Origin of the sequence: Paraburkholderia phytofirmans OLGA172 (assembly GCF_001634365.1) — a bacterium.
Classification (GTDB): domain Bacteria; phylum Pseudomonadota; class Gammaproteobacteria; order Burkholderiales; family Burkholderiaceae; genus Paraburkholderia.
This window is the reverse complement of record NZ_CP014579.1, coordinates 2,812,027-2,868,870: the sequence shown is the minus strand read 5'-3', so window position 1 is coordinate 2,868,870 and position 56,844 is coordinate 2,812,027. Positions and strand designations below refer to the sequence as shown.

52 protein-coding genes, 4 pseudogenes and 1 riboswitch (2 of these 57 cut by a window edge) are annotated in these 56,844 nt (G+C 60.4%); of the genes and pseudogenes, 21 read left to right on the top strand and 35 right to left on the bottom strand.

What is annotated here, in order from left to right; translation table 11 throughout:
• Both AYM40_RS32765 and AYM40_RS32760 read left to right on the top strand, forming a co-directional pair.
• Positions 1 to 1,796 carry the 3' portion of an alkaline phosphatase family protein gene (locus AYM40_RS32765; protein ID WP_082855430.1) on the top strand. The gene continues 169 nt to the left of window position 1, outside the view, so the window shows 1,796 of its 1,965 coding nt (coding positions 170–1,965); its start codon lies off the left edge, out of view; its stop codon occupies positions 1,794 to 1,796.
• A 536-nt stretch (positions 1,797 to 2,332) separates the two neighbouring features.
• Positions 2,333 to 3,487, top strand: a complete 1,155-nt coding sequence (locus AYM40_RS32760) for an epoxide hydrolase family protein (RefSeq protein WP_063500124.1) — start codon at positions 2,333 to 2,335, stop codon at positions 3,485 to 3,487.
• Positions 3,488 to 3,638: 151 nt separating this feature from the next.
• On the opposite strand, the gene AYM40_RS32755 is transcribed toward AYM40_RS32760, so the two are convergent.
• Positions 3,639 to 4,058, bottom strand: a complete 420-nt coding sequence (locus AYM40_RS32755; protein WP_063500123.1) for a response regulator — start codon at positions 4,056 to 4,058, stop codon at positions 3,639 to 3,641.
• A gap of 131 nt (positions 4,059 to 4,189) precedes the next feature.
• On the opposite strand from AYM40_RS32755, the gene AYM40_RS32750 reads away from it, so the two are divergent.
• The 3 genes from AYM40_RS32750 (at position 4,190) to AYM40_RS32740 (ending at position 7,027) form a co-directional block, all read left to right on the top strand.
• Positions 4,190 to 5,311 carry a sensor histidine kinase gene (locus tag AYM40_RS32750; RefSeq protein WP_063500122.1) on the top strand — a complete coding sequence of 374 codons (1,122 nt, stop codon included), beginning with the start codon at positions 4,190 to 4,192 and terminating at the stop codon, positions 5,309 to 5,311.
• 417 nt (positions 5,312 to 5,728) lie between these two features.
• Complete coding sequence (locus AYM40_RS32745) at positions 5,729 to 6,601, top strand: manganese catalase family protein (protein ID WP_063500121.1); 873 nt, start codon at positions 5,729 to 5,731, stop codon at positions 6,599 to 6,601.
• A gap of 240 nt (positions 6,602 to 6,841) precedes the next feature.
• Complete coding sequence (locus tag AYM40_RS32740; protein ID WP_148662375.1) at positions 6,842 to 7,027, top strand: hypothetical protein; 186 nt, start codon at positions 6,842 to 6,844, stop codon at positions 7,025 to 7,027.
• Between the two features lie 126 nt (positions 7,028 to 7,153).
• Here the strand turns inward: AYM40_RS32740 and AYM40_RS32735 are convergent, their stop codons facing one another.
• The 14 genes from AYM40_RS32735 to AYM40_RS32675 form a co-directional block, all read right to left on the bottom strand.
• A complete protein-coding gene (locus AYM40_RS32735) occupies positions 7,154 to 7,594 on the bottom strand; it encodes a hypothetical protein (RefSeq protein ID WP_063500119.1) in 441 nt (146 codons plus the stop codon).
• A gap of 676 nt (positions 7,595 to 8,270) precedes the next feature.
• Positions 8,271 to 8,654, bottom strand: coding sequence for a VOC family protein (locus AYM40_RS32730; protein WP_063500118.1), 384 nt, complete (start codon positions 8,652 to 8,654; stop codon positions 8,271 to 8,273).
• Positions 8,655 to 8,766: 112 nt separating this feature from the next.
• A complete protein-coding gene (locus tag AYM40_RS32725) occupies positions 8,767 to 9,231 on the bottom strand; it encodes a hypothetical protein (protein ID WP_063500859.1) in 465 nt (154 codons plus the stop codon).
• 415 nt (positions 9,232 to 9,646) lie between these two features.
• Positions 9,647 to 10,600, bottom strand: coding sequence for a carbon-nitrogen hydrolase family protein (locus AYM40_RS32720; RefSeq protein WP_063500117.1), 954 nt, complete (start codon positions 10,598 to 10,600; stop codon positions 9,647 to 9,649).
• A 736-nt stretch (positions 10,601 to 11,336) separates the two neighbouring features.
• Positions 11,337 to 11,597, bottom strand: a complete 261-nt coding sequence (locus tag AYM40_RS39445) for a hypothetical protein (RefSeq protein ID WP_082855429.1) — start codon at positions 11,595 to 11,597, stop codon at positions 11,337 to 11,339.
• Positions 11,598 to 11,815: 218 nt separating this feature from the next.
• The gene (locus tag AYM40_RS32715; RefSeq protein WP_063500116.1) at positions 11,816 to 12,832 is read right to left on the bottom strand and encodes a hydroxymethylglutaryl-CoA lyase; all 1,017 of its coding nucleotides are present in this window, start codon (positions 12,830 to 12,832) and stop codon (positions 11,816 to 11,818) included.
• The gene (locus tag AYM40_RS32710; protein ID WP_420488494.1) at positions 12,829 to 14,049 is read right to left on the bottom strand and encodes a CaiB/BaiF CoA transferase family protein; all 1,221 of its coding nucleotides are present in this window, start codon (positions 14,047 to 14,049) and stop codon (positions 12,829 to 12,831) included. The genes AYM40_RS32715 and AYM40_RS32710 overlap by 4 nt, the downstream gene beginning before the upstream one ends.
• A gap of 44 nt (positions 14,050 to 14,093) precedes the next feature.
• A complete protein-coding gene (gene leuD, locus AYM40_RS32705; RefSeq protein WP_063500857.1) occupies positions 14,094 to 14,717 on the bottom strand; it encodes a 3-isopropylmalate dehydratase small subunit in 624 nt (207 codons plus the stop codon).
• Positions 14,718 to 14,986: 269 nt separating this feature from the next.
• Complete coding sequence (locus AYM40_RS32700) at positions 14,987 to 15,916, bottom strand: LysR substrate-binding domain-containing protein (RefSeq protein WP_063500115.1); 930 nt, start codon at positions 15,914 to 15,916, stop codon at positions 14,987 to 14,989.
• Positions 15,917 to 16,062: 146 nt separating this feature from the next.
• Entirely contained in the window at positions 16,063 to 16,197 is a 135-nt protein-coding gene (locus AYM40_RS32695; RefSeq protein ID WP_063500114.1) for an entericidin A/B family lipoprotein, read from the bottom strand.
• Positions 16,198 to 16,437: 240 nt separating this feature from the next.
• Positions 16,438 to 17,199: a DUF4239 domain-containing protein gene (locus AYM40_RS32690; RefSeq protein WP_063500113.1), complete on the bottom strand. Its 762-nt coding sequence runs from the start codon at positions 17,197 to 17,199 to the stop codon at positions 16,438 to 16,440.
• A 165-nt stretch (positions 17,200 to 17,364) separates the two neighbouring features.
• Positions 17,365 to 18,150 carry a hypothetical protein gene (locus AYM40_RS32685; RefSeq protein WP_063500856.1) on the bottom strand — a complete coding sequence of 262 codons (786 nt, stop codon included), beginning with the start codon at positions 18,148 to 18,150 and terminating at the stop codon, positions 17,365 to 17,367.
• Between the two features lie 11 nt (positions 18,151 to 18,161).
• Positions 18,162 to 19,028: a DUF2092 domain-containing protein gene (locus AYM40_RS32680; protein WP_063500112.1), complete on the bottom strand. Its 867-nt coding sequence runs from the start codon at positions 19,026 to 19,028 to the stop codon at positions 18,162 to 18,164.
• A gap of 45 nt (positions 19,029 to 19,073) precedes the next feature.
• On the bottom strand, positions 19,074 to 19,370 hold the full coding sequence (locus AYM40_RS32675; RefSeq protein WP_063500111.1) for a hypothetical protein: 297 nt from the start codon (positions 19,368 to 19,370) through the stop codon (positions 19,074 to 19,076).
• A 573-nt stretch (positions 19,371 to 19,943) separates the two neighbouring features.
• Between AYM40_RS32675 and AYM40_RS32670 the strand changes: the two genes are divergently transcribed.
• Positions 19,944 to 21,911 carry a hypothetical protein gene (locus AYM40_RS32670; RefSeq protein WP_063500110.1) on the top strand — a complete coding sequence of 656 codons (1,968 nt, stop codon included), beginning with the start codon at positions 19,944 to 19,946 and terminating at the stop codon, positions 21,909 to 21,911.
• Positions 21,912 to 22,024: 113 nt separating this feature from the next.
• Here AYM40_RS32670 and AYM40_RS32665 read toward each other — a convergent pair whose 3' ends face one another.
• From AYM40_RS32665 to AYM40_RS32655, 3 genes are all read right to left on the bottom strand, one after another.
• On the bottom strand, positions 22,025 to 23,209 hold the full coding sequence (locus AYM40_RS32665; RefSeq protein ID WP_236721017.1) for an SGNH/GDSL hydrolase family protein: 1,185 nt from the start codon (positions 23,207 to 23,209) through the stop codon (positions 22,025 to 22,027).
• 67 nt (positions 23,210 to 23,276) lie between these two features.
• Positions 23,277 to 24,407 carry a polyamine ABC transporter substrate-binding protein gene (locus AYM40_RS32660; RefSeq protein WP_063500108.1) on the bottom strand — a complete coding sequence of 377 codons (1,131 nt, stop codon included), beginning with the start codon at positions 24,405 to 24,407 and terminating at the stop codon, positions 23,277 to 23,279.
• 65 nt (positions 24,408 to 24,472) lie between these two features.
• Positions 24,473 to 25,777 (bottom strand): NAD(P)/FAD-dependent oxidoreductase, encoded by a 1,305-nt coding sequence (locus tag AYM40_RS32655; protein WP_063500107.1) that lies wholly within the window; start codon positions 25,775 to 25,777, stop codon positions 24,473 to 24,475.
• A 154-nt stretch (positions 25,778 to 25,931) separates the two neighbouring features.
• On the opposite strand from AYM40_RS32655, the gene AYM40_RS32650 reads away from it, so the two are divergent.
• Complete coding sequence (locus AYM40_RS32650) at positions 25,932 to 26,825, top strand: LysR substrate-binding domain-containing protein (protein WP_063500106.1); 894 nt, start codon at positions 25,932 to 25,934, stop codon at positions 26,823 to 26,825.
• Between the two features lie 270 nt (positions 26,826 to 27,095).
• Here the strand turns inward: AYM40_RS32650 and AYM40_RS32645 are convergent.
• The 5 genes and pseudogenes from AYM40_RS32645 to AYM40_RS32625 all read right to left on the bottom strand — a co-directional run.
• Positions 27,096 to 28,019 (bottom strand): annotated as a pseudogene (locus AYM40_RS32645) (IS3 family transposase); the annotation flags it as partial.
• A 15-nt stretch (positions 28,020 to 28,034) separates the two neighbouring features.
• The gene (locus AYM40_RS32640) at positions 28,035 to 29,390 is read right to left on the bottom strand and encodes an IS110 family transposase (protein WP_063495238.1); all 1,356 of its coding nucleotides are present in this window, start codon (positions 29,388 to 29,390) and stop codon (positions 28,035 to 28,037) included.
• A 231-nt stretch (positions 29,391 to 29,621) separates the two neighbouring features.
• A pseudogene (locus AYM40_RS32635) lies at positions 29,622 to 29,882 on the bottom strand (transposase); the annotation flags it as partial.
• Between the two features lie 289 nt (positions 29,883 to 30,171).
• A complete protein-coding gene (locus AYM40_RS32630) occupies positions 30,172 to 30,543 on the bottom strand; it encodes a DUF6984 family protein (protein ID WP_063500105.1) in 372 nt (123 codons plus the stop codon).
• A gap of 1 nt (position 30,544) precedes the next feature.
• The gene (locus tag AYM40_RS32625) at positions 30,545 to 32,935 is read right to left on the bottom strand and encodes a DUF6531 domain-containing protein (protein ID WP_082855427.1); all 2,391 of its coding nucleotides are present in this window, start codon (positions 32,933 to 32,935) and stop codon (positions 30,545 to 30,547) included.
• 209 nt (positions 32,936 to 33,144) lie between these two features.
• Between AYM40_RS32625 and AYM40_RS42030 the strand changes: the two genes are divergently transcribed.
• Complete coding sequence (locus AYM40_RS42030; protein WP_181448445.1) at positions 33,145 to 33,303, top strand: hypothetical protein; 159 nt, start codon at positions 33,145 to 33,147, stop codon at positions 33,301 to 33,303.
• A 176-nt stretch (positions 33,304 to 33,479) separates the two neighbouring features.
• Here AYM40_RS42030 and AYM40_RS32620 read toward each other — a convergent pair whose 3' ends face one another.
• From AYM40_RS32620 to AYM40_RS32605, 4 genes are all read right to left on the bottom strand, one after another.
• On the bottom strand, positions 33,480 to 36,533 hold the full coding sequence (locus tag AYM40_RS32620) for an efflux RND transporter permease subunit (RefSeq protein ID WP_063500103.1): 3,054 nt from the start codon (positions 36,531 to 36,533) through the stop codon (positions 33,480 to 33,482).
• A 12-nt stretch (positions 36,534 to 36,545) separates the two neighbouring features.
• Positions 36,546 to 37,700: an efflux RND transporter periplasmic adaptor subunit gene (locus tag AYM40_RS32615; RefSeq protein WP_063500855.1), complete on the bottom strand. Its 1,155-nt coding sequence runs from the start codon at positions 37,698 to 37,700 to the stop codon at positions 36,546 to 36,548.
• Between the two features lie 107 nt (positions 37,701 to 37,807).
• Positions 37,808 to 39,313 carry an efflux transporter outer membrane subunit gene (locus AYM40_RS32610; protein WP_063500102.1) on the bottom strand — a complete coding sequence of 502 codons (1,506 nt, stop codon included), beginning with the start codon at positions 39,311 to 39,313 and terminating at the stop codon, positions 37,808 to 37,810.
• A gap of 213 nt (positions 39,314 to 39,526) precedes the next feature.
• A complete protein-coding gene (locus AYM40_RS32605; RefSeq protein ID WP_063500101.1) occupies positions 39,527 to 39,991 on the bottom strand; it encodes a cupin domain-containing protein in 465 nt (154 codons plus the stop codon).
• Positions 39,992 to 40,315: 324 nt separating this feature from the next.
• On the opposite strand from AYM40_RS32605, the gene AYM40_RS32600 reads away from it, so the two are divergent.
• From AYM40_RS32600 to AYM40_RS43325, 4 genes and pseudogenes are all read left to right on the top strand, one after another.
• Positions 40,316 to 40,591: a metal/formaldehyde-sensitive transcriptional repressor gene (locus tag AYM40_RS32600; RefSeq protein ID WP_063500100.1), complete on the top strand. Its 276-nt coding sequence runs from the start codon at positions 40,316 to 40,318 to the stop codon at positions 40,589 to 40,591.
• Positions 40,592 to 40,599: 8 nt separating this feature from the next.
• Positions 40,600 to 41,913 (top strand): CDF family Co(II)/Ni(II) efflux transporter DmeF, encoded by a 1,314-nt coding sequence (gene dmeF / locus AYM40_RS32595; RefSeq protein WP_063500099.1) that lies wholly within the window; start codon positions 40,600 to 40,602, stop codon positions 41,911 to 41,913.
• Positions 41,914 to 41,994: 81 nt separating this feature from the next.
• A riboswitch (yybP-ykoY riboswitch) is annotated at positions 41,995 to 42,184 on the top strand.
• A 6-nt stretch (positions 42,185 to 42,190) separates the two neighbouring features.
• Positions 42,191 to 42,781 carry a TMEM165/GDT1 family protein gene (locus AYM40_RS32590; RefSeq protein ID WP_063500098.1) on the top strand — a complete coding sequence of 197 codons (591 nt, stop codon included), beginning with the start codon at positions 42,191 to 42,193 and terminating at the stop codon, positions 42,779 to 42,781.
• Positions 42,782 to 42,870: 89 nt separating this feature from the next.
• Positions 42,871 to 43,803, top strand: a pseudogene (locus tag AYM40_RS43325) (EAL domain-containing protein); the annotation flags it as partial.
• A gap of 97 nt (positions 43,804 to 43,900) precedes the next feature.
• On the opposite strand, the gene AYM40_RS42145 reads toward AYM40_RS43325, so the two are convergent.
• The gene (locus AYM40_RS42145; protein ID WP_082855425.1) at positions 43,901 to 44,713 is read right to left on the bottom strand and encodes a hypothetical protein; all 813 of its coding nucleotides are present in this window, start codon (positions 44,711 to 44,713) and stop codon (positions 43,901 to 43,903) included.
• Positions 44,714 to 45,012: 299 nt separating this feature from the next.
• On the opposite strand from AYM40_RS42145, the gene AYM40_RS32570 reads away from it, so the two are divergent.
• The 3 genes from AYM40_RS32570 to AYM40_RS42970 are packed head-to-tail and all read left to right on the top strand — an operon-like array spanning position 45,013 to position 45,654.
• A complete protein-coding gene (locus AYM40_RS32570) occupies positions 45,013 to 45,258 on the top strand; it encodes a hypothetical protein (protein ID WP_063500095.1) in 246 nt (81 codons plus the stop codon).
• 46 nt (positions 45,259 to 45,304) lie between these two features.
• Entirely contained in the window at positions 45,305 to 45,442 is a 138-nt protein-coding gene (locus AYM40_RS32565) for a mercury transporter (protein WP_148662374.1), read from the top strand.
• On the top strand, positions 45,439 to 45,654 hold the full coding sequence (locus AYM40_RS42970; protein WP_082855424.1) for a GDCCVxC domain-containing (seleno)protein: 216 nt from the start codon (positions 45,439 to 45,441) through the stop codon (positions 45,652 to 45,654). Before AYM40_RS32565 ends, AYM40_RS42970 begins: the two co-directional genes overlap by 4 nt.
• Positions 45,655 to 45,796: 142 nt before the next feature.
• Here AYM40_RS42970 and AYM40_RS32560 read toward each other — a convergent pair whose 3' ends face one another.
• The 6 genes and pseudogenes from AYM40_RS32560 to AYM40_RS32535 form a co-directional block, all read right to left on the bottom strand.
• A complete protein-coding gene (locus AYM40_RS32560) occupies positions 45,797 to 46,240 on the bottom strand; it encodes a hypothetical protein (RefSeq protein ID WP_148662373.1) in 444 nt (147 codons plus the stop codon).
• A 386-nt stretch (positions 46,241 to 46,626) separates the two neighbouring features.
• The gene (locus AYM40_RS32555; RefSeq protein WP_335341224.1) at positions 46,627 to 47,184 is read right to left on the bottom strand and encodes a hypothetical protein; all 558 of its coding nucleotides are present in this window, start codon (positions 47,182 to 47,184) and stop codon (positions 46,627 to 46,629) included.
• 284 nt (positions 47,185 to 47,468) lie between these two features.
• Complete coding sequence (locus AYM40_RS32550) at positions 47,469 to 48,725, bottom strand: MFS transporter (RefSeq protein ID WP_063500853.1); 1,257 nt, start codon at positions 48,723 to 48,725, stop codon at positions 47,469 to 47,471.
• 106 nt (positions 48,726 to 48,831) lie between these two features.
• Positions 48,832 to 48,948 (bottom strand): annotated as a pseudogene (locus tag AYM40_RS43930) (chromate resistance protein ChrB domain-containing protein); the annotation flags it as partial.
• A 4-nt stretch (positions 48,949 to 48,952) separates the two neighbouring features.
• Positions 48,953 to 50,128, bottom strand: coding sequence for a hypothetical protein (locus AYM40_RS32540; RefSeq protein WP_236721016.1), 1,176 nt, complete (start codon positions 50,126 to 50,128; stop codon positions 48,953 to 48,955).
• 341 nt (positions 50,129 to 50,469) lie between these two features.
• Entirely contained in the window at positions 50,470 to 51,525 is a 1,056-nt protein-coding gene (locus AYM40_RS32535; RefSeq protein WP_082855422.1) for a threonine ammonia-lyase, read from the bottom strand.
• Between the two features lie 59 nt (positions 51,526 to 51,584).
• Here AYM40_RS32535 and AYM40_RS41635 point away from each other — a divergent pair, with 59 nt between their 5' ends.
• From AYM40_RS41635 to AYM40_RS32525, 3 genes are all read left to right on the top strand, one after another.
• The gene (locus AYM40_RS41635) at positions 51,585 to 51,722 is read left to right on the top strand and encodes a hypothetical protein (RefSeq protein WP_158515370.1); all 138 of its coding nucleotides are present in this window, start codon (positions 51,585 to 51,587) and stop codon (positions 51,720 to 51,722) included.
• 43 nt (positions 51,723 to 51,765) lie between these two features.
• On the top strand, positions 51,766 to 53,073 hold the full coding sequence (locus AYM40_RS32530; RefSeq protein ID WP_158515369.1) for an NAD(P)/FAD-dependent oxidoreductase: 1,308 nt from the start codon (positions 51,766 to 51,768) through the stop codon (positions 53,071 to 53,073).
• 71 nt (positions 53,074 to 53,144) lie between these two features.
• Positions 53,145 to 53,891 carry a glutathione S-transferase family protein gene (locus AYM40_RS32525; RefSeq protein WP_063500091.1) on the top strand — a complete coding sequence of 249 codons (747 nt, stop codon included), beginning with the start codon at positions 53,145 to 53,147 and terminating at the stop codon, positions 53,889 to 53,891.
• 42 nt (positions 53,892 to 53,933) lie between these two features.
• Here AYM40_RS32525 and AYM40_RS32520 read toward each other — a convergent pair whose 3' ends face one another.
• A complete protein-coding gene (locus AYM40_RS32520; protein WP_148662372.1) occupies positions 53,934 to 54,434 on the bottom strand; it encodes a class I SAM-dependent methyltransferase in 501 nt (166 codons plus the stop codon).
• 329 nt (positions 54,435 to 54,763) lie between these two features.
• Between AYM40_RS32520 and AYM40_RS32515 the strand changes: the two genes are divergently transcribed.
• The 3 genes in view from AYM40_RS32515 to AYM40_RS32505 are tightly spaced (at most 38 nt apart) and all read left to right on the top strand, a layout consistent with a single transcriptional unit that may run on beyond the window.
• Positions 54,764 to 55,231 (top strand): FecR family protein, encoded by a 468-nt coding sequence (locus AYM40_RS32515; protein ID WP_063500089.1) that lies wholly within the window; start codon positions 54,764 to 54,766, stop codon positions 55,229 to 55,231.
• Complete coding sequence (locus tag AYM40_RS32510) at positions 55,228 to 55,842, top strand: OmpA family protein (protein WP_236721015.1); 615 nt, start codon at positions 55,228 to 55,230, stop codon at positions 55,840 to 55,842. Before AYM40_RS32515 ends, AYM40_RS32510 begins: the two co-directional genes overlap by 4 nt.
• 38 nt (positions 55,843 to 55,880) lie before the next feature.
• On the top strand, positions 55,881 to 56,844 hold the 5' portion of the coding sequence (locus AYM40_RS32505; RefSeq protein ID WP_063500848.1) for a CHASE2 domain-containing protein. It continues 521 nt past the right edge of the window; 964 of the gene's 1,485 nt are visible here — the first part of the coding sequence; the start codon lies at positions 55,881 to 55,883; its stop codon lies off the right edge, out of view.

Genomic DNA, 56,844 nt, shown 5'->3' with positions numbered 1-56,844 from the left:
AGCATGTCATCGTGGTGGTCGGCGAGAACCGCACGTTCGATCACGTATTCGGCGCTTACACGCCGCGCCGGGGGCAGACGGTGGCGAACCTGCTGTCGAAGGGCATCATCACGGCCGACGGCCGCCCAGGACCTAACTTCGCGCTAGCCGCGCAATACACGGCCAGCGCCACGGACCCGAAGCGCTTCGATATGGCGCCAAGCGGCAAACAGCCCTATACGGTGCTCCCGGCGCCGAATACCGGCGGTACGGCGAGCACGCCTAGCGATACCAGTCCGCCGCCGTTCGCCACACTCACAGTGGCTCAGGCTGCCGAGGGCGCCATGATTGAGCCCTGGGACGTCGTGCACCTGACTACCGGGGCGAGCGGCGTGCCGCAGCATAGCGTCGATACGCGCTTCGGCTCGAACACGTATAACCTGCCGAACGGACCGTACCAGATCTCGCGCGTCGGTCCCGACTATGATCAGTACATCAACAGCCCAGTGCACCGCTTCTACCAGAATTGGCAACAGGCCGATTGCAGCCTCGATCACGCCACGCTCGATAATCCGAGCGGTTGCCAGATGGATCTGTTCGCATGGGTCGAGACCTCGATTGGCGCCGGTTCGAACGGCAAGCCGCAGCCCGCGAATTTCAACGACGAGACCACCGGCGAAGGCGCAACCGCGCTCGGCTATTACAACGTGAATACAGGCGACATGCCGTACTTCACGCATCTTGCGCGCCAATTCACGATTAGCGACAACTATCACCAGCCGGTGATGGGCGGCACGGGCGCGAACAGCATCATGATCGGCACGGCTGACGCGCTCTACTACACGGACGGCAACGGCAATGCCGCGAAACCGCCCGCCGATCAGATCGAGAATCCGCTGCCGCAACCGGGCACCAACAACTACTACACGCAGGACGGCTATTCGGGCGGCACGTATACCAACTGCTCGGACAGTCATCAGCCCGGCGCCGGCACGCTGCGCCACTATCTGGACCGCTTGCCGTACAAGCCGGACGCGAAGTGCGAGCCGAACACGTATTACCTGCTGAACAACTACAACCCCGGCTACAACGGGGACGGCACGGTGAATACAAATACGTTCACGATCCCGCCGTCGCCGGTGCGCACGATCGCCGATACGCTGATCGAGAAGAGCATCTCGTGGAAGTACTACGGCGAAGGCTGGAATACGTTTGTCAAGACGCCGGCCACGAGTGTCTACTGCAATATCTGCAACCCGTTCCTGTATGAAACCGCGATCATGACGAACCCCGCGCTAGTCAGTGCGCATCTGCAGGACACGACCGATCTGTACGCGGACATTGCGAATGGCACGCTGCCGGCGGTTTCGTTCGTGAAGCCGGGCGGCCTGCTCGACGGGCACCCGGAGTCGTCGAAGTTCGGGCTTTTTGAATCGTTCGTGCACAAGCTGATCGAGAAGGTACAGCGCGACCCGAGCCTGTGGGCTTCGACGGCGATCCTGGTCACGACCGACGAAGGCGGCGGCTACTACGACTCAGGCTACATCCAGCCGCTCGATTACTTCGGCGACGGCCCGCGCATTCCGATGATCGTCGTGTCGGCATACTCGCGCGGCGGCCGTGTCGTGCATCAGTACTCGGATCACGCGTCGATCCTGAAGTTCATCGAACGCAACTGGCATCTAAAGCCGATCACGCAGAGAAGCCGCGACAATCTGCCGAATCCGATCCAGCTGCAGACGCATCCGTATGTGCCGGTCAATTCGCCCGCAATCGGTGATCTGTTCGACGCGTTCGAGTTTCCGCGCACGCCGTAACGGCGTGGCATGGCGGGCAGGGCCGAACCGGCTCTGCCGATCTGGAGGGTTTCACCGCGCAGGGGACACATTGTGGTCGCGGTTCAAGCAGTAAGCTGGACGGAGTTGCAAGAAATCTGAAGACAAAGAACTTACAATCGGCCGCGCAATGTGCTCACTCACGGCACGGTGAGCCATATAGAATTTGTTTATGCCACCGATGGCAGGGATGAGACGGCAACAGGAAGTTGAACTGGCGACAGTGACACCCGCATCGGGGCGGCCACGATCATCTGGCTTCTCGTCAGCGGACAATTGCCGAAGACACGTCTGCGCCCTCAGTGAACGTCTGCAACTGCCAATAAGCGGCACGCGACCTGGCGTGGACGGATGGCCGTTAGACTTCGAGGAACGATGTTGCGATGGCAAAAGTCGGAACGGCGGTTCAGGGTCCGTCTACGGAACTTCGTCGTCGTACAAAGCCCAGCCAACCGTGGTCGTTCGGCACTGTCGGTTAGATCGTGGAGAATCGACTGCATCCTTCCAGAGGAGGTGCCATGCATATCGAGCCATTTCAAATTTGCGTGTCCGATGTTGAGATCGCCGACTTGCGCCGGCGTTTGCGCGACAGTCGGTGGGCATCCGCGACACCTTCCGGGCCGTGGCAACAGGGCACAGACACCACATGGCTGCGCGAATTGGTGAAGTACTGGGCCGACAGTTTTGATTGGAGGGCCGCGGAACGCGGTCTGAACCAGCAGCCTCAGTTTATGGCCAACGTGAACGGTCAGCGTGTGCACTTCGTTCATCAGCGTGGTGTTGGACCGCGGCCATACCCGGTGGTCGTCACGCATGGGTGGCCCGGATCGTTCTTCGAATTTCGTGAGCTGGCGGATCGTTTGCGCGACCCGGCTGCATTCGGTGCGGACCCGAACGATGCCTTCGACGTCGTTATTCCGTCACTGCCGGGCTTTGCATTTTCGCCGGCACCTGCCGCCGCTGGTACTTCGGCGTTTCAGGTAGCCGATCTGTGGGCGTCGCTGATGCGTGGTCTTGGCTACCAGCGATTTGGCGCTCAGGGTGGTGATCTGGGCGCGGGGGTGTCGGTCGTGCTTGCCTCGCGCCACTCCCAGGTAGTCGATGGAATTCATCTAAACTTTCTACCGACATCGTACGAACCAGCAATTGACGCCGCTGATTCGCCGCTTACCATCCCAGAACAAAACTACCTTCGAGAGAAAGGCGAGTGGGCTGCGCTCGAGGGCGGTTATGCGCATATGCACGCCACGAGGCCGCAAACTCTGGCCGCGTCGCTTAACGACTCGCCGGCCGGGCTGGCCGCGTGGATCGGCGAGAAGTTTCGCGCCTGGAGCGATTGCGACGGGGTTATCGAGGGGCGATTTTCGAAAGATGAGTTGCTTACCAACCTGTCGCTCTACTGGTACACCCAGAGCATTGGTACCGCAATTCAAATGTACTGGGAAAACCGGTTGCAACCCCTGCGTTTCACCCCAGGACAACGGGTATTGCCGCCGGTGAGCTTTGCACACTTTCCGAAAGAGATTAACCACCCCCCACGCGAATGGCTGGAACGAGTATTCAATATCGCGCAATGGACCGACATGCCGCGCGGTGGCCATTTCGCGGCAATGGAAGAACCTGAACTCCTCGCGGCCGACATTCGCAGCTTTTTCAGGCGCTTTCGGCACTGAGTTCGTTGAAGAATCGACCTTAAGCGGACGCGATCTGCGTTTCGCGATGGTCCGCTGGTCGAGACGATGAAGGTCGTTCGAGGTTGACCGCGGTTTGTCATCGGACCGCGGTCGGCCACAAGCGGTCAATCGACCTGCGTCGCGAAAGCGGTCAGTCACAACGGCTATGAACCAGGGCGATATTCGCGTCGCTGATGCGCGAGTGAGAGGCAACCATGGCAAGAATGACCGGCAGTTGGGCAGGTTTTGCAAAATGGTGGTCGAAACCCGACCGAAGGCTTAGCTCCCTTTCGACCTGCGATGACAAACCGGACACCGCGACAAGCAGTGGTGAGGGGTTGCAGCTACGGCGCCTGATCTCCCGAGCCACTTTCCGACCGTCGAGTCGAGGCATCTGAATGTCGAGGATAACGAATGCCGGAAGCCACCGACAGTACTCGGCCAGCGCATCGACTCCGTCTTGAGCGGCCCGAACCTCGTAGCCGTGAATCTCGAAATAGTGGACGTATGCGGCGAGCAAGCCAGGGTCATAATCTGCGACAAGTAAGTGGTGAGCTTGGCCTGGGAACATTGCGTTTCTCCCGACTGTGCCTGCCGGGACGCAATTGGCAGACCCGAGGCGGTCATTCGTAAGATTTCCGCGTAGTATGGGTCCGGTATAGACGTTCAATTCACGGCTCATTGCCACTATTCGAGGCGCGCATGCGACTGGCCGACTTCCTTTTGCGGAACATGGAAGCGATCCTCTCGCAATGGGAGGCATTCGCGTGCACGCTGTTGCCGGCTGCCGCAAATCTGAAATCGCCCGCTTTACGCGACCATGCGCAACAGATCCTGGAGGCGATCGCGAAGGATCTGTCCGCCGCCCAGACAAGAAACGCACAAGTCGAAAAATCACAAGGACGCGCGCCAGTAATAGTCGACGCTCCAGAAACCGCGGCACAAACACACGCGATCCTGCGGGCACGCAGCGGTTTCGACATCAAGCAATTGACAGCGGAATACCGAGCGCTCCGCGCCAGTGTCCTTCGGCTATGGATGGACCACTGCCCGAGCAACGAACTGGAATTGGACGATGTCATCCGGTTCAACGAAGCCATCGACCAGGCACTGGCTGAATCAGTCGGCCTTTTCAGCAAGCAAGTGGACCAGGCTCGCAACCTGTTTCTCGGAATGCTCGGGCACGATATGCGCAGCCCGCTCCAGACCATTCAGATGACCGCATCGTATCTCGTCGGGTTGAATGCCGGAGAGAGAGTGACGGGTGCTGCGAGTCGCCTGATCCGAAGCGGCGCCCGCATGCAGTCTCTTCTCGACGATCTCAGCGATTTCAACCGGACGAAGCTCGGTCTTGGCATCAATATAGTTCCGACCCATGTGGACCTGGCTGCCGTATTTCGCGACGAACTGGACCAGCTTCGCGCGATACATCCTGATCGCCAGCTGGATCTGACGATACAGGGGAAATGTGACGGTGTCTGGGACGGCCCACGTTTGCAGCAATTGCTCGGAAATCTCGTTCTGAATGCCGTCAAGTACGGGGCATCGACTACACCGGTGCGGGTCATTGTGACCGGTAAGGAGGCCGATATTCATATCGCTGTCTTGAATAGCGGCGCTACGATTGGGCCGGCAGCTATGGAGCAGCTTTTTGAGCCTTTGAGGCGCGGTGTGGATCAAAGTGAAGGATACAACGATGACAGTCACCTCGGCCTCGGACTGTACATCGTGCGCGAAATCGCGAAGGCTCACGGAGGCGAGATCGAAGTTCGCTCTGAAAATGACGAAACCGTGTTTGCCGTACGACTGCCACGCGGCGAATAGCGTCTCCTCCTGCCGCTACACAAGGGCAGAAGGTAGTCCACGTAAATAGCGGCTTTCCACCGACGCACGGATCGGTTAATCGAATTCACCTGGAGTTCAGCGCCACCCGCCAATTTTCCCGTGGAGCCATGGTGCAAGCCGGCATGGCAGGTCAGACGGCGGAATTTTCTCGATGGGCACGGTGCATGCTGCATCAGAATCGGCAACGCGTTGCCATGCGCGGCATTCTCGCAGCGCATCCGCCAGGGCGCTCGCTCTGAGACCCGGGCGCCCACTGTTGGGTGCGGACGACCATGTGGTTGGCCCGCTGTCCGGATTGATCGATGGTCATGTGCGACTCTGCACGGGTACAGGGACATTAATGGTCCCCGTCTGTGCCCGTGCGGGATTGCTGCGGCCAATCACCGGAGAAGTCTCATGTTCATTCACAACAAACGCCTTCAATACACCGTGCGCGTCGCGGCGCCGAACCCAGGTCTTGCGAATCTGCTGCTCGAGCAATTTGGTGGTCCCCAAGGAGAACTCGGCGCCGCCTGCAGATACTTTACCCAGGCCGTTGGCGAGGATGATCCTGGCCGCAAGGATCTGTTGTTCGATATCGCGACCGAAGAATTGAGTCATCTGGAAATTGTCGGCTCGATCGTCGCGATGCTGAACAAAAGCGCGAAGGGCCAGTTGGCCGAAGCCGTTGAAGCCGAGGCAGAGTTGTACCGTTCGATGACTGGTGGGGGAAACGACTCGCACACCACGGCTTTACTCTACGGAGGTGGCCCGGCCTTGACGAATTCGGCCGGTGTGCCGTGGTGCGCCGCGTATGTCGACACGATTGGCGATCCGACGGCCGATCTGCGTTCGAATATCGCCGCCGAGGCTCGCGCGAAGATTGTCTATGAACGGCTCATCAACGTCACAGATGACCCGGGTATCAAGGAAACGCTCGGGTTTCTGATGACGCGAGAAATCGCTCACCAGAAATCGTTCGAGAAAGCGTTACATTCGATTCAGCCAAACTTTCCGCAGGGCAAGCTTCCCGGCGTGCCGGAATACACCAGCGTGTACTACAAAATGTCGCAAGGTGATGATGTGACGCGCGGGCCATGGAACGAAGGTCCGGACTGGCAGTTCGTTGACTCTCCGGAGCCGGCGGTGGATGGCGGAGACGGGAGCGCCACGGTAAATGTATCGAAGGGGGATGTGAAGGTGCTTCAGGCAATGGCATCGAGAACGGCCTCGGATGCAAAGTCCGATCCGACGACAGGTGCTGACCTTGGCGCGGGGCAGGCCGCCTGACCCTGTTGGCAGATGCGCGGCTGTCAGAATGGCCGCGCATCGGGCGCGTAGCGGCCTGTCGTGAATGTCTCTTTCGAAACAGTCAAAGGGCTGCTTTGGGTCGACTCCTGTCTTAAGCTTCGCTCGCAAACGGCCATTCGTTGAGCGCGGGACTCGATGGGCTGCGGATGCAGCTGGTGCGCCGACGAGTTCGGTTGCTTCCTGGCCGGGCAAAAGACATGCGAGTTACCACCACTGCGCGTGATGGCGAATGTCCGCTTCGACACGACCTGTCTGGCAACCATCGCCAAGGGTGGTTCGATGCCAGGTTTTCGTCTATACGACTGTCTGTACGAAGTGGTGCGGGCGGGCGTCAGACAAGGCGCGATGGAGGGATTCGCGGAGTCCTTCGCTGCGGTCGGAGTCTGGCGCCGCTATGGCGATTGAAGAGGCTGGCGTGGCTCATCAAGCGCCGGTTCTGGCTCACATGAGAATCGCTCGTGCAGCGCTGCGAAAGGTATTCGGCGTTTCGGGCTTAACCTTTGATTGAACCACGCCGTTTTTGCTCAACGTTCAGTCATAGTGGCGATGTTTGTGATGGCGCTTGTCCGGTCGGTAGCCGCGGGCATAGTCGTCCGCGTACGAATTGGACCGCGACATGTTACCGCCAAGCGCTGAACCCGCGCCGCCACCCAGGGCCGCGCCGACGAGGCCGCCCGTGCGGCCGCCCATCGCATTGCCTGCCGCTGTACCGGCACCGCCCCCGAGCGCCCCACCGATGATGGCGCCCGTGCGTTCCCTGCGGTTTGACGTGACTGCACCGCCGGCGCCGCCGCCGACTGCACCGCCAATGACGGAACCCGTGCTGCCGCCTACTGCGCCACCCAAGGCAGCGCCGGCTACGCCGCCGAGCGCACCGCCAAGGGCATTGTTCATATCACCGGCCACCGCCGGTAACGACGCTGCTGTGCTGAGCGCTGCAATGGCAACAATCTGGAAGATTCTCTTCGACATAAAAGGTCTTTAGTTTTTGGGACGGCGCTGAGTATAACCGCCCTCCGAAAGGTTTTTGTAACTCGTCATTCGGACCTCGGTAAGAGGTGTAACAAAATGATCCGATAGTTTTTTAGTGAAACGCTTTCGGCACCATTGGTGTCAGGCTGCAGTCGGCCGATCGACATCGGTGCCTGGATCGCCGACAATCAGGCATCGTCAGATGCAATTTTGATCAAACTGAGAGGCGGCGATCTTGCGAATGGGAACCATATGTGACAAAGAAAGTTTCGAATACTCGCTGCGTAATTTCTTGCAGTAGCTCAATATCTTGACGATGGAACCGGTCATACCGACAAACCGCTTGGGCGCTACTGCAAGCGCTTGAGTCCGCCGCGGCTAGCAATCGGGCATATTTTTCTAGCCTATGAACCGAGCGTTGTAATCCTTCAGAACTGCTACGAGTGACGCTTAATGCCACTTCTAGCCACCGCAGAAATTTCGACATCGAATGGCCGCTGTCGGGCAGTGCATCTGTCCGTAACGGGGCGCGTGCTGACTGTCGCGAGAACACTAGGGCTCGATCAACGTGCGATCGGCGACCAGCGCGCGAATGCCGAGAAATCCTTCGGCTTCTCCGCAGGCCAATACTGCCAAACACGCTTTCCCGGTCCGGACCGGAAGCCGACTGGATTCCTTATGCGCCGCTGCCGTACGGCTGCGTGATGATCTCGAGATTGTGGCCGCTCGGATCTTCGAAATACGTGCCTCGACCGCCATCATTCGTATTGATCTCGCCCTGCCGGCGGTGAAAGGGATCCGCCCAGTAGGGCAATCCGCGGCTCTGTATTCGCGCAAGAATGCAATCGAACTCCGTCTCGCTCACCAGAAACGCATAGTGTTCCGGCCGCGTTTGATGATCATCACTGTAGAAGTCCAGCGTGACGCCGTTTTCCAGTTGCACGGCAAGGAACGGCCCGAATGGCTTCGGCTCGGGAAGTCCGAGTATTTCTGCGAGAAATCCCGCCGATGCATCCCTGTTCCGCGCGTACACGATAGTGTGATTAAGCGTGATGCTCATGTTCGCTACTCTCCTTTCGCCGCTTGCGTGACAGTGCCTGCTCACGGTGCCGGCCGGCATCATCGCCCAACCGGCACGCCCGCCCTCGCGCAACCGCTGAACATTGCGCCAATTAGTGCGGCTGACCGATGCATGCATCGGCAATGTCGACGATCGGCTCGCTATCGGCGTGGGCTTCGGGAAAGCGATCGACACATTTGATCTGTCGTAGCGTCCACCATGTGCCTGGCGGATCGTGGCCGAGCCACATCACCGTCGCGGCCGCTTTGGTTCGAAGCCTCCATCGCTGCCAGTCGGCGCCCGTTGGTGAAAAATGGCCCTGACTGTCGGTGTATTGGCCCGGGTCCAGATCGTAGCGTTTCAGGTAGGCCGGATTTAGGCGCTCATCGAGCGTAACCTGCCCACCATGGGCGATGCGCGCCCGTTCCCGTGTCTCGTCCTGGCTGAAATCGCTCACCGCGCGGCTGACGACCGACAACTCGAACAGCAGCGCTGCGCCAGTTGCCAGACATGTCGCGGCAATGCAGAGTACGAGCACCCAAAGAATCCGCCGTCCGACTGTCAGTGTGCGTGCCATCAAATCCCTTGGCCTCGCAATGTGATGAAAAGAAATCTTGCCGTTCCAGCGCGGAATTTCAGCAGACGTTTCCGCTCCCCTCTTCAAACGATACAACTTCACGTGCCGGTGGTCCAGACTGACCGCTGCGATGTTCCAGGGCCTCGACACGGCGGCAATATGAACTGAAGTGGCCTGCGTCAGGAAACCATGCAATGGTGAGCGCCAACGTGGAGTGGTGCCGCGGATATTGCATCGGAACATGCCGAAGCGACGGCGACCAGCGATTCGTCAGGCGAGCCAGCTTCATTTCGAACCGATGTGTGCGCGAGCTCAGACTTTGATGGCCGATTAGGCCGAGGGCTAAATTAGTTGCGCGGTTCCCGGCCGGCATTCTGTCGCATCACATTGCAAATGGCGGCTCCCGCGCTGACCTTCAGAAGCCGCTGCCGAATCCATTTGTCTCAAACACGACGGGAGGCGTCGCCGCTTCGTTGACATGCAAACGGAAGATGTCCGGACGCGAGTAGTGACCCGCGACGTCAAAGTCATATTTCGCCCGGGCAAGGTCGTTGAGGTCAAGATCGGCCACGAGCAATGCATCCTGCTCAAAGATTGGGCCGGCAATGAGCTCGCCAAGCGGGCTGACGATGCAGCTTCCACCGCTCATCAGCACAGTGGACGGATCGTTACCCTGGATTGCGGCATAGTCGGTTGGGCAATCCGATCGGCGCAGGTGCTGGCAGGCTGACAATACAAAGCAACGACCCTCCAAGGCAACATGCTGCATGGAGGAAGCCCATGTCGGCCGGCTGTCAGCGGTGGGGGCGCAGTAAATCTGAACACCCTTGGCGTACATCGCCATACGCAATAATGGCATGTAGTTTTCCCAGCAAATGACTGCGCCAAGCCTGCCGAACGGCGTGTCGAAAACCGGGAGGGTCGACCCATCGCCATAGCCCCAGATCAGCCTCTCGCCGGCGGTCGGCATCAGCTTGCGATGCTTGCCGAGCATCGTACCGTCCGGACCATAAAACAACGCAGTGCAATACAACGTGCCGTGGTCCCGCTCGATTACGCCGATCACGATGTATTGCTTGTGGTCGGCGGCAACCTCGCCCAACCGGCGGGTGCCGGGACTTGGCACTTCTACCGCGCTGTCATAGTAACGACGATAGTCCTCGCGTCCGGCAGCGGTCCTTCCACCAATTGTCGAGCCGAAATCGAGTCCCTTTGGATAAGCTGAGACGAATGCTTCGGGAAATACGATAAGTTGAGTTCCTTGTCGCGCGGCGTCTGCGGTGAACGTCGCGACTTTATCGATGGTTCTGTCCGCATCGAAGACGACGGATCCCGATTGCACAACCGCAGCACGTAATTTCTGTTGCATCAGAATTCTCCGCTAAATGTAAGGGCTTGCTATCGGGAACGCTCCGGCTTGCCCGCTCATTGCAAGCCCAGTCGCGTAACTCATGTGAGCCGGCGGAGTCCGTCAGTCGCAACTAATTTGAGGTGGAAAATTCGTTGATTGCGAGCACGGCCACGGTGGATTGCAAGCCGCTACCAGTATAGGCCTGCTAGCAGGCAAGCCTCCTGTCTGGATATAGGCGGCAACGGCAGCCCTCAAACGGCCGCGTCCGGGATGGCCAGACGGCCGTTTCGAGTCGGGTTACGCCGGTCCCATGAGACTCCACCCGTTAAGGGTTATTCGATGCCTGCCATCGGCCACAGGAATGTGACGGTGCCTCTGCGCGTGTTGGCAGGCATCGAACAACCCTTAACGCACCCGGTCCCGCGTATACCTCGATTCATTCGACGACCGCGTGTCGATGAAGCGTAAGTGGCACCGAAGAGGGTTCGTGATTGCGAACTTCCGCTTAGTGGCTGAGCTTCGTCGGACAATGCTTTGTGCGTCAGTGTATCGAGCCGGCAGGCAGCCTGACACAATCGCTGGTCTGTTGCTTCCTGAAGTTATGACTTACCGCCGAACCTGCTGAACACCGTTGCCTCATGCGTCGACCTTCCCGCTCACGACACTCGAATGCATCGTGCGACAGTCGGAAACCTTGCTGTCGTGATCCTCAAGTTCGATCAAGACAACGAGATCTCGATTACGATTGAAAGTATCAAAAAGACGGACGGACTACGGAAAGCGAATAACGCCCCATATTCACTTCAGCTATCTGGCGTGGTGGCACCCAGGTCCGCTTAACATCATTTATCGCAGCTTGCGTTTGATCAGCGGGATCCGTGTATCGATATGTCATCTGTTCTTGCGCTATTTGCGCCCTCACAGCGTCGTTCATTGACGGAGGCGTCGACTGTGCAAACGAGGACACAGCGGGAATTGCGATAGCGGCGGCGACGATAAATTGAGCAACTTTCATGGTTTTTTCTCCAGGAGGTGTCCCGCGTACAGTCTTGTACGTACCCGGTACGTGCAGTGTAGATCTGCACTCGCTCAGTAACGAGCGCAACCGGCAGAATTCACTGTTGCCAATTTCCGCACAAAGTTGCTCATCGAAAATAGTCTGCGACGACCACCGTCATTGGTTTCCCGAGTCTCACCACCACCCAGTCGTCGCGACAATCGAAAGCACCGTCGTTAGCAGCGTGCGGCGAAGCGCTTCGCGCTCGGTGAACAGTTGCTTGAGCGTAAAGGGGCGGGCTCGCGGATCGCGGCAAAGTCGGCCGGGAGCGGATGCAGGTCGAGCCGCCGCCCCGCCTTCACGATCTGGCTCGGCGTATCGTGGCCGATCAGCGCCGGCAAGCGTTTTGACGCGTCGATGAGCGCGCCCAGATCGACGCCTGTGTCGTAGCCCATCAGTTCGAGCGCATGCACGATCTCCTCGCTGCAGACGTTGCCGCTGGCGCCCGGCGCATAGGGACAACCACCGATACCGCCCAGCGACGCGTCAAAGCGGTCGGCGCCCGCATCGATCGCGGCGAGCACGTTGGCGAGACCCATGCCACGCGTATTGTGAAAGTGCAGCGTGAACTCGGTCTGCGGCCAGCGCTCGATGCATCGCGCCGTCAGCGCGGCGACCTGCTGCGGAAAGGCCATGCCGGTCGTGTCGCATAGCGTGACGCCGCGCGCGCCGATCTCTTCGACGAAGCGTTGCGTCCACTCGATCACGGTGTCTGTCGGCACATCGCCCTCCATCGGGCATCCGAATGCGCACGACAGCGAGATGTTGACCGGGAGTCCCACATCGCGCGCGCTGGCGGCAACCTGCCTCAGCCCATTGAACGATTGCTCGCGCGTCATCCGCAGATTGGACAGGTTGTGGCTCTCGGTCGCGGACATCACGAGATTCAACTCGTCCGCGCGCGCCTCGATTGCGCGTTCGGCGCCACGCATGTTCGGCACGAGTGCCGTATAGACGACGCCCGGCTTGCGCTCGATTTCACGCAGCACGATTTCGGCGTCGCGTAACGCGGGAATCGCTTGCGGCGACACGAAAGCCGTCACCTCGATTTTCGCCATGCCTGTTTCGGAAAGCGCGTCGATCAGCGCAATCTTGTCGCGCGTCTCGACGAACGTGCCTTCCGCCTGGAAGCCGTCGCGCGTGCCGACTTCCTGCATGTAAATGCGCCGGTGTTGTCCGTTCCAGATGTTCATGCGATTGCTCCTTTGTCACGCAACTCGGCAATCCGGCTTTCGGAGAGCCCGATCTCACGCAAGATGTCATGGGTGTCGTCACCAAGCTTCGGCGCCGACGAGCGCACGGAGCCCGGCGTGCCCATCAGTTTGGGCACAATGCCCGGCACGTCGACGTCATAGCCGTCGCGCGTGGTCTGCCGCAAGATCATGTCGCGTGCGCGGTAGTGCGGGTCCTCGGCGATATCGCGGGCCGTATAGATCTTGCCAACGGGCACGCGCGCCTCGGTCAGCGTGGCCAGCACGTCTTCGGTCGAACGTTGCGCGGTCCACGCTTCGATGGCCTGGTCCAGTTCGCCAACGCGCGCAACACGCCCGGCGTTGTTCGCGAGCGCAGGGGCGTCCGCCAGATCGCTGCGGCCGATCGCCGTCATCAGGCGCCTGAAGATGCTGTCGCCGTTGCCGGCGACAAGCACATAACCATCGGCACATCGATACGCATTGGATGGTGCGATGCCGGGCAGCGCGCTGCCGGCGGCTTCACGGACCGCGCCGAACACGCTGTACTCGGGAATCAGGCTCTCCATCACGTTGAAGACTGCTTCATGAAGCGCCACGTCGATGACCTGCCCTTTGCCGCCGTTCGCGTCGCGGTGATAGAGCGCGGTGAGCACGCCGATCACGCCGTGCAGCGCAGCGAGCGTATCGCCGATCGAGATGCCGCAGCGCACAGGTACGCAGCCGGGATCCCCGGTCAGATGACGCAAGCCGCCCATCGCCTCGCCGATCGAGCCGAATCCCGGCAAATCGCGGTAGGGTCCCGTCTGGCCGTACCCCGAGATACGCAGCATGATGAGCCGGGGGTTCAGCTCGGCCAGTTGCTCGTAGCCCATGCCCCAGCCTTCGAGTGTGCCTGGCCGGAAGTTTTCGATGAGGACGTCGGCCTCGGCGATCAGCTGGCGCGCGATGTTCTGGCCTTCGGCACTGCGCAGATCGAGCGCCAGCGAGCGCTTGTTGCGCGACTGCACCTGCCACCAGACGGACGTGCCGTCCTTCATCAGACGCCAGTTGCGCAGCGGATCGCCGGCGCCCGGCGGCTCGATCTTGATGACCTCGGCGCCGAATTCGCCGAGCGTCTTGCCGGCGAAAGGGCCGGCAATCAGTTGACCCATCTCGATCACGCGCACGCCTTTAAGCGCTGCGGGCGTACTCGGAAAAGAAGCGTGGCCGTTCATCATGAAAAACTCCTGAGCGTGCGGTCGGTGTCCAAAGGCGCGTTGACTTAGTTGAAGAGCCAAGGCTCCCGAGCGCGACGCACGCGCTCGTACTCGCGAATCAGGTCGGCCTGGCCGAGCGTCAGCGCGACGTCGTCCAACCCTTTGAGCAGGCGGCGCTTGCGTTCCGGTTCGATCCCGAACGGGAGCGCGTCGCCGCCTACGGGCCGGATGGTTTGCGCCTCCAGATCGATCTCGAGTCGCAAACCGGACGGGCGGGCGACGAGGTCGAACAGGTCCTGGACAACGCGCTCGTCGAGCCTGATCGGCAGCAGGCCATTCTTGAAGCAGTTGCCGTAGAAGATGTCGGCGAAGCTCGGTGCGATCAGCGCGCGAATGCCGAAGTCCGACAAAGCCCATGCCGCGTGTTCGCGGCTCGATCCGCAGCCGAAGTTGTCGCGCGTGAGCAGAATCCGGGCGCCCGCGAAGCGTGCCTGGTTGAGCGGGAAGTCCGGGTTGGGCTGGCGGCTCGATACGTCCTGCCCGGGCTCGCCGTGGTCCAGGTAGCGCCATTCATCGAACAGGTTGACGCCGAATCCGGTGCGCTTCACCGATTTCATGAACTGCTTGGGGATGATTGCATCGGTGTCGACGTTCGCGCGGTCGAGCGGCACCACGAGCAGGTCTTCAATGCGCGCGTTCGTGCACGAGCCGATGAAGACCTTGTCGAGCGAGCCACGACGTGGCTTTGCCACAGCTTGTCGAACAACGTACGGGGCGTACTCGCGGGCTGCATGAGGGGGTGTCTCCATCCATTCATATGAAAGAATGCTTGCCTGGCCGGCCAGTCACGGCCGGCAAGGCTGCTGTCTATGGAGAGTCATTTTCCGCGCGCGATCCCGTGGGCGGAATGCAACAGTGTGGAACCCAGCTTTCGCGGGACGCGAAAGCGCGCTTTGCGTCAGCGGGTCGTGGTCGGGGCCTGGGCCGTTTCCGGCGCCGCGCGGGTCAGATGGTCGACGAGCAGCCGCGCCGGTTTGCGCAGTGCTTTCAGATCGCGAGCGCAGATGAGCAGTTCGCGGTGGGCCCAGTCTTCCGACAGGCCGATCTTGTGCAAGCCCATCGACCTCAGGTGCGGACCTGCCGCCTCATCGGGCAGCACGGCGATGCCGAGTCCCGCGGCAACCATCAGGCACATCGCATCGAAGCTGCGGACCTGAATGCGCAGTTTCAGCTGTCCGCCCGAAAAGGCGGTGGCGGCCTGAAGGCGTTTGGCGAGCGAGGTATTGCGCGACAGGTTGACGAAGTCGAACTCCAGCGCGTCGATGAACGAGACCGACTCGCGCTGGGTCAGCGGATGGCCGCTGGGGACGACCAGGACCAGATGGTCGTGGCGATAGGGCATGGTCTGAAGGCCGAACGTCGGCATCTGGTCGGCCATGATGCCGAAATCTGCAACGCCGTCCACCACCGCCAGTGCGACCTGCTCGCTATCCTGCTCTTCCAGCTCGATGCGGATTTGCGGATTGCTGGAATTGAATTCCGCGATCCCTGACGGCAGGAACTGCGTCACCGCCGACGTGTTGGCCCACAGCCGAACGACGCCCACGACGCCGGCCGCATAGTCCGACATATCGGCCGTCATCAGGTCGACGTCGTTCAGAATACGCTGCGCGTGAAGCTTGAGCGCCTCGCCCGCCGCGGTGAGCGTAATGCCGCGGGAGTGGCGTTCGAATAGCTCGGCGCCGATTGTGGATTCGAGGTCCGCGATTCGCTTGCTTGCGGCGCCGATCGCGAGGTGGGCGAGTTCGGCGCCCTTGCTGATGCTGCCGCTTCGGACAATGAGTGCGAAAAGCGAAAGTGAGACGAGATCGAGACGATGAAGGTTCATGCTCGGATGTTCTGGCCGCTGTCAGCGCTCCATTATGGGGCACGGCCGTAATCACGGCGCCGCGAGTATTCGCCACTGCCGGACACATGTGCGCCCGGCAGTGTAGCGCGCAATATCGAACGGCTGGCCCGTCGCGCCAGCGGCGGCTATTTGGCTTGCTCAGCCGTGTTATGGATGGCCTGGCCGCCCTTCGAAATGTCTTCGCCCGCACCCGCGACGGTGTTGCAGCCCGCAAGGAGAGCGGTGCCGGCGATCAAAAACAGAGCGATGAGTCGTGTCATGTTGTTCCCCTTTCACGGATTTTTGGCGGCGGCAGGCGGGTGCTAGCCGGAACACGCGTGGGCGCCATGCACCTGTTCAAGCCGGCGCGGACCCTGCGTATGAGTGTCATTGTAGGCGAGACGTCAGCCAATAGCGGGGTCGAATCCATGCCCGCTTCGCAAGCCCGGCTGAACGGCGGGAGATGGAGGACGGCTGCGGTGCCCCATGTTTGCCGAAAGCCGCCGCCGGGTAGCGTTGGCCTATTGGCCGAGATGGGAGAGTGCTATCTGTGCCGGCGTGCGCGAGATCTGCATCAGCCCTTCGAGCGGGTGGGCGATGTCCTCAATCAGGAAAATAGCGCCGGCGACCGATAGTGCACAGACGAAAAGCGTCGCAAAGGCGGTCCGGTAGTTGATGCTGACCAGACCGAAGCCGGCAAAAAGGATACCGAGCCAAAGCACCAGCACCGCAAGGAATGGCGTTGGGATCGCGCCTTCCCCTGGTCGGAACAGTATCCAGCGCGCTTCCGCCAGGTCGTGGCTGCGAGCCAGGGCCTCCGATTGCAGCATGCGCTGCATGTCGTTTCGTGGAGCCAGTTCTCGAAGCTTTTGCTGAAATTGCACCATGTGCGCCAAGGTTTCAGGAGCGTCCACGTCGGCCTTTCCGGCGCCGCCTTCGGAATAGAACCGCTCCACAGCTGAGGCATAGGTGCTGCGCAGGAACTCGCGGGCTTCCTTTGCCTCCGGACCATAATCGGCCAAGGTGCGATCGATCACGAAGACCGTAGCCGCCGTCTGCGTGAACTCGTCGTTGAGTCGGTCGAAAGTAACCTTTGACGACGCGATGAGGAGACCAAGGACGAGAGCGGCGAGCGTCGCCATCAGGCCCGCCCCCAGCTTCACGATAGCTGTTGAATCCTCGCTCAGATGATGGTCGGGAAGAAAAGTGCGAAGAGCCAAACCGAGCATCCCGCTGCCGGAGACGCACACAAATACGATCGAGGCGACTACCAGTGAGTTCATGATTGCCCCCTGCGGTTTGACTCTGAGCCGCCCCGAATCAGGACGCGCGACACCGACCGGCTGCAACGACCGCCATACCGAGTATTGGTCAGCTTCGCCAGCTGGCTTCCAATTTGTCTCTGTGGGCCGAGTTACGCGAGCACGGTAAGCAACCCTTAACGTTCCTTAAGGCGCTGGCACCACGCGGTAGTAAACGCCGTTTGCGCCGTAGGCGGGCTGGAACCACGTATTACCGCACAGGTAGTATGTGCCGCCCTGAACCGAGGGCTTTATGCAGCCTGCCGGTAGTGCCGCATAGATCGCACCCATGGCGAATGTCGTACTGACAGGGGCGGGTGGCGGGGCTGCCGTTGCTCCAGCGACGTAGCCCGCATTGTAAGCATTCGATGCCGCTGCGTTCGTGTTGGCCGACGCTATGGCCGCGCCCGCCGCCACACCGACTGCGACGCCCGCTGCGGCTGCCCCCGCGGTGGACCAGCCGCCGCAGTTGTAGCAGCTGGATCCGTAATTGTTCACCGTGACCGGAGGATGGTAGGCGGGGTACCTGGCGCCGTAATAAGCGCTATGGTAAGCGGTCGCACCCGAGGCGCTCGTGTAGCTCGTATAACCCGAGCCTGCGGCGTGGTACGCCGAACCGCCATACGCGTTGGTGGCGCTGGTGCCCTGACCATAGGTGTGGGTCGCGCTGCCGCCATATTGGTTAGTGACGCTCGTCTGTCCCGATCCTTGCGCGTGCGTGGCGGTGTCGCCGTAGCGCCCGGTCGCGGTCGTGCCCTGGCCATAGGTGTGCGTTTCGCTGCCGCCCCATGCGTTGCTGCGGGTTGTCGACCCCGAGCCGGGCGCGTGCGACGTGCTGCCTCCGTAATAGTTGGCATGCGACCATGCGCCGGCTGAACTGGCTGCGAGCGACGACACAAGAAGACCCACCAGACGGATGACGACTTTCTTCACGATGCGTCTCCTCATTGCGTCCCGGTGTGTCTGGTCTTCGGCGGCGGCTTCATTCCCGGCGCATCGCTCGCGTCTGGACGCGCGAACGCAATGCGGGCCGCGCCGGCTGCGCTGGCCGGCGCAAACGCGTCTGCGGGCACAGCCGGATCGAGTTGCCAATCGGAGAGCACCAATACGTGGCGCAGACGGGCGGGGTCGTTGAGGTAGACGGCGTAAATGCGGCGCGGGAGCTTGTCCTGCGCGCCGATCCAGATTTGCACGAATACATCCCCGGTCACATACGCCACCATGTCCGTTGTGGTATCGCCGACGACGTTCGATTGACCGATATAGAAGGCGACTTTCAGTCCATCGGCGATGTCCTTGTAGGGGTCGGCGACGATTACGTCGGTAAAAGGGTAATAAATGGCGCCCTGGTTATAGGCTGCCTCTAGTGCGGCATCGATCGTCGGCGGAGCGTCAGCAATGGCGATCAGATTCTCGAGCGGGGCGAACGCTGTCATCGTCTTGCCGTCGTAGTAGAACTCCGAGGGAGGACCGTCACCGAGGGTGATCACTCTGAGCTTGTCGGGGCGCTGAAGCGTCACTTCCGACTTCGTCGAATAGACGAGAGGCGGACCGAGGCGGCTCGGACTCTCATAGGAGACGACGGCCGTAAAAGTCATCGTCTTCGCGGCCGCAAGGCGCGCGCTCGCCGCCTTGAGGATGTCGATCGCGCGTGGTTCGAGTCCGGGCATGAAGGCCGGCGCAGCAGCTTTCGCCGCCGGCCTGGCGGTTGCTTTCGGCGTGCGTAGCGTTTGCTGGGCGTGGCCGCCGGCGGCGAGGAACACACTTAGCATGACGAAGGTTATGCCAAACTTCAATTTCTCGCAGGTCATCGCGGCCTCGGTAAGTAAGCCGGTTTCACGGTGCGCCCGACGACTTCATGGAATCATGCCGCATTCAAACATCTTGTTGGCGATCGGCGCGGCCACTCTGGCGATGAACGCGGCGCGCATCTGCGGATCGTCGCGCAGCATCTGCATGGCCTCCTGCTCTCTCCCGGTCTTGGGTCGCCCCTGTTTCTGCGCTTTCTCTTGCCACAGTTGCTCGCAAGACGATTGCTGGTACTTTTGAACGAGTTTGTCGGCGACCATGTCCATCATCGGGTATTGAGCGGTGGCGGCATTCGCGAGCAGCAACGCGGGCACCATCGCAATCCACAGGAGACGCTTGATCATGAGCTTGCCCTCATTTCGTCAAAAAATGCGGCACTCGGGAAAGGTCCAGGATCAGCGCTTTCACAGGGATGATCTGGTTCTTGATTTTTTCGATCGTCTCGTGCGGGAATACACGATCAACCGCTTTCGCCTGTGAAATAGAGTATGGCACCAGCGGGGATGCCGATATTGGACCTTGGTCCAATATCGGCTCAATAAAATCGTCGCTTGTTACCTGGGCGTGATTGATTCGTCCCGTATTCAGGTGGACGACGACAAAATTGCCCGCGCTTTACAGTCGCGGGCTGCTTCAGGCTCCCTTGCGTACGCAAGGACGTAGTGACCGCTCACAGCCATGGCCACGTGCGATAGCGCACACACGCGCTTGAAATGCTCAGAAACTCGGCTGAAAAGTGCCTAAATTTCTGACTGGCACCGGTCCGCGCGATATTAGAACAATAAGAAATTTCAGTCGGCGCGGACCGTCTGTCGAACCTATCCTCACTGACTCCATTCAAGGGATTGGCCGATGGTTGAAACCTTCGGCATGCCCTTGGTGGCCATCCTGCGCCAAATGATTTTAGGGCATCACTCATGTTCACGAAACGAATCTTTGCCGCATTCCTTGCCGCAGTGCTGATCGCTGCGATTGCGCCAGAATGTCAGGCGCAGTACACGACTGACTGGATAGCGAATACGTTTGGGACTAACGCAACTCATGTAGGCAGCGCCGCCCGTTCCATGTGGATTGCGCCTGAAGGAGTCATCTACACATCGTCCCTGTGGGATGAAAACGAAGGTGGCGTTGCGATATACCAGAATGGGCAAAGCATCGGTTCGATCGGCGCTCATAGCGATTTTCAGGGCAGTGCGATCACAGGCAACTCGACTGATCTCTTCGTTGCGCTTCAGTTCAACGCAGCCTTCGGCAGCGGTAGTGTCGGGAGATATGATCGAACTACACATGCCCGTGACCTGCTCATCCCGGTCAGCGCGGATACCACCGAACGGCATGCCGATGTCGTTACGGGTCTGGCAACGGCGGGAACGCTCGTCTACGCCAGCGACTTTCCAGGTAATCGGGTCCGCGTCTTCACTACTGACGGGGTCTGGCAACGGGATATTGCAGTCCCAAGCCCCGGGGCGCTCGCCATCGACGGGGCAGGCAACATCTGGATTGCGGAGAAGCGCGCAAACAGGGTGCTTGGATTCCGTCCGAACGGAACGCCGCTGCCGAAGATTCAGATGCCAGTCGGCTCAAGACCGTCGGCCCTATACTTCGACCCAACTACCGCTAACATGATGGTGGGTGACGAAGGTCCTGACATGAACATCAAGGTCTATAGCCTGGTTGGTGTTCCGTCACTAGTCAGCACGTTCGGTATTCAGGGCGGCTATCTCGACACTACGACCGGGATCAAAGGTCAGGTCGGGGCCAAGCGTTTCACCGCCGTCACTGGCGTCGGCAAGGACTCCTTTGGCAATCTGTACGTGCTTAATAACCCGTGGGGCGGAACATGGGATCTTGGTCGCACTGGCGGCACGGACATTCACGCCTACGACAACTCCGGCAACCTGCAATGGAAGCTTCAGTCTCTCAACTTCGAGGGGATCGCCGCTCCGGATCCGGGTACTGACGGCGCCTACTTCTATGGGGGCGACAACGTCTACACTGGCTCCGCTGGAGGAACCTTCGTAGCGAACACCGTCGATCCAATCGACTACCCATCCGATCCACGAATGAACATCAACGACCCGGAACGCGGTGAGCAGTTCGGTCAAGTCGCCACCGTCGGCGCAAACCGGATCCTTGTGGCGGCCGGCCAGAATCCCGATACCTTTTACTTCTTCCACTTCAACGCCGCGAATGGCTACATTGCAATACCGGACGCCACGATTCCGGGTACGGCGTTTAATACGACAGCAAGGATCCGCGATGGATTCTGCCTTGACGGAAAAGGGGACGTCTGGGCCGGTTTGGACAAGACGAATGCCATTTGGCACTATCCGCTGACCGGGTTTGATGCCAACGGCAAGCCGACATGGGGAGTTGGAATTTCAACGCCCATTCCAGGCACTATTACGCCATTGACGCGAATCATTTACCTGCCTGATCGCGATACCATGATCCTGGCACAAGGAATTGTTGGGAGTACAGATTGGACGTCGATCGGAACGAGGGTCGAGGTGTATCACGGCTGGCTCGCAGGCAACACCACCGCTCCCAATCCAGTGATCAACATCACCAGCGCCAATCCCAAGTCGATCACGGCAGCAGGCAACTATCTCTTCGTTGGATACGTACACACCGTGCCCAACATCGACGCCTTCAATCTCACCACAGGCAGTCTGGACATCACGCTGACCAACAGCAGTCCCAATACCGTGTATGTCGGCAATGACGTAGATTCGATGTACGGCCTTAGATCGTACCTTCGTTCGACCGGGGAGTACGTGGTCACGAAAGACGACTACAACGGCTCCAGCATCGTTGTCTATCGTTGGACTCCCGGCGCAACCGCCGGGTCCGTCCAGACACTGCTGGTTTCGCCTTTCCACTAAATGGCCAAAATCCCTATCGGTAGCGGACGGTCACGCTTACTGAATTCGCCGAACACCATAGATTCATCTCAGACCGCCTGCAGTTCGGGGCAACGAAGCGCCAGGGCGATGCGCTATTCGTGCAACCACGTGTCGATCTGGACCACGACGTAGTCCGCTATGAGCTTTTGCAGGTGAGTGGTCGGATGATAAGCGTCGGCAAACATGTAGATATCGTCAGCATGAGGGGAGACATACGTCGAGCGCGAGCAGAAGAGCGCGCTGGTGTCATCGGCTTGAAATGCCGGGGGCAGGTTCGCCGGCGCGCATGCTACGTTGGTGCCGACGCTGCCGTCGAAGCGAAAACCAAGTTGGCGATAGTTCTCCGATACCTCGTCAATGAACGTGAACGCGTCGATCCGCAGCACGGCCGGCGATGCAGGGAGCGCGTCATCCAGCGCGGTGTTGAATACCTGCGCCAGACGCCGAAGCACTTTTGCGGAGCCTGGCAGTTGCTGCTCGAGAAGGTTCGCGATCGGCGCCTTGCTGATGTCCGGGACGTTTTGTACAACGATATGTGTGGCACCGTTCTGGTGCGCATTGTGCACCAAGCTCGCAAATTGTTGCGCTGCCTGTCTCAGCGAAGGGAGCACTGCCTGCAAAGAAGCGCCCGGATCGCCGCCGTTCGCAACCATTCCCGCCCATGCGGTATAGGCGTCCTGAACGTCATTGGCCCCGCCTTGCATCAGCACGAGTTGCTGGCCGGTGAAGCGTGTATGCGACTGAAGGTAGGCGGCCACCTGTGAGGTCAATGGAGTTTGCAACTCGCCGGTGTCGCCCGTTGCGTCGCCGGGGTTCGGCGGCCCGGCGACTCGGGCGCCCCCTTGAGCGTAGCCCAATCCTTCCGGATGAACGACGCTCGGTTGCCCGAAGCCGCCCGTCAACGCGGGCGTGAGGCCGGATCCATAATGTTCCGCGATAAGCTGTACGGAGATAGCGCCCGGATTAGTGGTGTAGGTGCCGCCGCCGAATTGTCGGGCGTACGCGTAGGTGCCAACGTCCGAAAGACTGTCCCCGAACGAGACGACCTGCATGAAGTTTCGCTGCGGATCGGCAGAGCCAGCCGATGCGTTCGATGAATGGGACAAACCAATGACACTGCATGTCAACGCAACGAACGCGAAACGACGGACTGTCTGCATGGGGCACTCCGGGGTAGTGTGGTGTATCGAAGAATAACCTTGTTGCGCGGTAAGCACTATTATTGTTCGCGATGTGGTGCCCAAGGTTCTCGCCAGTATGGTCTGCTCGGTGCGCAAATGCAAAGCGGACCCGCCGGTATCGGAGCAGGACTCGTGCAAATCCTGCTCCGTCGGTTTCACCGGATCAGTGAAGGGTTTTCAGTTGCGACCACAAGCGGTTTTCAAGGCGCACGATTTCAACCGACGTCGGCTTCATCAGCGTCATCTTCTTGAGTACGTCGTCCGGCGGGTACACCGTCGGGTCCTGTGCGACAGCAGGCGTAACGAACTGGCGGGCTGCGTGGTTCGCCGTCGGGTAGAAGACTTCATTGGTAATCGCCGCGTTAACCTTCGGGTCCTCGATGTAGTTGATCCACCTAAGCGCCGCTTCCGGGTGCGGCGCGTCTTTCGGGATCGCCATTACGTCGAACGCCAGCAGGCCGCCTTCCTTTGCGTTCGAGAACCTGATGTCGTACGCATGTTTGGCTTCGGCGCTGCGTCGGCGCGCTATGCCGACGTCGCCGGCAAAACCGATCGCCACGCAGATGTCCTTGTTCGCCAGGTCGTTGATGTAGCCGGACGAGTTGAACTCGGTGATGTACGGGCGCACCTTCTTCAGCAGTTCGAACGCGGCCTGGTAATCCGCCGGGTTGGTGCTGTTGGGATCCTTGTGCAGGTACTGCAGCGCCGCGGCAAACACGTCGACCGACTCATCGAGGAATGAAACGCCACAACCCTTGAGCCTGGAGAGGTTAGCCGGATCGAACACCAGCGCCCAGCTGTCGACCGGCGCGTTCGAACCGAGCGCCTTCTGCACTGCCTGCACGTTGTAACCGATGCCAGTGACAGCGAACGCCCAGGGCACACCGTACCGATTGCCGGGGTCGGCGCCTGCGACCATCTGCATCAGCACAGGGCTGAGATTCTTCAGGTTCGGCAGTTGCGACTTGTCGAGCTTCTGATACACGCCGGCCTGAATCTGCTTGGCCATGTAGTTCGACGTCGGCACCACGATATCGTAGCCAGAACTGCCCGCCAGCAGCTTGGCCTGCAGCGTGTCATTGCTGTCGTAGTTGTCGTAGCGCACGTGAATGCCGGTCTGTTTCTCGAAGGTCGGAATCGTATCCTTCGCGATGTAGTCCGACCAGTTGTACACGTTCAGTTCGGCGTCCGCGGCATGGGCGGCGGGCGCTGTCCATGCAGAGAGAGTCGCCGCGATACAGGCGCCGGCGATGGCCGCGCGGCGCAGACGAATGACAGGATGACAAGCACGCATGATATTTTCCTTGCGAGGTGACGTTGCGAAGATCTCGGTGATTTTGCGGATAAAGCATGTCGCTCTCAGGACTCGGTTCTTGCCTGAAGCGCTTCATATCGCAGTCGTATCGAGGCGCCGATGTCGAAGAATGGCCGAGGTGGAAGCCAGCCGGGTTTCGCGTTGTCGAGGACTGAAGTCAGCAGCGCTGACTGGCCTCCCGACGCCATTTCGGCCAGCAGTCGCCCCCACAGCGTGCCGCGCGCTACCCCGGAGCCGTTGCATCCGGCGGCGGAATAAACGCCTTCCGCCAGTTTTCCGAAGCGTGGCTCACCTGATCGCGTAGCGCTCAGGTGGCCAGTCCAGGTAAATTGCAGATGCGCGTCCGTGATCCAGGGGAATCGGCGTTGCAATCCGTGCACGTGTTTGGCCCGGCGTGCCACCAGGGAATGGCCGGTCAGGTCGCGCTGGCGATATTCCACGGTGTTGCGGATCAGTAGCCGCCTGTCCGGTGTCAGGCGTAACGTGGCGCCGGCAGGACGAGTCGAAAGTACGCCCCAGGGCGCCGCACGCCCCAGGCAGGCATACTCGTTGTCGCTCAACGGCCGGCTAAGCGACGCACTGAGCTCAAGGGGGAAGACCTTACTGTCCGCCAGCCCTATCCTGGGTAAGAATGCGCCGACACATGCAATCACCTGGCCCGCCTCGATGTGACCATTGGTGGACTGCGCGCGAATACCGCCGCGGCTCAAATGCTCGAGACCGGTAATGTCGGTATTTTCGTAGACCGAAACATTCGCGGGCAACGCGTCCAGCAGCCCCTTCGCATACTTGGCCGGCTGCAATAGCCCGTTCCCGCCCCGGCACCATATGCCCGCCCGGTAGAACGGTGAGCCCAGTCGTTGCGACAACGCCTCGCCTTCCAGCAGTTCGGCGGCCGCACCTGCTTCGCGCAGGGTTTGCACCTGACGGTCCGCCTCCGCAAGTTTGGCCGGGTCGTGGGCAGCGAAGAGATAACCGGCATCGCTCAGATCGCACTCGATGCCGAAGCTCGCCACACGCCGGCGAACCTCGTCGCTGGCGGCTTTGCCAATGGTGCTCGCGACGTGGTAATCGGCATTCCGTTGCCGCCCGATGAGCTCATCGGGCGACGGCCGCTCGTAGGCAACCACGAAACCCGAGTTTCGTGCCGAAGCGCCTTGTGCGGCGCGCTGCCGATCGACCACGATGATGCGCGACTGCGGATGCAGTTCGGCGAGCGTATGCGCTGCCGACAAGCCCGTGAAGCCTCCCCCGATCACCAGCCAATCCGCTTTCTGCGCGCCCTTCAGGGTCGCTGCGGGCGGTGAGACGCCGGCTTGAGCGATCCAGCCACAGATATTTTTGACCACAATCGTGTCCCCTCAGTATTACGGATAACCAAAGCGGTCCAAAGTATGAATAATTAGCATGCTAGACCGACACCGCCTTGGCTTAAGTGTCAATATATTGGGACCTGGATGCGTTATCCAGCGCTATAAATTCATTGGAGCATTCAGAAAACGCATGGATAAGCTCTATCGGCCACCGTCTGTCGGGGCCCTTCAGGCACTAGCGCTCGTTGCAGAGTCGGACAATTTCACCGAAGCGGCGGAAAAGTTGCATCTGACCCAGAGCGCGGTGAGCAGGAAGATTCAGCAACTGGAAAGTCACTACGGTGTGCCGCTGTTCGCTCGCAACAGCCGCAGCGTGCAACTGACCGAGCACGGCGAAGCGGTGCTGGAGGTGGCGCGAAAGATCCTCAAGGAACTTCAGATGCTCGATGAACGGATATCGCCACGGGACAGGCCGTTTCGCATCCGCATCTTCGTGTCTCTGGCGGTCCGTTGGCTATTGCCGCGGCTGACTGGGTTTTATGCCCAGCATCCCGATCTCTCGCTATCGATCGAGACCGTCGCGACGGAGCTGGTCGATCCCTCCGGTAACTGCGACGCCTATATCCTTTACCTACCCGAACCGCCGGATGACCCGGCCTTCATCACGCTGTTCGATGAGATCCTGGTGCCGGTGTGTGCGCCTGATGCTGTCAACGACAAGCCGCTGCCGACGTCTTTGGAAGAGTTGTCGCAGTACACCCTCATTCACGGTTCCACCGGCCAGCACGAGTGGGCCACGTGGTTGAAGGCCCACGGCGGATCGGCTGCCAGGCACTATAAGCACATTACGTTCAATCTGGATGAGCTGGCGATGAATGCCGCCGCTCGCGGGCTGGGCGTCGCGATGACGGACCTGACCCTGGCGCAGGAATCAATCAATCGCGGCGATCTGGTTATCCCTTTCGGCACGCCTTTGAAGACCAAGGGGGTCTATGTGCTTTGGCTGCAGACAGCGGGCGCCCTGCATCCGGCCAGGCAACGCATTTTGCAGTGGCTCGCTCAGCAGGAGCATGCCGAACGCTAGCGCGGGATTGAACATGCACTCGATGCAGCTTGGCACCAAGCCGGATTCCTGCAACGCGCTCAGCAGAGACCGAACCCATTCAGGCCGATTGCTGGTTGCCCCACGGGGTTCGCGCCACGACGAGTAAGCTGCAGCAATAGAAAAGGCGCGATTGCTCACGCCTTTTGTAGCTGTTAGTCACCGCTTGCTAGCGCTTCTGGGAGAAAGTCGCGAGCAGTTTCGAGTATGTGTGACCTTGCCCCCGTTCCGCGAATCCCATAACCGAGGGAATTATGCGGCTCGTCCCTGCTGAGCCGCGAACCAGTTTTTCTCGAATGTCATGGGACTGACGTAGTCGAGTGTCGAGTGCAACCGGCGTGCATTGTAAAAGCTCAGCCAGTCAATCACCTCATCCATTGCAGCACGCCGCGTGGTGAAGTGTCGTCCATGCATACGAGCTACCTTCAGCGAACCCCACAGGCTTTCCGTCGGCGCGTTGTCCCAGCAATCGCCGCGTCGGCTCATCGACGAGCGCATGCCGTAGGCCTTCAGCGTGTCCTGGAACAGGCCGCCGCAATACTGGCTGCCCCGGTCGCTATGCACGATTACACCAGCCTCGGGGCGACGCCGGAACCACGCCATGCGTAGCGCGTCTGTGACCAACTCCGCTTTCATGTGCGGCTGCATCGACCAGCCCACCACCTGCCGGCTGAACATGTCGATGATGACCGCGAGGTACACCCAGCCTTCGGCTGTCGCCAGATAGGTAATATCGCTCGTCCAGACCTGATTCGGCGCCGACGCCGTGAAGTCGCGCCCCAGTAGATTCGGTGCAACCGGCAGGTTGTGATTCGAGTTCGTCGTCGCGATGTACTTGCGCTTGTGCCGTGCACGAATGCCATGCTGCGCCATCAGCTTGCGAACCCGCTCCTTGCCCACGCGCACGCCGCGCGCGAGCAGTTCCTTCCACATGCGCGGCCAGCCGTATTCGCCCTTGACCTGCGCGTGAATCGCCTTGATGTGCGCGAGCAGGGCATCGTTGCTCATGTAGCCTCTTTGCGGCTTGTCCTTGGCGCTGCGTTGCTGGCGCTGATGATATCCGCTGGGGCTGACTTCGAGCGCTTCACACAGTACTGAAACTGGCCAGTGGTGTCGATTCCGGTCAATGAACGCGCACTTCACATCGACTCCTTCGCGAAGTACGCTGCGGCTTTCCTAAGAAACACACCTTCACGCTGGCGAGTCCTGAGGTTGCAGTGAATACCCAAATTGCGCCGCGCGGCGATGAAGCTGTTTGATGACGCGGTCCCTGTACTGCTGCTCGTAATGATCCGCACCCGGGTCGCGATAGTCCATGCCATAGCGCATCGCGTTATAAAACAGGACAGCGATCTTGCGCGCCGTCGCGGTCACGGCCTTGGCGTTGCCGATGCGCCCGGCGAGGCGCCGGTAGAATGCACCAAGCGCGGTATTGCTTCTTCCAACGGTCACCGCCGCAAGCCTCAGGGCGACTGTGATGCGACTGCTTGTTTTGCGCGTGTGCGATGACAGCACCTTGCCACCGCTGATCTTGCAGCCGGGCGAAAGCGTGAGCCATGAAGTGAAATGTTTGGCGGTTGGCCATCGGCTCAAGTCCGTTCCACATTCGCCAATCAGGCGCAGTGCAAGGAATGGGCCGATGCCGTGAATTTGCGTCAGGTCGGTCCCCGCCAGTTGGTACATGGCCGTGCGCACATCAAAGTTGGGATCGCTGGGCAGCTTGCTGCGATGCTTCGCCTTCGGCAACGGCGCATCCGGAATCGGGTGAGCGATATTGAGAATCGCGACAGCGCGTTCGATCTCAACATCGCACTCGTCGATACACCGCTGGTAAAAGTCATACAGCGCAAGCGCCTGCTTCAAGGCGAATACGTGCTCGGGCTGGTAGTTGCCCACCAGTGCACTACGAATGGTCTCAAGGCTTTCCTTGCAGCGGACGTCGCGCATCGCCGCCAGCCGGTCTGGATCGCGTTCGCCGGCGACGATCGCGCGGACGATCCGCATTCCAGTGACGCCCGTGATATCCGTGATCACGTGGTGCAACTGGATATTCATGAAGGTCAGCGCTTTCTGCATGTGCTGGATATGCGCGGCGGCATAGTCAGTATGCCTTTCGCGGCAACGCAGGTATGCGCGTAATTCCGCGATGTCGCGCCCAGGCCGGAAACTTGCCCGTAGTAGCCCACACGCGTGCAGTCGCTGCAGCCATTGTGCGTCGTTGACATCACTCTTTCTTCCAGGGACTGCGCGCGCCTCGCGTGCATTGGCAAGAACGACTTCAAGGCCCCGGGACTCCAGCACCTCGTAGGCGGCGACCCAGTACACGCCGGTCGATTCCATCACAACCGTCTTTGTGCCGGTCGCGACGAGCCAGTCCGCCATGCGTTGCAAATCGCTCGTAAATGCCTGGAATGTCTGCACCGGCTCGTCGCACAGATCTGGACTCACGGCGACAACATGGAACCGTGAACCGATATCAATACCGGCTGCAAACGGATGAATGATCGGCAACCCTGAGGGCTTGGATCGTGTTCGGTCTTTTGGCATCACCCACCTCCTGGATAATCAGGCGCAGGACGGGGACTCGGAATAGATCAATTTCCTAAACGGGGTCGCCCGAAGACGCCGCCACAGATGAGTCCGCAGCTTCCCCTGGGCCAGGTTTTTTGACGGGGTTCATACCTCCAAGAAGCTTACGGCCACTGTCTCTGCGTGCATCGAGTGTACTCCCCGGGAGTTTCTACTCATGAGGGGCGCGCGCAAGCGCGTAGGGCGGTTTTTTAAAATATCCCGCTCCATCTTCAGGCGAGCCACTTCCGCACGCAGCCGCGCCAGTTCCATCTGTTCTGGGCTCACAGGCTTCGTGCCAGCGCCCGCCAGCCTGCCTTCCCGCTCAGCCTTTATCCAGTTGTACAGCGTCTGTTCAACAACACCCAGTGTCGCCGCCACGGCCGCCATGCTTTGTCCGGCCTTGACCAGTCGCACGGCTTCCAGCTTGAATTCGAGCGTGTACTGTGCCCGCTTTGCCTTGCCTGTCATCGTTCTTCTCCTTGCTTGAGTTTACCTGCTCAGCAAGGGATTCGTTTTTCGGGGGCAAGCTCACATTTTCGGTAATCACTATCCGCATGAATGGAGAGAACTGGCCAACCCAATATGTCTCGTCATCCTCCAGCAAAAAAACAAAAAAGTACGGGCGACGAACGCGAGCGTCATCGATGTCTTCAAGGGCCAACTTGGCCGTCACTTTTTTCCTCTAAAGCCGATCCATTCACCGCTTCTGGTTTAACTCGCGCCCGTGCCGTCCGGGGGCAACGATTCTGGCAACCGGTCAGAATTTGCCCCTGTCGCTGATATGCACAATCTTTAGCGTCGTCCAGTCCGGCTTTTTCAACGGGCCATCGCCCCAACGCAAGAACTCCAGCTGAAACAGACGATCAGCCGGGTCAGCAAGGAGGAGGACATCGACTACCGCACCGTCCGCGTCTTTCAGTGTCCCTTCATACGGGTACGTATGTTGTCCCCGCTCTTGGGGGCGCTGGTAGCCGTCAATATGGAAGAGAATTAGCGAACCGTCATCCAGCATTGGCTCGGCGTGAGCGTTTGCCAAGTCGTGCGTGAGCCTCGCTCCGTCCTCGGGATCGAGTCGTGCTGCGACCTCACGAATAAACGACTTCTCACAATCGGTTAGTTCACGGTCCATGTCACTTGATCACAAAAATTGTTCCAACGTTAATATCGCCGTTCGGCAACATATACGCTCTCCATTGGACAGGTTGCCCGTCAACTTCGGTGCGTCCGATTTGATGCTGCCCGGGGACCATGTCAGAGCGAATCCGGCGTAACTCATCAGCGATGATGCCTTCGGCCTTGTCCAAGTCTAAATTATCGGCCTTCGCGCGATTGATGTAATGATCTCTCTTGAAAGCAATACCTTCTAAGCTGTTAGCACCGGTCGGCTTGCAGAGATTGGCGATTCCATTGACCGCGCCGCGAAGTGTGCCAGCGATACCGATAATACCGAACGGGTCGTCATTGTCTGACGACATCTGCCAACCCCAACTGAGCGCGGGATTGAACATGCACTCGATGCAGATCGGTATGAGCCCTGGCTCGGACGATGCCCGAAGCAGTGCGCGAGCCCATCCAAGCGTACCCGGAGGTGGCCCAACCGGATCGATACCGGCCTCGTAGTTATCGAGCCACTGGTCAATCTCATCGCTGCCGATCGAAACGGGCGCGCCGCCGTTTGTTGCCACCGTGCCGCTGCGTGAGGCCAGTTGACCGTCCGACGCATACCCATAGTCCACGGCAAGAACGCGTGCCACGCGGCCGTTTGTCGGCGCGGCTGTTTCGTCGTATCTGAATCGCGCTATCCTGCCGCGCTGGTCATAAGTAATTCCAGCGGTAAAACCGTTGCTGGACTGCCTCGTCACGCGATGCGCCGCGTCCCGTCCGACGTTACCGCGAAGCCACGGCGACCTGAGGTTCTGTGCAGTCTCCAGATTGCCGGTGGTGTCGTAGAAATAGACCCAGTCCTCGGTAAGCTGGTTGTTGACGTAGACGCGCGCGCCGGTCACGCGATTCAGTGCGTCGTAGCGGACGCCGGTGGTGCGCTGCTGCTCGCCATCCCACGCCGCGTCGAAGGCGCTCGCGCCGGTCGGGTCGCTGGTCTTGCGTTCGCTGTAGCCGGTAATGTTGCCGCGATCGTCGTAGACGAACGTGCGCAGCTTGCCGGGCGACGCGATCATGTAAGGCCGCATACCTGTCGCGTCGGCATAGCGTGTCGACACGATCCGCGTGCCGGTGGCCGGGTTCTGCGTGGTCCAGCGGACAGGCCGGCCTGCATCGTCGTAGCTGTAGTCGGCAGTACCGCCGCTCGCTGTCGTCTCCCTGAGCACGTTGCCCGAGGTGGTCCACGTCGTGGAAGTTGTCGCCGATGCTGAGCTGCTTGCGGTAGGCCGGAGCATGCCGCCTATCGACGAGAAGCCCAGCGTCGTTGTGCCCCGGCTGTCGGTAACAGCAGTCGAGCCACTGCTATAGGCGAACTGCACGTTGCGCGTCGTGTCCGGGTGACTGACCGCAGTGGCCTTGCCATCCGCGTTATAGGTCCACGTAGCGATGCGCGTGCCGGTTTCGTCAATCTCACCTGTGAGCGCATTGGCGAACCGGTTGTCGTCGTACACGTAGCGGCGGACGTTGCCATCGGGCCAGTTAACGGAGACGAGGTTATTGTTCGCGTCGTACGCATACTGGGTGATGCCACCTGTCGGATCGGTCAGCCTGTAGATGCGGCCCTTGCTGTCGTAATCGAGGCGGAGCGTCAGATCGAACTTCACCAGCGCATCGTCACCGTGCTGCGCAATCGTGTTGAGGCGTCCCGAACCGTCATAGTTCAGGGTTCGCGTGAAGCCATTTTTTGTGCGCTCCGAAAGCAGAACGCCTTTGGAGGAGTACGTTTCGGCAGTGCCGGCAAGCTGGTCGGTCAGAAGCCAGTCCGGGCCGTTCTGTGCCAACGTGAAGCCGGTGAATGCCCCCGTGCGCCAGTAGCCGCCCGACCAGTTGAAGGTGACCGGTTCACCGTTTTCGCGGAAGGCGACCACCTTGGATGAGCCGCCGTTGTTTGCGCTCGCGAGGTTCAGTTGACGCTGCCAGTTGTGGAACCAGACGGGGCCCATCGCATTGCCGGCAGCGCCGAGCGAAGCTGAGCGGTAGGTGCGGGAGAACACCATCGGCATGTCGTCGCCGCTGACGAAATCCGTGCTGCCGAGCGTGACGGCACCGCTGCCCGGATAAACAGGATCGGCAACCGGACAGGACTTTTCAGGCTGCGGATCGGTTTCGCCTGCGCACCACTTCTTGATGAGATCGATGTCGTTCAGGCATGCATAGCCACCCGGCCCACCTGGAGAATTGCTCGCCGCGTCGAGGGCACACCATTTCGTGCCTCGTATTGCGCCGGATTGTGCGTAGCGGCTGGTGCAGTCGGACGTGTAGTCAGCTCGCGCGCCGAACGCCGACAGTAGCAGCATGAATGCGGCCAGTACACGGGCCAGGTTGCCTGCTGGCCCGCAAGACGGTTTGTTTATTCTCATATATCTCCCGTTTGTAACGTGTCGTTAGAAATGCGTAATAAACGACACTGCATCGGGGAGTTGGGCGTCAAAATGGGACACTTCTGAAAAGCGCCGTCGCGCGACACATCTTTACAGACCGGCTGAAACTGGCAGCGTTAAAGCAGGACCGGCGCTAATCTGTGCGTCAACAACGCCCGCCGTGCGGGCATCCAGAGGAGGCGCAAACCATGAAAGGTACGATCTACAACGAAGGGGAACATCCGGTACGCGCCATCGTTGACCGCGACACCATCAACGATTTGCAGATTGAAGCGGGCGCAACGGAAGAACTCGACGCACTGGCCGGCATCATTGAACTGCGCGAACTGCGCGAACTGCGTGAATAGGAGACGGGCGCGGACGAAGCGCAAGCGTTGCAATCCGCGGATAAAAAATGTCCCGCTCCTGGGCGGACCTTATTAAGCAATAGAAAGCGGTATACACCGCTAAGGCTGGCTCGGTACCTTGAGTTGAATATGATACCGGGGCGGTTATTTATTCAAAATATTTAGGGGATGTTGTACTAGCCCGCCTTCGGCGCTCCAACTTCCCGATGATGATCGGCGGCGAGGAACATATACATCGCAGGCACTACGAACAATGTAAAGAGGGTACCAATCGACAGCCCCGTGAAGATCACGAGCCCCATCGCATTGCGGCCCGCGGCGCCGGCGCCCGAGGCGATCACGAGCGGCACGACGCCAAGCACCATCGCCGCCGTCGTCATCAGAATCGGGCGCAGCCGCACGCCCGCTGCTTCTTCCAGGGCTTCGCGCTTCGATCTGCCGGCGTGTTGCAGTTCGTTGGCGAACTGGACGATCAGGATGCCGTGCTTGCTGACGAGCCCCATCAGCGTAACGAGCCCGACCTGCGTGTAGATGTTCAGCGTCGTCAAGCCGATGTTGATGAAGATGAGCGCACCGAAGAGCGCCATCGGTACCGAAACCAGGATCACGATCGGGTCACGGAAACTTTCGAACTGTGCCGCGAGCGCGAGGAACACAATGATCGTCGCGAACATCAGTGTGACGACGAAACCGCCGGACTCCTGCACGAACTGCCGCGATTGCCCCGAGTAGTCTGCCGAATACCCGGCTGGCGCGGCCTGCGCGGTCGCCTTGCGCAGAAAGTCGAGCACCTCGCCTTGCGATACGCCCGGCACGATCACGCCTGAGATCGTCGCCGAGTTGAGTTGCTGGAAGTGGTTGATCGATTCCGGCACGACGTTGTGTTGGATATGCGCAATCGTCGAAGCCGGAATGACGCTGCCGTCCGGTGTGCGCAGGTAGTAATCGAGCACCTGCGAGGGATTCAGACGGTCGGTCTGCAAGACCTGCGGAATCACCTTGTACGAGCGCCCGGCGATCGAGAAGTAGTTGACATAGCCGCCCCCGAGCGCCGAACCGAGCGCTTGCCCGACGTCGCTCTGCGAGAGCCCGAGCGAGGCGACCTTGTCGCGGTCGACAACGAGCGTGGCTTCCGGCTTGTCGAGCTTGAGATCGCTGTCGACGAAGAAAAACATGCCGCTTGCGCGGGCTTTTTGCAGGACTGCCTGCGATACTTCGTTGAGATTCTCGAAAGGCTCGGTCGTGCTGATGACGAACTGCACCGGCAAGCCCTGCGAGCCCGGCAGGGGCGGAAACTGGAATGCCGCGACGCGCGCCCCGGCAATCTGATTCCATTTCTGCTGCAATTCCTGTTGCAAGGCGGTTGCGCCCTTGCGGCGCTGGTCCCATGTCTTGAACAGCACGCCGCCGATGCCTTGGTTGAGGGTTGGCGCACCGGTGAGCTGGAACATCTGCGAGTATTCAGGCAACGCTTTGGAGATGCTGAATACCTGGTCCGCATACATCTGCATCTGCTGGATGGTTGCGTTCGGCGGCCCCTGGATCTGCGAGAGGACGATCCCCTGATCTTCCTGCGGCGCGAGCTCCGATTTCGACGTCATGAACAGGTAGACCGTGCCGCTGAGCAGCAGCGCGCCCATCACGATGAACACGGGCCAGGTGTCGAGCGTCGCGTGCAACAGCCGGCCGTAGCCATGATGAATGCGTTCGAACTGGCGGTTGACGAAGCGCGCAAAGCGCCCAGACTCCTGCTCGGCGCGGAAGAGGCGCGAGCACATCATCGGCGACAGCGTGAGCGCGATCACACCGGATACCGTCACCGCGCCGGCGAGCGAGAAGGCGAACTCGGTGAAGAGGGCACCCGTCAGGCCGCCCTGAAAACCGATCGGCACATACACGGCAATCAGCACGACGGTCATCGCGAGGATCGGTCCGCCGAGTTCGCGTGCGGCGATCAACGCGGCATCGAATGGCGCCTTGCCTTCCTCCATCATGTGACGATCGACGTTTTCGACCACGATGATCGCGTCGTCCACGACAAGCCCGATCGCGAGCACGAGCGCGAGCAGGGTCAGCAGATTGATCGAATAGCCGAGCAATTGCATCACGAAGAACGTGCCGATGAGCGACAACGGCATCGCGATCAGCGGGATGATGACCGCTCGAAAGCTGCCGAGGAACAGGAAAATCACCACGGTAACGATCAGCAGCGCCTCGACCAGCGTCTTGATGACCTCGAAGATCGCCGTGTTGACGAAGTCGGTCGCGTCATAAACGATCTCCCCCGTCATGCCGATCGGGAACTGCTTCTGCAGCCCGGGAAAGACGGCCTTCACGCGCCTGGCCACATCGAGTATGTTGGCGTCCGGCGCGACCTTGATGCCGATGAACACCGAACGCTTGCCGCTGAACGCGACGTTGAAGTCGTAGCTGTCGGCGCCGAGCACGACATTCGCGATGTCTTCGAGGCGCACGATCGCGCCGTTCTTCTGTTTGACGACGAGTTGCTTGAAGTCGTCGACGGTATGCAGATCCGTGCCCGCGTTCAGGTCGACGCTGACCATTTGCCCCTTCGTCGTGCCGAGCGTCGCGAGGTAGTTGTTGTTGCCGAGCGCCGTGAAGACGTCGGCGGCCGTCACGCCGTGTGCGGCGAGCCGCGCCGCATCGAGCCACGCGCGCAACGCGAACTGCCGCCCGCCGAGGATTTCGGCTGTCTGCACGCCCTCGATCGAATCGAGCCTGGGCTTGACGACACGCAGCAGATAATCCGTGACGTTGTTACTCGGCAGCACGTCGCTGTAAAAGCCCATGTACATCGCGTCGGTGGTCTGCCCGACTTGCACGGTCAGCACCGGCTGCTGCGCCTGCGGCGGCAACTGGTTGCGCACCGACTGGATCTGCGTGTTGATCTCGGTCAGCGCGCGGTTCGAGTCATAGTTCAGGCGCAGCGTGGCGATAATGGTCGACACACCGGTGGTGCTTGTCGAGGACAGGTAGTCGATGCCTTGCGCCTGAGCGATCGCCGCTTCGAGCGGCTGCGTGATGAAACCGGCGATGGTGTCGGCATTCGCGCCATAGTAAGCCGTGCTGATCGTCACGACGGCGTTTTCGGTCTGCGGATACTGACTGACTTTCAGAGCGGCCAGCGAGCGCAGTCCAAGCACGAGGATCAGCAGGCTGACCACCGATGCCAGTACGGGCCGCCGGATAAAGAGATCGGTGAATGTCATCGCGCGGTCTCTCTATTGTTCCTGAGGCGCCGGGTTCGGATTGTCCGCCGGCTGCACGCTGTTGTTGATGATCAGCGGCGTGCCGTTCTTGAGTTTGAGCTGCCCGCTCGTCACGACCTGCGTGCCGGCGTCGACACCCTTAAGGATCGCAACCTGATCGCCGCGCGTCGGGCCTGGCGTGACGAACACCTGCTGCGCGATGGGCAGCGTCTTGCCGCCCTGTGCGTTGGGTTGTGTGCCTGGCTTGACGATGAACACGGTCGCGCCATAGGGATTGTAGGTGATGGCCGTTTGCGGCAGCGTCAGGTAGCGCTGTCCGGCACCTGCGTCGATCTTCACGTTTGCGTACATGCCCGGCAGCAGCTTGCGCTCATGATTGTCCACGGTGGCTTCGATCTGCACGTTGCGCGTGGCGCTGTCGACTTTCGGGCTGACCGACTGGATCTTGCCCACGAACGTTTGGCCGCTGTACGCATTGGTGTCGACCACGATGGTCTGGCCGATCGCGAGCTGGCCGAACTGCTGCTGCGGCAGGTAGAAATCGGCGTAGATCGGATCGATCGCTTGCAGCGTGACGATCGCATCGCCCGGATTGATGTACTGCCCTGGATTGATCGTGGTGATGCCAAGGCGTCCCGCAAACGGTGCGCGGATGGTTTTCTTTTCGACCAACGCTGCCTGTCCCGCCACTTGTGCCACCTTGCCCTTCAGGTCGGCGGCGTCCGCGTCGAGTTGCGCTTTGGCGATCGCCTTGATGTCGTACTGTGCCTGATCGCGCCGGTAGACGGTCTGCGCGAGTTCTGCCGCAGCCTGCAACGAATGGAGCAGCGCCACGTCGGTGTCGTCGTTGAGCCGGACAAGGACTTGTCCGGCTTTCGCTTCCTGCCCCGAGCTGAATGCCACCTCGCGCACGAGGCCCGCGACTTCGGTGGTGACATCGACGCCGCGCACGGCGCGCAGGCTCCCGACCGCCGCAAGCTGCGGTTGCCATGACTGATAGCCGGCGACTGCTGCCGAGACGGTGGCGGGCGGTGCCGAGTTGCCCGCCATGAACTTGCCGAACATATACGCGCGGAACTGGTTGAAGCCGACGAGCGCGGCCAGCAGCAGGCCGACACAGATCAGCATGATCACCATCCGCTTTGTCATCGGTTTTCTTTCGGTCATCGTGATGTCCTTGCACGGCATTGGGCGAAGCGCTGGACTTTGCATCCCTTCGTTTCTGATCGCGCGTGTTGCAAAGAGCGGTGCAGCGAGCCTTCTGCCGGGCTATGTCAATGCGTCGTTGCGGCGGTGGCCGGCGCAGCGGCGTTCCACCAGCCGCCACCGAGCGCCTGGAAGAGGGCCGCGGTGTCGGCGTAGCGGGATGCCTGGGCCTGCGCGAGGCTCACCACCGTTTGTTGGTACTGGCGTTGGGCATCGAGAAGCGACAGGTAGCTCACTCCGCCGACGCGATACTGCCCACGCGTCAGTTCCAGCGAATCGCTAGCGGCACGCCAGGCGTCTGTCTGCGCTCTCAGGCCGGTCGCGTCGTGATCGAGCGCGCGCAGCGAGTCCGCGACGTTCTGGAACGCCAGCAGCACCGTTTCGCGATATTGCGCGTCGGCTTGCTCGTACGCCGCCTCGGCCGCGCGCTTCTGCGCACTCAGTTGCCCGCCATGGAAGACCGGTTGCAGCAGACCGGCGCCCAGGCTCCAGATCGTGCTGCCGGCCTTGAACACCTGGGCCGGCGTCAGGGCCTCGGCGCCGTAGCTGGCGGACAGCGTGATCTGCGGATACATCGCCGCAGTCGCCACGCCGACTTGCGCGCTGGCCTGATGCAGGACGGCGTCGGCGGCGAGGATGTCGGGCCGCTGCTGCACCAGCGCGGACGGGAGACTGACCGGCAGCGTCTCGGGCAACGAGAACATCTCGAGCTTGAATTCTGGCAACGCGGCGTCGCTGGGCAGTTTGCCGGCCAGCACGGCGAGCTGGTGACGCGCCTGGTCGAGTTGTTGTTGCAGCGGCGGCAGCGTTGCGCGGGTCTGCGCCAACAGGGTCTGCTGCGCGAGCACCGCCGTGCGGCCCACGCCCCCCAGGTCGAACTGCTTGCCGAGTACGCCCAGTTGCTCGTCTTCTTCCGTGGCGATCCGCTCGGTTGCCTCGATCTGTGCGCGCAGTGACGCTTCCTTGACGGCCGCGGTCACAATGTTGGCCGACATCGCGAGATAGGCGGCCTGCAACTGGAAGCGCTGGTAATCGACTTGCGCGTGCAACGCTTCGAGTTCGCGCCGTGTGCCGCCGAACACGTCGAGTTTGTACGATACGTTCACCGATGCGTTGTAGAGATTGAACTCATCCACGACGCCGGGCTGGCCGAACGCGACGCCGTTCAATTTCTCGCGCGTGGCGCCAAGTTGTGCGTCGACGCTGGGTAGAAGGGTGCCGCCGGCTTGTGCCGAGAAGTTTTCACTCGCCTGCTGCAATGCAGCTTGCGCCGCGGCGATGTTCGGGCTGTTGACGAGGGCCTGACGGATCAGCGCGTCGAGCGGCTCGCAGTGAAAGAGTGCCCACCAGGCGGCGGGAATATCCTGTCCCGGCATAAAACGCTGTGGCAAGCCGGCAGCCCCTGGAGAAGAGGCCGTCTGCTCGGGCAGCGGTGTGGCGGTGTAGGTGTCGGTAGGCGGCGCGGGGGGAGTGCGGTAGTCGGGACCGACCATGCAGCCCGCCACTGCGGCGCAGCCGCATAGCGCGACGCACAGGCGCCGCCGCCGGACAATACGCTGGTTAACGTCGATCATCGATCCACCTTATATCGCCTGCGTTTAACCTAAACGAGCGAGCGGACGCGGATATTCAGGCAACGTGAACTTTCGGTGTTTCCTTTCCCGACGGCGGAATTGACCATGCGGGAACATAGCTACGCGTAGCCTAGCATGGTCGATTGCTGCGCGCGGCGCACGAGATCACGTAGTGTCCGGCGTGGATCGGGGGGGCCGGATATCGACGACACGTCAGGGAACCATCTGCATGTCGCCTGGCGCTTGCGGAGGCAGCTTGATGGAAAGGACCTTGAATTCGCCGCTGGTCGGCTCGGACCCCGCATGCACGGTTCCCTTCGGGATAATGATCAGGTCGCCGGCGTGAATCTGACGCTGTTCGTTACCTAGCCAGAACGTGCCGCTTCCCGAAATCACGTACTGGATTTCGTCAGAACCTCGATGCGTATGCTTGGGTACGTTACCGGTCTGCACCGCAACGGTTCCGCTCGGCGTGACGACCAGGCCCTTCGAACGCAAGGTACCCATGTTCGGAATCTGTGGGCCAACATCGGCATCGGTTAAGGCGGCCAGGTCGATGATCTGCGCCGTGAGCGGTACGTCTGACGCCTGGGCTCGCGCCAGTGTGCCCAGATGGGATGCAAACATGCCGGCAACGAAGGTCGCAGGCAATGCCGCGAGATAGATGTATCGACGCATGTTCTTGCCCTTTCAGATTGAGCGGACCATCGGCGTACCGTGTTGAGGACTAGCTGGTCCTGATCCGATTGTCGCACCATCGAGAAGGCAGCTCAAAACCAGGGCAATACCTGGGCGTCAGCGCCTCAATGTTCCCGAAGACCAGTTCCATCCTGACAGCTTCGCGTCAGTGAGGATGATTGAGCGTGGTGCTCGACTGCGCAAGCCGTTATTGGACGAGGTTGCCCAGGCGAATACTTTCCGAAAGCTTTCACTCGAAACAGCTTGGTATACCCCCCCACCCTATTTGTCATATACTCCCCCTCGGTATATCGGAGATCATTCATGAGCCACACCATTCGCGAGAAACAGAAGCTGCTCAACCGGGTCCGGCGTATTAAGGGGCAGGTTGAAGCCATTGAGCGGGCGCTCGAGGAAGAGCAGGGGTGCATTGACGTCCTGCAGCAGATAACCAGCTGCCGCGGCGCGATGAACGGCCTGCTGGCTGTGGTGCTTGAGGATCATATCCGCACCCATCTCGTCGATGCGGAAACCCATGAAGAATCGACCGGCAGCGCAACTGACCAGCTGATCGAGGTCGTTCACAGTTATTTCAAGTAGAGCAGAACATGAGTGATTTTAAAAACGCCGCATTCGGCGCGGGACATGACCACATCTTTCTGGGTGCCGGTCATGAAACGAACGAGCGCAAGACGTGGGCCGTGATTGCGCTGTGCAGCGCGATGATGCTGGTTGAAATCGTTGGCGGCAGTATGTTCGGCTCGCTTGCGCTTGTCGCCGACGGCCTGCATATGTCGACGCATGCCGGAGCGATGCTGATCGCAGCCCTGGCGTACACCTACGCGCGCAGGCACGCCACCGACTCCCGCTTCGTGTTCGGTACCGGCAAACTGGGTGACCTTGCGGGGTTCACGAGTGCCATTGTGCTCGCGATGATTGCAGTACTGATTGGCTACGAGGCGGTGTCGCGTTTTCTGTCACCGATACCCATTCACTTCGGTGAAGCGATTCCTATCGCGGTGATCGGCTTGCTGGTCAACCTCGCAAGCGTGTGGCTGCTGAGCGGCGGCGATCACGGCCATAGCCATGGTCACAGCCACGGACATGGTCATGGTCATGGTCATGGTCATGGTCATGGTCATGGTCATGGTCACGACGACCATGACCATGAGGACGAAGTGCAGAAGATTTTCGCGCCGTCCGGTGTGTTTGCCGTTTCCATCTTCGAGGATGGGGTGCCACCCGTTTTCCGCATTGCACCGGCGACGGACGGTTCGCGACTGGACACCTCGACGGTGTCCATTACGACGGTACGACCCGATGGGACGCAACAGGTATTCGCACTGGCGGACCGTGGCGGCTATCTGGAATCGAAGCAAGACATTCCTGAGCCGCACGCCTTCAAGGCCATCGTGCGGATGCCGGACGGCGAGCACGAAGTCGAGTTCGAAGAGCATGAGCACGGCCACGACGCGCATGAAGCAGCAACCCGCGACCACAACATCCGGTCGGCCTACATCCACGTGATGGCGGATGCGGCGGTCTCCGTGCTGGCTATCATCGGTCTCTTACTGGCACGCGCATTTGGCTGGCTCTGGATGGACCCGCTCGCGGGTGTCATCGGCGCGCTGGTGATTGCAAACTGGTCGTACGGCTTGATGCGAGATACGGGTGCCATCCTGCTCGACATGAATCCCGACCGGCGCATGGCGGAGAACGTGCGAAACGCTATCGAGGACCGTGGCGACAAGGTCGTCGATCTGCATGTATGGCGGGTGGGTCCGGGTCACATGAGTGCCGTGGTGTCCGTGGCAACGAGCGAAGCTCAGCGAGACTCGCGCTTCTATCACGCAGTGCTCGAGCGCTTCAGGGGGCTGTCACATGTCACCGTTGAAGTGCAAGCTTCACACGCGTCGGCCTGAACCATGGCAGCCAAGTCGCCGATCCGCCACGCGTTTGCGGCGCGGCGACTTGCTTCGGTAGTGCACGGCGCGGTAAAATCGCGCCTGCTCATTGGGGAGTAGCCGCCTCGAACGCCATGTTCGAGGGCGCATGTCAACATACTTGGCGAGTCGAGAGACCCGCTATGGCGTGCGCAGCTAAGTGCCTGGCAAGACCGATGACACGCATTCCGACCTAACCGGGTCGCCGGAATGCGCGTCATCGCGTGCTTTCAGCGCGGCCCGGGTACAACAACCCATGCAATCCTTCCTTATTTCGACCAGCGTGGTCGGCCTTGCCGAAATTGGCGACAAGACTCAACTCCTGTCCCTGGTATTGGCCGCGCGATATCGCAAGCCTATTCCCATCATCCTGGGTGTCTTTGCCGCTACCATCATCAATCATGGTGCATCCGGCGCACTCGGCGCGTGGCTCGCGAGCGTTCTGAGTCCGGGTATTCTGAATTGGGCGGTTGTCGCATCATTCGCGGTGATGGCGGTGTGGATTCTCATTCCGGACAAGCTGGACGACGCCGACGCGGTATTGACGAAAAACTCGATGGGGGTGTTCGGCACAACCGCGCTCACATTCTTTCTCGCTGAAATGGGCGACAAAACCCAGATCGTCACGATTGCGCTCGCTGCGCGCTTTCACGAGTTCTTCGGCGTCGTCGCGGGCACGACGCTCGGCATGATGCTGGCCAATGTGCCCGTCATCTACCTCGGACACAAATTCGCCGACCGCTTGCCAACAAAGGCGGTCCACATTCTGGCCGCCATCATTTTCGTTGTCCTCGGTGGTTTCGCCCTCAGGACCGCGTTGTACCCGCAAGCGCACCCGCTGTTCTAGTTCGAGAGCTTGCTTCGCAGCGGCCTATCCCTATCCCGACCCCTGTAGTCCTGGCGATCGGCGTGGGGCTCGCGCTGCTGTTTCTTCAGATGCTGCGGCGGATTCGCAGGAACGTGGATGCGGCGGCCCAGGACGCGCTGCGCACGAGCGAGCAGAGGCTGCAGGCGCTTGTCGCCAATACGTCGGATGCGATACTGGTTTCCGACGTCAACGGGACGGTGACCTACGAGGCGCCGACGCGACGCCCCGATCCCTTGAACAACATGGGCCAGATCGTCGGCACCAGTCTGCTCGATCCGATCCATCCCACTGACCGTCCCACGCTGCAGGGCCTGTTGGAGACCGTGTCGTCGACGGCTCGATCCACGAAATCGATCGAGATCCGTATTCGAGGCGAGGGCGATGCGTGGCGCTATATTCAGCTTACCTTGACGAATCTGCTCGACGAACCGGCTGTCGGCGCGATCGTGGCGACAGCGAGCGATACCACCGAAAGAAAGAACTTCGAAGAGCAGCTCGCGCGACGGGCGTTCTACGACACGCTCACCTCGTTACCGAACCGCGCATTGCTGCTTGACCGTATTAGCCAGGCCGAAGTCGAGCATCGTGAACTACGCGTGTATTTTCAGCCGATCATGCAGCTTCAGGTGGCAGGGTTCCGTGAAATGGAAGCGCTCGTGAGGTGGCAGCACCCCACACGAGGTTTGTTGCCGCCGTCCGAGTTCATTGCGATTGCAGAAGAAAGCGGCCTCATCATTCCGCTCGGACGATACGTACTGGAAGAGGCTTGCCAGCAAGTCGCCCACTGGCAGCGGGCGTTCCCGGCAGAGCCGCCACTGCAGATCAGCGTCAATCTCTCGCCGCGGCAGTTCGATGACCCCAACCTCGTTGCCGACGTGGCGGCAGCGCTGTCCGGTGCTCACATCGGCGCTGCCTCGCTGAAGCTGGAGGTCACGGAGGGCCTGATCATGCGGGATACGGTAAAGAGCATCGAGACGCTCCGGAAACTGAAAGATTTTGGTGTAACGATCGTTACGAACCGCCATGAGTGCGGTGTGAGACGGCCCAAGGTGTCAGAGCCGTCGAACGGTGACCCAAGGCATCATGTGTCTTGTCGTCTCACATCATGCCGCCCGGGCTTCCAGTGCCGCCCACGCCGGTTCCACCGGTCCCGCCGGTCCCGCTTGTCCCGCTTGTCCCGCTTGTCCCGCTTGTCCCGCTTGTGCCGCTTGTGCCGGTACCTGGCGATGCCGGAATCGGATTTGCGGCCCCCATCGTGGCCATCAGTGTGACGGCGACCGCGTCTGGTTCGCCGTTGGTGTCGATTGCGCCGCGGGCGAGGAGCGCTTCGAGATCGCTGTCCACGCCTGGCTGGCCGACAGTGAATGCGGTGGTCAGAAAATTGGGTGTGGAAAGCGTAAGACCGTACTTCTGCTGCAGACCCTGGACGACAGCGGCCTGCGCAGTCAGAACGTCGGTCTGATTCTGCAGCGTCTGCTGAAACCGCGTGTTCGTCGCGAAGCCGACGATGAGTCCGCTTTCATTCGTACCGAGTTGCGCCGCCAGATACGACAACAACAGATCCGTCTCCGGCGTGACGTTGTACGTGCCGCCGGCGAACGCTGCGGAATGCAGTATCGTCCCGCCTGAAGTCACAGCGATCATACATGGCGTCACTGCGCCGAATGTCCCGTGGTAGTTTCCGTTCGCATCGGCTGAGACCGATATTGAGCCCCGCACGCAGTCGATGCTAATCGTCGCATTTGCGAGTGCCTTGCCGGTTGCCGCCGTGCCGGCGATCGAAATCATCGACGTGCTGTTTGCGCTGCCGCCGCCCCCGCCTCCGCCGCCGCAGCCAGCGAACAACGCAAAGGATGCAATTAGCAGCTCTGCGCTGACAGAGCGGATGACGTGCTGTTGTCGAGTGTTCATCGAAGTCTGCCGGTGGTTCGTACGTCGTCTAAACGATTTCGCGAGGGCGTCTATTCCATCTTTCGCGCAGTCCCTGATGCGGCGAAAACATTGCGTCGTGTCTGGCCCGAGCGAGGTGGCGGCGTGGCGCCAGAAGTACTCCCGGCTCCGCCACGGCAAACCTTCACTTCACCCGGTTGGAGTAGAGCGGCCCCGCCGTACGTTTATTAAGGGTCTCGACGCCGGAGAGGTGAGGGTGGCCCGTGCGCGACGTTCCATCAGCACGAGGCACCAGGTTGGGAGGAAGTCTGAAACGAGCCATGAACAACGATAGTGACCGGATGAGAGGAAGTTGGGGCAAGCGGGATTTGCGGCCGCTGTCGGCGTTTGCCGACGATGAACTGTCCGCCATTCAGCACCCTTGGTCCAGTGGCGAAGCCGCGTGGGACGAACGCGGCGACCAGGTGGAGCTGATCCGTTTCGAGGACGTTGTGCCTCATCATTGGAGCGATTCCACTTTCGATCGGCGTAACCCAGAATACGGTTTGCACGGACGCCGTGCTTAGCGAAACGTCCACGCCGGTTCGCAAGGCACTTGAAAAGGTACCTGGCGTGAGCTTGGTCAAAGCCGGCTTCGCAAGCAAACGCGCGTACGTGCTGTTCGATTCGAAGAAGGCTTCGGTCGGCGCATTGACGAACGCCACGACCGATGCCGGCTATCCTTCCCACGTAAGGCAGGGGCAGCGATGATTTCAGTTGTGCTGGATTCCATCATCACGTGTCCGGTGTGCGGGCACAGGAAAGCCGAGACGATGCCCACCAACGCTTGTGTGTGGTTTTACGAATGCGAGCATTGCAAGGCAGTGCTCAGGCCGAAACCCGGAGATTGTTGCGTGTACTGCTCATACGGCACCAACAGGTGTCCGCCGATGCAGCAGTCAGGCTCCTGCTGCGTTGACTGACCCGGATGTGGCCTACGCTGTCGGCGGCAAGCCGTGTTGCGGCGTATTTGGCGTCCGCCCCGGCCATTGCCATTTGTTCGGCAAAAAAGGGCGGGCGTTCGGGCGGAGGATTGTGGAGGTGCTGTCCGTTGCGTGATTCCGCTTACTTGTGCGGGCCACCCCCGTGCGATCCGCTCGCTCCCGACGGCTGAAAGTCACTGCCGAAACCACTTGAGTCGTGCCCGCCGCCGTGGCCTTCGCCATGCCCCCCGCCGTGGCCTTCGGTGCGCGCTTCGCCGTGCCCGCCGCTTGCCATGACGCCGCCGTGATGAAAGTCGCGATCATGGTCATGACCGCGATGAAAATCGAAGTCATGGTCATGGTCATGGTGGTGAAAGTGGTCGATATCGACAAAGCCGAGGAAGCCTCCTTCGTACAGGGGGTACCCGTAGCCGGGACCGCAATAATATTCGGCGCCCGCAGGATTGCTCATGATGTACCCCTGATCACAGGAATTCATCGATGTGTCGTAAGGTGCCGCGGCACAGCCGCCCAGCACCGCGGCTGCAAACACCCCCGTCAAAGAGGAAAAAATCATGTCCTGCACGGTAATACCTCATCTAATGCGGCGGAACGACTCCGCTAAAGATTTAGACCGCGGCGCGGCATGCATGTCCGGGGGCCGGGCTGCGCCACCAGATACCACAGCCACAGGCCGCGAACAACGCAACAGATGCATTTAGCAGCAGTCCGCTCGTGGATCGAATGACGTGCGTTTGTCTAATGCTCGTCGAAGTCTGCTACGGGTTCGGATATTTCATATAAACGGTTTGCCGCCGCGGTCTATTCCATTTTCCGCGCAAAGATTGTTGCTGGGCAGGTGCTAACGCTGCTCCGTCGCTTAGCCCGTTCGCGTCAACCTTCTTCGACCGGCCACATGCCAACGGGGACCAGTGAAAGGTGGTGCGTCAAAGAACGCATGACCCAAGCCTGTCAGGGCGTGACAAGCAAAGAGGTATGCAGGCCCATCGAGTAGTGGCCTGGCTGATTGCAGATTAGTACGTAGCGGCCTGGTGCCAACTTGAGTGTCAGACGCTTGTTCTTGCCGGGGGCGATGTCCTCGACCTCTCCCATTTTTTTGAACTGGCTCTCCGACACCTGTCCATTTTTAACTGGCAGCTTATCGGCGGCCACGTCCGTTTTAAGAACGACAAACTCATGTTTGAGACGAGTGTCCGGTGCGTTGCTTACCTCGAACATGACTGTGCCTGCCTTGACGTGACTGGCATCAAGCTGGATCGCATTCATGAGCAGCGTGGCTCTTATCGTCTCCCCTGCGTAACCAGGACTGCAAACGAGGCCGAGCGCGGTCACACCAAGGAAGACTGCATTGCGTTGGCTTGAGAACATGATGTTTTCCTCTACGAATACCGCGAGTACGAAAGAGTGGCCGATCGCCCCTACGCGTGATACCAGACGGAGGTCCGGACGAAGCGTTAGATAAACGTTCAGTGCTGCAGGCTTATTCCAGTGTGCCAGCGCCGCTTTCATCTCTGGATCAAGCAGTGCGTGAGCGGGAGTCGCGGAGTACACGCCGCCGAATCAGCCCGTCGAGCGAGAGTTAGCTCGGGCCACTAGCGAGCAGCACGAGCAACGTTGCCGCCCATGTTCCAACGGCAGACCGCCTCGTGTTAAATCGTCATGCGCGCCCGACGCAAAGTACGCAGACGATCCCAGCGCCGCCGCGACAGCGCACGCGGCCAAGACAAACCAGCGAGCGTTGGGCCGTCTGGAGGTTGCGTTCGTGGCGCCCCGGTTCTGTATGTGACGTTGAGTCAGTCGGTCAGCTTGACACGTCGGAAGGCGCCCAGCAGCGTGAGGTCATACGCAATCTTCAGCAGGCCGCAGGCGACAAGCGGCGCGCCGACCCAACCCATTGCCAGCAGCGCGCCGGCCAGCGTGGGGCCCAGCGCCGAAGCCAGGCTTCTAGGTACCGCCGTGAAGCTTGCAGCAGCCGGGCGCTCGGGCGGCGTCACTACCGCCATCACGTAGGCGGTCCGGGTTGGCACGTCCATTTGCGACAGCGTGCTGCGCACGAGCAATAGCGTCAGCGTCAACAGCAAAGACGGCGCGAAGGCTGCAGCGATCAGGCAAAGACTGGACGGGATATGGGTGAATACCATCGTGTTCAACAAACCGATCTTGCGAGCCAGTGGCACCGCGGCGAGCTGCGAGCCCGCGGTCAACAGACCCGCCCAGAAAAAAAACTGCCCGGCCGAGCCGAGGGAAAGCCCAAAGCGCTGCATCAGCCAAAGAGACAGCAATGAGTTCACGACGAGGCCGCCAGCAAATGCGTCCACACTGAAAAGCAGCGCAAGGCGCGTGACAATCCCGCGCGACGGACCCAGCGGTGCGTTGCGCGACCGGTCGTGCGCTTGCGGTTCGGGCAACCTCCGATAGAGGAACCACAGTGCGACACCGACCAGCGCATAAACGCCGAACATCGCACGCAGCGCTGCGAGCAGTGACAGGCCCGCATGCACGGCGAGCCAGCCCGGGAGCGCGGCCGCCAAAGCGCCTACTGCGGCGGACACCGCCCCCACCAGGCTGTAACGAGCGAATATCGCTGTGCGGGCATCGCCGGCGGCTGAACCAGCGAGGCGCGCCAGTTCCAGTGGCAGGAACAGGCTGACGTCCCCCGAACTGGGGTTGAGCGTCCCGACAAACGCGACGACAAGCAGAGGCCAGAGTGAAGAAAGTCCTGCGAAGCCCATGCCGGTAGCGGCCATCAGGCCTGCCGCCAGGGTGAGCATGCGACGCAGCGGATGGCGACCGGCGAACATTCCGACCAGGATCGTCGCTACCGCTGAGCCGACCAGCGTCGCGCTGCTGACCAGCCCCACGTCCAGTTGGCCGAAACCGAGCGCAAGCAGGTACGCGGGCAGCAGCACGGCGACAAATCCGTCGCAGAAGCCACGCAACCCGCGTCCGATGAGCAGCGGCAACGCGCTTGCGTCCGCACCGGCGGGCAGCATCAGGCGCGATATCGCACCGCGGCTTGCGATCGCGGCCGCTGTCCTAGGTGCGCGCATCGCCCTGACACCACGCATACAGCGCGTCATAGATGACCATACCGTGCAGTCAATGTTCGTGATCGTCGTCGAAGTGGCGTGACAGCTCCACGGAAATTGTGTAAAGGCCGCTCGCCTCGGGCGGGCAGGCCTCCGGCGAGTCCAGCCAGAGGAAGCGCGCCTTCGGATCAATGAACCGACGAATCAGCCATGCGCTTGCGACGCGGTCGACCCATAGCCCTCGCGCGTTATTGCCCGCCATTCTCGAAAGGCACCTTCCAGACGGTCACCGTGTTTGTGTTGTCGTCGACCGCCGCAAAGCGTACGAACTCTTGACGCGGCTCTGTGAACGCCAGTCCGAAGGCGCCGGCTTGAGCCGGGTCGACGGGAAGTTGCGCGACGAAACGGCCTTGCGGCGTGAATTCGACGATTTCGCTCGGCTGTTTCGGATCGCTGTTGATCGCATCGCCGTTCGCGACGAACAGATGACCGTTCGGTCCGAGGGTTAGCGCAATCGGGCCGTGGAGATGTGCGTTGTCCGCATAGATTACCGCGCCTTTGCCACCGTCATGCTGCGAATAGCCCGCACCGAATACCGCGAAGATCGCATTATCGACAGTGGACGCGACATAGAGTACGTCGCGCTGCGGATCGTACGCGAGTCCGGTCGGGCCTACGACCAATGCCGACGGATCGCCGCGAAGCGGGTAACCCGATGCGATCTGTGTCGCGCGGTTGAGATGAACGCCGTCGTCGTCGACGCTCACATCGAGGCGCACGACCGTGCCGTTGAGCACGTTCGATACGAACACCTTCGCACGGTCGCCTTGATCGAAGATCGTCAGATCCCAGGGGCCGTCGATCTTCGCCTTCGCGGGTGTCCATTGCGCGACGATGCTGCCGGTTCGATTCAGCACCAGCAGCACGCCAGGCTGGATCGTCTTGAAGGTGCCATCCGTGGTCGGTACGCTGCCGACCAGCACGAAGCCGCCCTTGAGAACACCGAGTGCGGTGCTCAGGCCAAGGCCGGGGGCACCCTGGAAGAAGGTGACCGGCTTGTCGTTCGGCACGATCTTGACGATGGTCGTGCCGGTGCCCTGCGCGTTCTGCGCGTTGTTGAAGTTCGACACCAGCAGGTTGCCTGCGGCGACGGTGCCGAAGCGGGGGAATCCGTCGGGCACGAAGGCGACGCCGTACGGATTGATGTCACCGTTGGCCGGCACCGTCGACGAGGTGACGAACGACGGTGGGAGCAGCGGCGTGAGTTCGTCGGCAAGGGCCGAGTCCGCCGGCGAAAGCGCGAGACTGGCGCCGTATAGAGCCGCCAGCAGCAGATGTTTCAGCGTGCGTTCTTTTGCACGGGCAACGCGCTGGCAGGGTTGCCGGTCGATTGGCGGATTGAAGCCGTGTATGACGGGGTTCATGACTGGGCTCTCCAAGAAAGCAGCGGGGCGGGCGGGTGGCAAGCGTGGCGTGCTTCATGCACAACCGGCCTGGATCGCCCGTGCGCAGTAAACGGCTGGCAGGAACAAATATTCCAGTGTGACCGGCCACATGGGGGTGCCTGTTATGGCACGCCGGTCCGTTCGCCGTTGTCGAGAACGGCTGCTGTGGAGATAGTCAGCCGTCGCGGCGAGTCCGCTTCAGCTATCTCCATGTCGCTCGCTGATTTTCAGCGTCCAGCAATCTTCGTAAGAGCAGAAATTGACAGCCTCGTCCGGGGTAACCAGCGCCAGATATGACTTTACTTTACGGGTCCATGGTCCTATTCATAGTCACGAATCCGGGACGGCATGAGATACCCCGATCGCTCGCCATTCAGTACCGAAGCCAAAACGTGCATATCGATACCGCCGCCCGTCAGTACAGCGGCAATGCGCTTGCCAGCAAAGTAAGGATGGTGGGCTGCGGCAAGTGCGACTGCACCCGCGCCCTCGACGACGAGATGATTGCTTTTCGCGAGGCACCGGATGGCTTCAGCCGTACCCTCAAGCGTTGATACGACAGCGCCGTCCACCAACGCATTGAGGTATGGCCAATTTGCATCGAGTACAGTCGATACACCGATGCCCGAGACCATTGGAGTTGACTCGACTGGAACTTCGACGATAGCGCCAGCCGCAAGAGAGGAATAGAAAGGAGCCGCTGCCTCGGTCTCGCACGCATACATTTGCGCGTGGGAGCCCCAATGTGTGCATGCCAGCGCAATACCTGTTATCAGTCCTCCGCCTCCGAAAGGGACGAGTATCACTTCGACGTCTGGCAAGTCTTCCAATATCTCCTGTCCGATAGTCGCGTCTCCAATGACGACATCGCGACACGCACATGGATGCAGAAACGTGCCAGTTTCGCCGGCAGGTGTTTCACCGCAAAGTATTGCCCACCATCTTTCGTAGTCGACTTCAATCACCTGGGCACCCAGCGTGCGAAGTGCCTCGATCTTGCTCTTCGCTGCCGTATCGGTAACGTACACCCTGACGTCCGCGCCCCGAACCCTCGTTGCTTCTGTTACACCGAGGGCGAAGTTCCCGGTGCTCGCGGTATAGACACCGTTCGACAGTTGAGCTGGAGTGAGTCTGGATACTGCATTCAACGCACAGCGTATCTTGAACGATCCTCGCGGCTGAAGATTCTCAGGTTTGAGAAACACGCTCCGATCTGTGGCTGCTGCGTACGCTAACAGTGGAGTGCGAATGACAGTTCCCCGGATCGACTCGGATGCGCGCTCAATGTCGGCCCGGGAGACCTCTCCCAGATAGGCCGAGCCGACACTGTCTTCGAGCGGCTTGCGCGTACGGTGCAGGATGCCCGGAATGCTCATGATGTCCTCGCGCTTGCGTACGTTGAAGGGATGGGCAACGGAACCACCAGAATAGCTTCATGTTTCCCGACCTGTCGGACGAACTGAAGCTGGAAGATGCCATCCGTGCGGTGGACGTGGGGCACGGGAAAGACCCTCGGGCATCGACGGCGAAGACCATGCGTCCGCGCGGACATATCGTCACCTATACTCAGTGACGTTGGCACGGCAGTGCTCGCGGGATTTTGGCGGGAGGAATGGGTGAACAACTCCATACTCTTAAACAGTGAGACACCCTTACGCGATAAATGTCTCGACAACCTGTTTGACGTCGTGATCGTGGGTGCGGGTATCGCGGGTTGTACTGCAGCGCGGCTATTCGCGCTCGAAGGTTTGCGTGTAGCCCTGGTGGAGCATCATGCGAACACGGAGGCATTCAAGCAGCTATGTACTCATTTCATTCAGCCCAGTGCCACGCCGACGATGCGGCGTATCGGTCTCGACCGGTTGATCGAGGACGTGGGAGCCATACGTAACGGCATCGATATCTGGACTCGCTACGGCTGGATCGGCAACGTTTCTCCAGTCGATGAAAATGGTGACGAGGTGTTCGGATACAACGTTCAGCGTCGCACGCTCGACCCGATTCTTCGGCGGCTCGCCATACAAACCCCCGGTGTCACGAGCTTCTTGGGCTGTCATGTGCAACGGCTTGTCGAGCAACAAGACGTGACGGGTGTCGAATTGGCGGGCGCGCATTCGGGCGTTCTTCTAACGCGCCTCGCCGTCGGCGCTGACGGCAGAAATTCTCCGCTTGCAACGCTTGCAGGAGTCAAACCCGTTTCATCCACAAACACGCGGTTCGGTGCGCTCGCTAGCTATCGCGGGGTTCCGCTCGTGCGCGGAACCTGTTCGCAGATGTGGATGCGCGGCTCGGAGATCGGTTATATCTTTCCGAACGATGACGGCATAACCGTGGTGACGTACCTGTCCACAAAGGATGTGTTTGACCAGTTCCATGCGTCGCCACGTGAGTCGCTTATACGAGCCATGGCCGGTTTTCCCGACGCACCGGATTTATCGACGGCGACACCGACAGGACAGGTTCTGATGGTCAAAGACTACCCGAATTTATGGCGGCGACCCGTGGTGCGCAATATTGCATTCGCAGGCGACGCTCTGATGAGCATCGACTTCGTGCCGGGCGTCGGCTGCGGTTTCGCGTTTCAGACCGCTGAATGGCTGGTCGATGCGCTTGCGCCAGCTTTGCGGGGAGATGGGGCTGTGTCGGGTGCGCTAAATAGCTACGCCAGAAACGTGTCACGGAAACTGCAAGGCCATCGGTTCTTCATTTACGACTTCGCGCGGCGCCGCAAATTCAACGTGCTCGAACGACTCGCATTTGCGGCTGCGGCGAAAGACGATTGGGCGTCGCGACATCTGCATAATTTTGCCGCGCGCTTGATTGGGCCCGCGCAGTTCTTCTCGCCGCAGGCGTTGCTGCGCCTAATCTGGATCAGTCTGAGCCGGCCGGCCTCGCGCAGTGCGCAACGTGACGCACCCGTTTGATCGGGATGTCATGGCAATTGTCGATAGAAACCGACTCCGCACGTGGGTACCTGTTGCAGAAGGGAGTGGCAATGATCGTGTACAAGTACGGATACGGCTCCAATAACGTCGAGTCACCCGATATCAGTCCCTTCGTCGTCAAGCTCGAAACGTGGCTGCGCATGTCCGGCCTGCCCTATGAGACCCGAACTGGCAACTACGCAAAGATGCCCAAGCGGAAGCTGCCCGTCGTTTCTATCGATGGGCAACTGATTGCGGACTCTTCTTTCATCATCGAGGAGTTACAGCGCCGCCATCCGGAAGCACTGAACGACGGCCATCTCAGTGCGCTCGAAAATGCGCAGTCGGTGGCTTTCAGGGCACTCTTCGAGAGCGATCTATATTTTGTGCTCCTTTATTTGCGCTGGGGCGTCGACAGCAATATGGCTATCTACCGTCCACTGTTGATCGATTACGCACAGCGATGCAAGCCGGACATTCCTAGGCACGTAGTCCCGTTAATCGCGCCAATTGCATTGGCTTTGGCACGCAGACGAATGGTGCGGCAGGCGTGGGAACAAGGCATCGGACGCCATACGTACGATGAAATCGTTCATATTGGGTTGCTAGGGTGGCGTGCGGTGGCTGAACTGTTAGACGACAGGATCTATCTGCTCGGCGATGTGCCGAGTACGCTCGACGCGACCGGTTTTGCATGGGTACATAGCGTTCTCGTTCATCCCTTTGAAAGCCCAATCCGTGCTTACATCGCGCGAGAAAAGCGGCTCGTCGCTTATCACAACCGTATTTGGGAACGGTGGTGGATGCGGCACGAGTGATTGACGGAGGGGGGCGACGTTTGTTATCTCGCGCGTCGCACTTCACGCATGGGCCACAATGATGTTGGACACCATCTCGCAGATCACCTTTCCATCCCCTATGAGGGGCGCCAATTCGCTTCTTAAACGGTCGAAGAGGGCGTCCTCCACGGACTGTGAAAGCGCGGCCACGCCGGGAGAAGCAGGGGTGGCACTGAAGGAGCGCATGGCGTGTTCCACCCCTTGTTCGAAGACCATGAGAAGGCTGCGAGTCAGAATCCGAACGTCGTGGAAGCCTGCCTCCTCGGCGGCCGTTTGCAGCTCGGCGGTGTTATGCCAACTGAACGGTGCCGTAATCAGGTCAGACAACTCGGACGTCGTCGTTGCGCTCAGCGCAGTATGGATCGCGACAAACAACGGATTGCGCTCAATCGCTGCCCACACCGCAATCACTACCCGTCCGCCAGGTTTCAGGACACATCTCATTTCACGCAGTGCGCTGGATCGGTCAGGGAAGAATTGCAGCCCTTGCTGGCAAAGCACGACAGATGACCTGAACGACAATCAAGCGCCTGATCTATCTCGACGCGCCGATCGCGGTTGGCGCGTCGTCGGACGGTCACTCGCAGGTTTCAGACATAACCGTAAGCAGGCTGCCAAAGAAGCGTCTGGCGGAATATGCGCGGAAGCGCACAGAGTCATAGGGAGCGGGGCCATATTCTGTTCGATACAGCTGACACGTCTCCGCCAGACTTCCAATAGCAGTATTTCTGCCCCCCTTCACAAGCCTCAGCGCTAAGAGCAGTTGAGGAATGATCGCTCACGACGCCACGTCGACATCGGGGAGCCGCGCTGCCCCGCGGAAAGCAGCTTTATGCAATCAGGTGCCACCGATGCGTCTTCGAGCCATCAAATATGCCTTGATTCTTGCCTGCGGGTGCGTGGCTGTCGCCGATGCACTGGCCGCCGATGCTGCCGGCGTCGTCAAGACCCTTAAGGGCACGGTGCAGATCGAGCGGGCTGGAGCAAGTTCGGGTGCGGCCATCGGCAGCGAGGTTTTCGGCAGCGATCGCATCGTGACAGGCCCGGAATCCTCGGTCGGTATCACGCTGCGTGACACCACCCAACTCTCGGCCGGCGCCAATACCATCCTCGAGCTCAACAAATTCGCGTTCAATACCACGACCCATGAAGGGGTGCTCGACGCCTCCGTCAAACGCGGTTCCCTGGCAGTGATTTCCGGCAAGTTGGCGAAGGCGAATCCGGATGCCGTCCGCTTCAGTACGCCGACTACTACGCTGGGTGTGCGCGGCACTGAATTCATCATCGAAGTCGGCGACAAAGGGGAGGGTGCACGTTGAAGGCTGCAATTCGACGTCACGGGCTGGCATCTGCAGCGGCATTCGTCATGCTGGCTTTTCTGGCCGCGTGCAGCACGCCGGACAAAATTATTCTATTGCCCGATCCTGATGGCAAAGTCGGAACGGTCATTGTCCACAGCGCCGCCGGAGAGCAGACAATCGACAAGGCTTACGCAGGGGTCGACGTCACCAAGGGCGGCGCCATCGAAAAAACGATGGATAGCCAATCCAGTGTGCAGGCGCGATATGGCGAGCTGCTCGCGGCCCGGCCGCCTCGGCCCATGACATTTACGATCTTTTTTCTCTTTGATTCCGCCACCGAATTGGCTCCGGAGTCATCCGCCACGGTTAAAAAGCTGAAGGCCGTCCTGGCGACCTGGCCCGCGCCGCAGCTCGTGGTGGTCGGTCACACCGATCTGGCGGGCACTCAGGAATTCAATGACCGGCTGTCCATGCAGCGGGCGCAGACTGTTGCAGCGTTCCTGATCAAGCAAGGTATTCCTGCCCAACAAATAGAGACCGCTGCCCGGGGCAAGCGCGAACCACTGGTGCCCACGGCAGAGGGCATTCCCAATCGCATGAACCGGCGCGCAGTCATCACAATCCAATGATCCGCGCCAGTCATCGGCGCTGAATGGCCTTTCCGCCGATGAAACGCTATTTCGACCCGTCGCTTGCCCAGATCAGGAGTCTGCTGAAGGCGGCCCGGGGGCGTCCGGTGGCATTGGTGGTGTTGTTCGGCCTGAGCCTGCTCAACCTGTGCAGCGAATGGCCGAGTGTCATAGCACGTCCGGCTTTCGTGGACACGCTCAACGAGGCGCTTCCCGACTCCTTTAAAACAGCCCGGCAAATTCTATTCGATCAGTATCAACGTCACTTCCCCCGGATTCCGACTGCTCAGCCCGTGACCATTGTCGAGATTGATGAGGAGACGCTCGCAACCGTCGGTCAATGGCCATGGCCGCGAAATCGGCTCGCGAGCCTGATCGACGCCATTGCGGCACTGAAACCGCTGGCTATCGGTCTCGACATTTACATGCCGGAGCCGGATCAGACCTCTCCCGACAAGGTGGCCGGCAATCTGCCGAAAACGGCTGCGGCTCTCGCCGCCGGCTTGCGGGCTCTTCCGAGTCACGAAGCCATTCTTGCCAGATCGTTGCGCGCGGCGCCGACCATACTGGGTGCCGCGGCGCTCGATCATGCCGCCTTCGCCACCAGCACCGATCTGCGAAGCGCTCCGATCCTCGTTCATGGCATCGACCCACTGGACCACGTGCAACGGTTCGACTTTGTGCTCGCCAGCCTGCCGGAATTGCAAGCGGCGGCCCACGGGCAGGCGATGCTGAGCGTGGCGCTCGAACAAGGCGTAGTCCGGCATATTCCCCTCATCATGGGATTGAGGGAGAAACTGGTCCCCAGTCTGCCGATTGAAATGCTCCGCCTCGCCACGGGTTCATCGGCGATCGACGTCTTTGCCGACACATCCGGCGTGCAAGCGGTGGGTGTCGCTGATGTGCTGGTGCCCACGCAGCCCGAGGGGGACATCTGGTTGCATTTCGCATCCATTCGGTCGACGCTGAGCCGCTACGTGTCGGCACGCGACATCCTGCAGG

Coding starts and splice junctions, on each gene's coding strand:
- AYM40_RS32760 (WP_063500124.1), top strand. CDS start 2,333: ATGCATATCGAGCCATTTCAAATTTGCGTGTCCGATGTTGAGATCGCC.
- AYM40_RS32755 (WP_063500123.1), bottom strand. CDS start 4,058: ATGTTCCCAGGCCAAGCTCACCACTTACTTGTCGCAGATTATGACCCT.
- AYM40_RS32750 (WP_063500122.1), top strand. CDS start 4,190: ATGCGACTGGCCGACTTCCTTTTGCGGAACATGGAAGCGATCCTCTCG.
- AYM40_RS32745 (WP_063500121.1), top strand. CDS start 5,729: ATGTTCATTCACAACAAACGCCTTCAATACACCGTGCGCGTCGCGGCG.
- AYM40_RS32735 (WP_063500119.1), bottom strand. CDS start 7,594: ATGTCGAAGAGAATCTTCCAGATTGTTGCCATTGCAGCGCTCAGCACA.
- AYM40_RS32730 (WP_063500118.1), bottom strand. CDS start 8,654: ATGAGCATCACGCTTAATCACACTATCGTGTACGCGCGGAACAGGGAT.
- AYM40_RS32725 (WP_063500859.1), bottom strand. CDS start 9,231: ATGGCACGCACACTGACAGTCGGACGGCGGATTCTTTGGGTGCTCGTA.
- AYM40_RS32720 (WP_063500117.1), bottom strand. CDS start 10,600: ATGCAACAGAAATTACGTGCTGCGGTTGTGCAATCGGGATCCGTCGTC.
- AYM40_RS39445 (WP_082855429.1), bottom strand. CDS start 11,597: ATGAAAGTTGCTCAATTTATCGTCGCCGCCGCTATCGCAATTCCCGCT.
- AYM40_RS32715 (WP_063500116.1), bottom strand. CDS start 12,832: ATGAACATCTGGAACGGACAACACCGGCGCATTTACATGCAGGAAGTC.
- AYM40_RS32710 (WP_420488494.1), bottom strand. CDS start 14,049: ATGATGAACGGCCACGCTTCTTTTCCGAGTACGCCCGCAGCGCTTAAA.
- AYM40_RS32700 (WP_063500115.1), bottom strand. CDS start 15,916: ATGAACCTTCATCGTCTCGATCTCGTCTCACTTTCGCTTTTCGCACTC.
- AYM40_RS32695 (WP_063500114.1), bottom strand. CDS start 16,197: ATGACACGACTCATCGCTCTGTTTTTGATCGCCGGCACCGCTCTCCTT.
- AYM40_RS32690 (WP_063500113.1), bottom strand. CDS start 17,199: ATGAACTCACTGGTAGTCGCCTCGATCGTATTTGTGTGCGTCTCCGGC.
- AYM40_RS32680 (WP_063500112.1), bottom strand. CDS start 19,028: ATGACCTGCGAGAAATTGAAGTTTGGCATAACCTTCGTCATGCTAAGT.
- AYM40_RS32675 (WP_063500111.1), bottom strand. CDS start 19,370: ATGATCAAGCGTCTCCTGTGGATTGCGATGGTGCCCGCGTTGCTGCTC.
- AYM40_RS32670 (WP_063500110.1), top strand. CDS start 19,944: ATGTTCACGAAACGAATCTTTGCCGCATTCCTTGCCGCAGTGCTGATC.
- AYM40_RS32660 (WP_063500108.1), bottom strand. CDS start 24,407: ATGCGTGCTTGTCATCCTGTCATTCGTCTGCGCCGCGCGGCCATCGCC.
- AYM40_RS32650 (WP_063500106.1), top strand. CDS start 25,932: ATGGATAAGCTCTATCGGCCACCGTCTGTCGGGGCCCTTCAGGCACTA.
- AYM40_RS32640 (WP_063495238.1), bottom strand. CDS start 29,390: ATGCCAAAAGACCGAACACGATCCAAGCCCTCAGGGTTGCCGATCATT.
- AYM40_RS32630 (WP_063500105.1), bottom strand. CDS start 30,543: ATGGACCGTGAACTAACCGATTGTGAGAAGTCGTTTATTCGTGAGGTC.
- AYM40_RS32625 (WP_082855427.1), bottom strand. CDS start 32,935: ATGAGAATAAACAAACCGTCTTGCGGGCCAGCAGGCAACCTGGCCCGT.
- AYM40_RS42030 (WP_181448445.1), top strand. CDS start 33,145: ATGAAAGGTACGATCTACAACGAAGGGGAACATCCGGTACGCGCCATC.
- AYM40_RS32620 (WP_063500103.1), bottom strand. CDS start 36,533: ATGACATTCACCGATCTCTTTATCCGGCGGCCCGTACTGGCATCGGTG.
- AYM40_RS32615 (WP_063500855.1), bottom strand. CDS start 37,700: ATGACCGAAAGAAAACCGATGACAAAGCGGATGGTGATCATGCTGATC.
- AYM40_RS32610 (WP_063500102.1), bottom strand. CDS start 39,313: ATGATCGACGTTAACCAGCGTATTGTCCGGCGGCGGCGCCTGTGCGTC.
- AYM40_RS32605 (WP_063500101.1), bottom strand. CDS start 39,991: ATGCGTCGATACATCTATCTCGCGGCATTGCCTGCGACCTTCGTTGCC.
- AYM40_RS32600 (WP_063500100.1), top strand. CDS start 40,316: ATGAGCCACACCATTCGCGAGAAACAGAAGCTGCTCAACCGGGTCCGG.
- dmeF (WP_063500099.1), top strand. CDS start 40,600: ATGAGTGATTTTAAAAACGCCGCATTCGGCGCGGGACATGACCACATC.
- AYM40_RS32590 (WP_063500098.1), top strand. CDS start 42,191: ATGCAATCCTTCCTTATTTCGACCAGCGTGGTCGGCCTTGCCGAAATT.
- AYM40_RS42145 (WP_082855425.1), bottom strand. CDS start 44,713: ATGAACACTCGACAACAGCACGTCATCCGCTCTGTCAGCGCAGAGCTG.
- AYM40_RS32570 (WP_063500095.1), top strand. CDS start 45,013: ATGAACAACGATAGTGACCGGATGAGAGGAAGTTGGGGCAAGCGGGAT.
- AYM40_RS42970 (WP_082855424.1), top strand. CDS start 45,439: ATGATTTCAGTTGTGCTGGATTCCATCATCACGTGTCCGGTGTGCGGG.
- AYM40_RS32555 (WP_335341224.1), bottom strand. CDS start 47,184: ATGAAAGCGGCGCTGGCACACTGGAATAAGCCTGCAGCACTGAACGTT.
- AYM40_RS32550 (WP_063500853.1), bottom strand. CDS start 48,725: ATGCGCGCACCTAGGACAGCGGCCGCGATCGCAAGCCGCGGTGCGATA.
- AYM40_RS32540 (WP_236721016.1), bottom strand. CDS start 50,128: ATGAACCCCGTCATACACGGCTTCAATCCGCCAATCGACCGGCAACCC.
- AYM40_RS32535 (WP_082855422.1), bottom strand. CDS start 51,525: ATGAGCATTCCGGGCATCCTGCACCGTACGCGCAAGCCGCTCGAAGAC.
- AYM40_RS41635 (WP_158515370.1), top strand. CDS start 51,585: ATGTTTCCCGACCTGTCGGACGAACTGAAGCTGGAAGATGCCATCCGT.
- AYM40_RS32525 (WP_063500091.1), top strand. CDS start 53,145: ATGATCGTGTACAAGTACGGATACGGCTCCAATAACGTCGAGTCACCC.
- AYM40_RS32515 (WP_063500089.1), top strand. CDS start 54,764: ATGCGTCTTCGAGCCATCAAATATGCCTTGATTCTTGCCTGCGGGTGC.